Here is a 55,451-nt window from a genome sequence, read left to right as displayed (position 1 = left end):
CGGCGACGACGTCGGCCTCCTCGATCGAGACCAGGCCCAGGTCGCGCTGCTGCTCCGCGGCCAGGATCGCGGCGACGCCGGCAGCGTCGTCGACGGCGAGCGGGCGGGTGGTCAGCCCGGCGGGGAGCGTCATGGCGTCATTGAAGCCCGGCGGGGTGCGCCGCGTCATCGGGATAACGTTCGCGCATGGGGAGGTTTGAGACGACGGCGGGCCCGCACGAGCCGGAACGGGCACCGATGATCTCCCTCGCCCCTGCCACCGTGACCCTGTCCGACCGGCGGACGGAGCGGCGCTGGAGCGTCGACGTCGACGCCTTCGAGATTGCGGCCGTCCCCGTCACGAGGTCCTGGTACGACGTGGTGTCGGGAGAACGGCCGGGCGCGGCCACCGGCGGCCGGCTGCCCGCCGTCGACGTGTCGTGGTGGGACGCGGTGCACTTCTGCAACGCGCTGTCCCGGCGGGACGGACTGACGGCGGCGTACCACTTCGACGACGACGCCGGGAAGAGCCGGGAGGACGGCGCCGTGCGGTGGGACGCGACCGCCGACGGGTATCGGCTGCCCACCGAGGCGGAGTGGGAGCACGCGTGCCGCGCCGGCTCCGTCGGCCCGCGCTACGGACCGCTCGACGAGATCGCGTGGCACCGGGGCAACTCGGGCGGTCGCGTGCGGGAGGTCGGGAGCAGGGCACCGAACGGATGGGGGCTGCACGACATGCTCGGCAACGTCTGGGAATGGTGCTGGGACGTCTACGACGCCCAGGTCTACGGGAGCTACCGGGTACTGCGCGGCGGCGGTTGGTTCGACGAGCACTGGAGCTGCCGGGCATCGGTACGGCGGCGCAGCCACCCGACGCTCCGGATCGATGACGTGGGATTCCGTCTCGCCTGCACCCCGCCGGTGACGTCGTGACCTTCGGCCCATATCCGGCGCATCGGACAATGGCAGTCTTACGGACGGTGGCGGACCCGAGCGTGGCCGAGCCGATGGAGGAGAGATGATGGTGCGACGGCTGACGGCGGCGGCCGCCGGAGCGGTGCTGGTCCTGGCCGGCTGCTCGGCGGAGCCGGAGACCGAGCCCGCCGGGACCGGAGCGGCTGCGTCGAGCGAGGCTGCGGCGGCGGGCGTCGAGGCGCGGCTCGCGGCGTACGACCTCGACGGTGCGCCGGCGGACGAGATCGTGGACGGGCTCGACCGGCTAGCCGTCGCGGAGCGTCCCGCCGACCTCATGGCGTCCGTCCGGGTCGACCAGCTCGTCGTCTCCGACGGGCAGGAGGAGGTCGCGATGGACCTTCCGGAGGACCGGTTCTACCTGTCGGTGGCTCCGTTCGTGGACCAGACGCACGAGTGCTTCTACCACTCCCTCACCACCTGCACCGGGGAGCTCGGCGGCGAGGACGTGGAGGTGAGGATCGTCGACGACGCCGGCAAGGTGCTCGTCGACGAGAAGACCACCACCTACGACAACGGCTTCGTCGGGTACTGGCTGCCGCGCGACATCGACGGCACCCTCACGGTCTCCTACGACGGCAGGATCGGCGAGGTCGACTTCTCCACCCGGGAGGACAGCCCGACCTGCGTCACCACGCTGCAGGTGGTCTGACCGTCCGCGGCGGCGCACCGACCGCCGCGACGCTCACAGCAGGATGCCCGCGACGAGCGTGAGCGCCGCCAGGACGGCGATGACCTTCGCCGGGCGCACCCACCAGGTGCCCGGGAAGATCAGCGACCAGGACGCCACGAACCCGGCGGCGACAGTCAGCGCCGCGGCCAGGTACCACACGGGCCCCGGGACGTCCGCTGCCGAGCCGGGCTGGTCCGCCCTGACGCCCGCCAGGACGAAGACGAACGAGAGCACGCTGGTCACGACGGCGATGGCCGCGAACGTGCGGCCCCGGTCGCCCGGGCGTGCAGGGGTGCGCTGCTGACGGGGCGTCGGCGCTGCCATGACCCATGATGTGCGCCGGGCCGGCGCAGCGGTCCGGTGCCACGCCGACGGTGCGGCACCGGACCTGACGGCACCGACGAGGACCGCACCGTGGTTCGGGTCGCGCGGCCGGGGACGCCCACCTACCGTTCGGGGCGTGACGAACAACGAGACCGCTCTGTCCGATACCCGGGCCGCCGGAGGCGGGGCCGCGCAGGTCGACGTCGACCGGCTGGTCGCCGGCGCGTTCTTCTTCCGCGAGCTCAGCGCCGCGCAGTGGGACGAGTACGTCAGCGCCAGGGTGGCGCTGCGCCGGACGCCGGACGCGCTGGTCGACGAGCTCGACTTCGTGGCCGACCTGGTGGAGCGGGACCGCGCGTCGGCCTGAACCTCAACGGCTCAGCTCGCCGGACGCGCCGGGCTGGACAGCGTTTCGTAAGTCTGTTCGAATAGGTCCATGCGTTGGGAGACCCGCGAGCTCGGCGGCACCGACCCGGCGGCCCTGCTGCCGCTCGCCGGTCTGGTGCGCAGCGTCAGGACCCCGGAGTTCGCCGGGGTGACGTTCCACGAGGTGCTGTGCCGCAGCGCGCTCAACCGGGTGCCGGCGGCCTCGTCCATGCCCTTCGTCTGGACCATCAACCCGACCCGCGGCTGCCTGCACCGGTGCACCTACTGCTTCGCCCGGCGCACCCACGAGTACCTCGACCTCGACTCCGGCAAGGACTTCGACACCCAGATCGTCGTCAAGACGAACGTCGTGGACGTGCTCCGCAAGGAGCTGGCGCGGCCGTCCTGGAGGCGCGAGCACGTCGCCCTCGGCACCAACTCGGACCCCTACATGCGCGCCGAGGGCCGTTACCGGCTGATGCCCGGCATCATCACGGCCCTGGCCGAGTCCGGAACCCCGTTCTCCATACTCACCAAGGGGCCGCTGCTCCGTCGGGACCTCCCGTTGCTGGTCGAGGCCTCCCGCACGGTGGACGTGTCGGTCGCGGTCTCGCTCGCTCTGGTCGATCCCGATCTCCAGCAGCGGCTGGAGCCCGGGACCCCGACGCCGAGGGCGCGCCTGGACCTCGTCCGCGCGATCACCGACGCCGGGCTCGAGTGCTCCGTCCTCGCGATGCCGATCCTGCCCTGGCTGACCGACTCCGAGGAGCAGCTCGACGCCCTCTACGCGGCCCTCGCCGACGCCGGGGCGTCCGACGTCACCACCGGTGCGCTGCACCTGCGGCCGGGCGCGCGCGAGTGGTTCCTCGCCTGGCTGGGGCGGGAGTACCCCGCGCTGGTGCCGCGGTACCGCCGCCTCTACGGCACGAGCTCCTACGCCCCTGCCGACTACCGGAAGTGGCTGGGTGAGCGGTCGGGGCAGGCTCGCCGACGGCACGGGTTCGACCGCCGGCCCCCGCGCCGCTGGGCGCGGTCGCCCGAGCCCGCGCCGCAGGCGGTGCCGCCAGTGGCGCTCGAGGTCGCGCAGCCGGCGCTGTTCTGACGTCCTGCGAGGCCCTTCGCGGCCTGCCGGTCAGCTTCCGCCGTCCGGGCCGCCGCGGTGGGGTGGCGGAGCGGATGAGGATGGCGTTGTTGTACCAGTCGGCGGACCCGTTGGCGCCGCCCAGCCTGGGGTCGTCGATGCGGATCGTCGCCGACCCGCAGCCGTACTGGGCCGCGACCGCTGCCACCCGGTCGCGGAGCGACCCCGCGACCGCGGCGGGCGAGATGTCGGTGGAGGCACCGGCCTGCGCCCCGCCCGGACGCCCTGCGTCGGCCGGCTGGGGCGCGGCGCCACCTTGCTCGTGGTCGCGCACCGCCCCCGCCTCCCGCGCCTCCTCGGCGAGCCTGGCCCGCTCCGCGAGCCTGGCCTCCTCGGCACGGCGGCCCTCCTCGGCCCGCCTGGCGGCCTCCGCAGCCCTGCGCGCCTCCTCGGCGAGCCTGGCCTGCTCCGCCTCCCAGGCCGCAGTCGCCGCGCGCACGTGAGCGACAGCCTCACCGACGGCGACCGGCGCAAGCCTGAGGTCGGCGACTCCCCGCGTGGCGGCGGCGCTGCTCAGCACCTCGGAGAGCCAGGCGCGCTGCGCCTCGTCGAGCACCCTGCCACCAGACGCAGCGAGCGCATCCCGGCCGAGTGCCACGGCGTCGTCCCTCTCTGCGCGGGCGGCGGCCAGAAGCGCACGGTCGTACTCCCGACCGCGTTCCGCGGTCAGCTCGGCACGGTCGGCGGCGAGCGCGACGCTCGCGATGGCACGGTCCTGCTGAGTGGCACGGAAGCGGTCGGCGTAGGGGTCCGGTCCCGAGCCGCCGCCGAGGGCGACGAGGGCGACGAGGGCGAGCCCGATCGCAGCCGCGACCCCCGTGACCCTGTGCCGCCCGGCCTGAAGAATCGGCCGCCCGAAAGGGTAAATACCCGCCGGCCCGAAGCCCATGAAACACTGTGACGCATTCTTCGCTCAAAGGTGAAGGCCCTGGCAACAGGAATTCCGCTTCCACGAGAGTGGTGAATGCTGACAGGCATATCCCGATTTGCTCAGCGCTATTCTTCTTGTGCACGCCGCGCCCTTTAGGCCGAGGCGCTTGGGTAGGGATGGCTCGCCATCCCGACCGCGCCGGGACCGGGGGTTGGACGGGCGGACGGGCGGACGGACGAGTGGGCCGGGTGGACGGTCGGACGGTCGGACGGTCGGACGGTCGCCCCCTCAGGCACCCTGGCCGACCGGCCTGAGATGAGCGACGAGCTCGCCGCGGCTGCGGACGCCGACCTTGGCGAACACCGACTTGAGGTGGTCCTGCACGGTGAGGGCCGAGATGAAGAGACGGGCGGCGATGTCGGCCGTCGAGTACCCGGCCATCACCTCACGGCAGATGTCGCGCTCCCGCTCGGTCAGGCCGTAGGCGACCAGCAGGAGCCCGATGAGCGTCTCGCCCGTCACGGGTTCGACGGAGACGGCGACCTCGTCGTCGCCGGAGCCCGTCAGCAGGCTCGCGTGGAGAACGGCCCACGCCCCCGTGGCGTCCCGCGCCCGAACGCGGAAGCGTCCTCCGGCGTAGCCCGGGCACCGGCCGCCATCAGCTCCATCATCAGCGCGAACCTGCCGGGAACGAGCTCGTCCATCCGGTCGCGCCAGTCGCGGGCGGCCGCCGTCAGGGCGCGCGGCTCGCCGCGCGGGCCGACGACGACGATCGCGGGAGGCATGCCGGTGAGCGGGACGCCGGCCTCTGCCCGCACCACCAGGCGCGTCAGGCTGGCGATGGCGGGTGCGACCGCGACGAGGAGGGCGACCTCCCGGTCGGAGAAGTCGCCGCCCGATCGGGCCATCCCGGCAGCCCCCCAGCACACGCCGTCGACGAGGAAGGGCACACGGATCTCCTGGCTGAGCCCGAGCGGCCGCCAGACGCTGTTGAGGCGGGTGCTGCGTCGTCGTTCCTCCGCGGTGAGGTCGGAAAGCCGGGCGGCCGGCTCACGACGGCGGGCCAGGGTGGCGAACCGGTGCGGCTCGTCCGGGGTGTACTCCGCCGCGGCGAGGATCGGCTCGTACTGCGGGGGGATGCGGGCGTCACCGCTGGCGATGCTGCTCAGGCCCAGCGTCTGCGGATCCATGGTGACCCAGCAGGCGAGGTCGCTGGCGACCTCCCGGTGGACCAGCGCGATGGCGCGGGCGTGGACGTCGCTCAGTCCCGCACCGGTCACGGCCAGCGCGGCGATCTCCCGGCGGAGCCGGTCAGCGCGCTCCTGCCACACGTACCAGTATGCGCGGGAGGACAAGGCGTGACGGTCCCAGATTTCTGGGATCGACCCCGCCTTGCCGGCCACCTACCTTCGACGCCATGAGCCGCACCGAGACGGGCAGCGACGCCCCTCAGGCCCACACCGTGCAGCGCACCGGCGCCCGTGAGGGCGCCCGCATCTCCGCCCCGGACGCGACGCTGACCGTGAAGGTCGACGCTGCGCACACGGCCGGCGAGTACGAGATCTTCGAGGTCACCGCCCCGAGCGGTCCCACCACACCGCCGCACCGCACCGGCTGGGCCAAGGCGCACTACGTGCTGCGCGGGAAGCTCGAGGTCCAGGTGGACGGCGTGAACTACCCGCTCGGCCCGGGAGACACGGTCGCGATCCCGCCGGGCGCGCCGCACACGTTCACCGTGCTGACCGAGTCGTGCACCTTCCTCGTCGTCAGCATGACCGACGCGATGGGCCGGTTCCACGCCGATCTCGACGCCGCGGCGCGGGGCCGACCGCTCGAGGAGGCGATGGACGACGTCGCCGCGGTGCTCGCGCAGCACGACGTCACGCTGGGCACGGCGGGGGCGGGCCGCGAGCGGGCCGGTGCACCGTGACCGCCCTGGTCTGGGTCTTCGCGCTGCTCACCGCGGCCGTGCACGTGCTCGTGTTCGTCTGGGAGGCCCTGCTCTTCCCGCGCCCGTCGGTGCACCAGGGTGTCTTCTCGGTGCCGACGGCGGACGTCCCGGCCGTGCGGCTGTGGGCGTTCGGGGTCGGGTTCTACAACCTCTTCCTGGCGTGCTGCCTCGTCGTCGGCGTCGCTTCCTGGATGGCCGGGTACGAGGTCGTGGGCCGAACGCTGGTCGTCGCGATGTGCGTGTTCATCGTGCTCTCGAGCGTCGTGCTGCTGGTGGCGGACCGGATGGCGATGGGACGCCCGCGCGGCGCCGGCGTCGGCGGCGTCCTCGCCGAGGGCCTGCCGCCGCTCGCCGCGCTCCTCGCGGCAGCCCTGTGAGGTCAGCCCTCCCGGGCGCCGACGTAGGCGTGCCGGGAGGTTGCGTGGTCGCGGTGGTACATGCCACGCGCGACGGCAAGCTCCAGCGCGGCTGGCCCCATCCGGGTGACCTCCTGGACGAGGTGCGCGGGCACCCCGCCCTCCAGTGCCTGGACGACGGCGACGTTGCGCGCCATGAGGAGCGGCTCGGTGACCACCGGTGCGGTGACCAGTTCGTGGTGGGTGGTGCGCAGGCGGGCGAGGAGCTCCTCGGGCGCGGTGCCGGAGCTACGGCTCTCGACGGGTCCGCCGACGATCATCACGAGTCGGTCCTTCCAGTTCGGGGTGGACGTCGGGTGATGTCACGCGTCCGGGCGCGCGGGCACCGGGCGCAGGCTGACGTTAGAGCCCCGGCGGGGGGCTCGGCGAACGACGCTTCATGAGCAACTCGTGGCAACCGTCCCGCGGCTCCGGCGCGACGCGAACGGGCCGTATTCGCGCCGCCGAAACGCGTCAGCGTCACGCGTCGCCGACCTGTGCCGTGCAACGGTTCTTCCCGTTCCCGCTGCCCTCCGCCGACGACCGGACCGTCGAGCTCGACGAGCCGCGGTACGCGGCGTTCCGCTGGATGGCGGATCCGGCGGACCCCGAGGCGGCGGCGACGCTGGTCGAGTTCTGGATCGAGGAGAGGTCGGAGAGCTCCGTCGTGCTCAAGGTCGCCGCGAGCGGCTTCGCGTCCCTGCCGGGCGACGCACAGGAGCGACGGCGCCAGTTCGACGCGAACACCGAGGGCTGGCGGATCGAGCTCTCGCTGGCCAGGTCGCACCTCGAGGACGCCCGTGCCGCCCGCTGAACCGGCGCCGTCGGTCCCCGAGGTCTGTGCCGCCCTGGCGGACGAGAACCCGCTGGCAGATCCTCGTGCGCCTCGGCTCCGCACCCGCACCGGCGTCGGCGTCCGCCCTGGCGGCCGAGCTGCTTGTGTCCCGACAGGCCGTCGCGAAGCACCTCGGGGTGCTGCGCGAGTCCGGCCTTGTCCACCGGGAGCGCGTCGGCCGCGAGGTCCGCTGCGCGGCGGTCGGCTCGCGCCTGAGCGCGGTCGCGCGGATGCTCGACGGCGTCGCGGCGGGCTGGGAGCGTCGGCTCGAGGTCGTGCGGGCACGGGCCGAGCAGGGACTCGAAAGTCCGTAGGTGCCGGTCGCGGCGGGGTCCGCCGCGCCCGCCGATCATTTCCGCCCGGATCGCCCTGCGTGCGGTTCACCCGCACGCACCGACCACCTGCGCCCGGTCCGCCGGCGTGGGCCCGTCGGCCCCGGGTCGGACGACTCCTCGGTGAGTCAGCTCGCGGCGCGCCTGGCGGCCGCCACCTCGTCGATCCGCCCCTGCTCCAGCCGGTGCAGCGTGGTGGCCCGCGCCGCCACGGACTCGTCGCGCGTCGTGACGACCACGGTGACCCGCAGCGTCCGGGAGAGGCGCACGACGATGAGCATCACCGCCGGCGTGGGCTCCTCGACCAGGAGCACCACCGCGCCGGCAGCCACCGCCTGCGCGATGGCGATCCTCTGCCGGTCCTCAGCGCTCAGCCGGGGAGGGTAGGAGCGCCTCCTCGCCCCGAGGCCGACGGCGGCCAGCGCGGTGTCGGTGCGCTCGCGCCTGTCGTCCGGTGCCACGCCCTGCCGGGCGAGCCCGAGCTCGACGTTCTCCTCGGCGGTCAGCCGGTCGACCAGCCGTGGCGGGTTCCGGATCAGCCCGAGCTCACGGGCCCGGACCTGTGCGAGCCGCTTGGTCGTCATGACGGCGAGGCTCTCGTCGTTGAACCGGACCGACCCGGAGGACGGCTGCACCAGCCCGCTCAGCACCTGGACGAGCGCGGACCTGCCCGCGACGTCAGGGCCGTAGATGGCGACCACGTGCCCGGCGGGCACGTGGAGGTCGAGATCTCGGAGCACGTCGACGGGGCCGTCCGGACCCGTGCGGGTCATGCTCACATCGTTCAGGTCGTACATGGCAGTCCCTTGATCGCGGGACGCCCGGACGCACCGGCGTCCGGGGGACGGCAGCTGCTTGACCGACGAGGGGGAGGGACCGTCCTTCGATGGACGCTCCGGCATGGATCCGGTGAGCCGGTCGCGCCGCCTCCCTGGACAGATCCAGCGTGCACCCGTTGGTGGCGGGAGGCAACCGCTGCGCGTACGCACGTGCGGCGGCGATCGCACGCCGGCACGGCCGTGCGCGCCTATGATCACGGCACACCCGAGCGCCGTCGCCCGAGGAGGCACCATGACCGAGCCGAACCTCGGCGGATCCACCGCCCTCGGACCCACTGCCTTCACCGCCGACGACTACGCCCACCGCATGGCCAGGGCGACGGCGGCGGCCACGTCGGCCGGCCTGGACGGCGTCGTCGTCACGCCGGGACCCGACCTGGTCTGGCTGACCGGGTACACCCCGACGGCGGTCACCGAGCGCCTGACGATGCTCGTCCTCGCGCCCGGCACCGAGCCGGCGCTGCTGGTCCCGGCGCTCGAGCGGGGGGACGCCGCGACCGCCGTCGCGCCTCCGCCCTCGACCTGCGGACCTGGCGCGACGGGACGGACCCGTACGAGGTGGCCACCGGCCTGCTCGGGGGGCGGCCGCCGGTTCGGCGTCTCCGACTCCACGTGGGCGATGCACGTGCTCGGCCTGCAGGAGGCCGTGCCGGACCTGCGCCTGGCCGCCCTGACGCGGTGCCTGCCGATGCTCCGGGCCGTCAAGGACGACGCCGAGCTGGACCGGCTCGCCCGCGCCGGCGCCGCCGCGGACGCGGCGTACGAGGAGATCGTCGGTGCCCCGTTCGCGGGGCGGAAGGAGTCGGAGGTCGCGGCGGACCTGGACGCACTGCTGCGCCGGTTCGGGCACGAGCAGGTCGACTTCACGCTCGTGGCGTCCGGACCGGACGGGGCCGATCCGCACCACGAGGCCGGCGAGCGGGTGATCGAGCACGGCGACGTCGTCGTCCTCGACTTCGGCGGGCTGCTGTCCGGGTACGGCTCGGACACGACCCGCACGGTCGTCGTCGGGGAGCCGACGGAGGAGGTGCGGGAGGTCCACGAGGTCGTCCGGCGGGCCCAGCAGGCGGGCGTCGAGGCCGTCCGGCCGGGTGCCACGTGCCAGGACGTCGACCGGGCGGCGCGCACGGTCATCGCCGACGCCGGGTACGGCGAGAAGTTCATCCACCGGACGGGGCACGGCATCGGGGTCACCACCCACGAGCCGCCCTACATGGTGGAGGGCGAGGAGCAGCCGCTCGTGCCGGGGATGTGCTTCTCTGTCGAGCCCGGGATCTACCTCCAGGGCCGGTTCGGCGTGCGGATCGAGGACATCGTCGCCGTGGGCCCGGACGGGCTCGGCCGCCGGCTGAACAACACCGACCGTGCGTTGCGGGTAGTCGGGTAAGGACCCCTACAGAAAGTCTCGCGGGATCGTGGTGCTCCACGTCTTCGCAGCCACGCGCAGCTCACCCTCGTAGGCGTCGAGCTCGGCGAGGACGTGGAAATCGGTCGGCGTGGACGTCAGCACCGTCCGCGTCCGGGTGCGCACCCGCCAGTCCCCGCGTGCGAAGCCCATGGTCCAGTCCGTCTCGCCGCGCACCGAGCAGAAGTCGTCCCCGGCGAACGTGTAGCGCTCGTGGGCGCGGCGCGTGACGGTGAGGTCGATGGTGTCGAACCGCACGACGCCGAGGTCCTTGAGGACGTTCAGCGCGCCGGAGAGGTCCACCATGTTGCGGGTCACGGTCCAGTCGTGCTCGACGGGCAGCAGCTGGGTGACGGAGATCGGCGGCGCCCCCTCGGGAGGGCCGAACGCGGGGGCGGGCTCGCCGTCGTCGACGCCCACCGGACGCACCGGCAGCACCAGGGCGCTCTCGCCCGGGAAGACGGTGAGCCGCACCGGCGCCGGGGACGGCCAGACCACGGGCCAGTACGTCGTCGAGAGGGACAGGCGCAGCCGGTGCCCGGCCGGGAACGACTGCGCCATGCCGTTGAGCTGGACGCGCACCGTGAGCCGACGTCCCGGCTCGAGGAGCTCCGGGTGCTCCGAGCTGGTGTGGTGGGTCAGGTTGCGGACGCCGTAGCTCACCCGCGTGGCCTCGCCGTCGGGGGGCGACGTCGGACAGCCGGGCCACCACCATCGCGACCGGTCGGTCGACGGCGCAGGTGAGCTCGACCGTCGGCGCGCCGAGGACCTCGAGCCGCTCGGTCAGCACGTCGCTGTCGAACACCATGGAACCGCCGTCCTCCTCCCGCTGGTCGTAGGGCAGGTCCGGCGGCGCGTTGTACGAGCACCACTTCCCCGCGAAGTGTCCGACCCACAGCGGCGACTGGACGGTGAGCGCCCGGCCCGGCCCGGGGAGGTCTGGGGGTGCGGGCCGGTCGGCGAGGCCGGGCGGATCGGGAGCCGAGGGCCGGTCGGCGGACCCGGGCGGCTCGGGCTCGCGCCGTTCCGGAGCGCCGATCCGGTGGTGCCCGAGGGGATGACGGACCTCGCTGATCCGCGGGCTCGGCCAGCTGGGCTCCCCCACCCAGCGGCCGGGTCGCTCGGCGTAGGTGGTCGAGGGACGCACCGTGTCCTGCATCCAGATGGTCAGCGCCGGAGCGCCGGCTCCGCCGTCGTCCTTGCCCTTGAGCCAGCGGTCCCACCACGCCACGACCTCCTGGAGGAAGCCGATCGCCGGACCGGGCTGCCCGAGATGCGGGTACTTGTGGCTCCACGGACCGATGAGCCCGCGGGTGGGTACGTCGAGTCCGCGCAGGAGCCGGAACACGGCGTTGGAGTACCCGTCGGCCCAGCCGCTGGCGGCGAACACGGGGCAGCGGATCGCGGAGAAGTCCTCGGCCACCGAGCCGTGCCTCCAGTAGTCGTCGCGCCGCTGGTGGCGCAGCCACTCCTCGAGCCACAGGCCGCTGTGCTCCAGGCGGTCGATCCACATCTCGCGCCACCGCTCGCCGACGACGGCGGGGTCGGGCGGGCAGGAGTTGTAGGCGAACATCGTCGACGCCCAGGAGAGGTTGTCGCTGAGCAGGCACCCGCCCATGTAGTGCACGTCGTCGGTGTAGCGGTCGTCGGTCGAGCAGACCGTGACGACGGCACCTAGGCCCGGCGGCCGGCGCGCGGCCACCTGCAGCGCGTTGAACCCGCCCCAGGAGATGCCCATCATCCCGGTGGTGCCGTCGCACCAGGGCTGGGCCGCCATCCACGCGAGCACGTCCTCGGCGTCGCGCAGCTCCTGCTCGAGGTACTCGTCGGTGAGGACGCCCTCGGAGTCGCCGCTCCCGCGCAGGTCCACCCGCAGGCAGGCGTAGCCGTGGCCGGCGATGTACGGGTGGTGGATCGAGTCGCGCTGGGCCGTCAGGTCGCGCTTGCGGTACGGGATGAGCTCCAGCACGCCGGGCACCGGCTCGGCGACGGCGGAGACCGGAAGCCAGAGGCGCGCGGCGAGCCGGGTGCCGTCCGGCATCGCGATCCAGAGGTGCTCGACCTCCTGCACCTGGTACGGCAGGGACGTCACCGTGCGCATCAGGGCCCCTCCCCGACGTCGTCGACCTGGAAGCACAGCGCCTCGACGCACGCGGCGTACTTGGCCGCGAGCTCGTCCTCGTCGTCCCCGCCGGTGTAGATCTCGGCGAGGACGAAGCTGTAGCTGTCCTCGCCGTCCGCCCGGGAGAGCCGGTCCCCCACCGCGACGGCGGGACGGACGGTCGTGCCGGGCACCGCCCGCTCAAGAGCGGCGATCTCGTCCGGCGTCGGCACGCGGCGGACGACGCCGTCGGTGAAGCGGCGCAGGAACCACTTCGCGGCGGTGCGGTGCGGCCCCGCGCCGCGGGGCAGGCGCGGCTCCCGGCCGAGGGCCAGGGCGACCATGCAGGCGTGGTTGGGTACGCCGTCGACCAGGGTGAAGAGCATGGCGTGCGACTGCGAGTGCCGCGTGTTGATCTCCAGCAGGCTGAGCCGGTCCGCCTCCGCGTCCCAGAAATACTCGATGTTGAACGTCGAGCTCTCCAGGCCGACGGCGGTGATCACCTTCTCGGTGACCTTCGCGGTCTCCTCCTGCACCCGTTCGGGGACGACGGACGGGTACTGGTAGCGCAGGAAGCTCGAGGAGCCCGGGTACCGGAACGAGTCGACGACGCCGTAGGTACGCACCCGGCCCGCCCGGCCGTACCCCTCGACCGTGAACTGGTGGCCGGTGACGGCCTCCTCCACCAGGCACGTGCGGGCGCCGGCGGCGGCGATCTCGGGCGGCAGCTCCACCATGGCGAGGAGCTCCTCCCACGCGGGCCCGATCCGGTCCAGGGTGGCTCGGGCCCGGGCCACCGCCGCCTGCAGCTGCGCCTCGTCCGCGGCGTAGCTGGCGCCCTCCGAGCTGGACGACTTCACCGGCTTCACCCACACGGGGTAGCTCAGGCGGCGCGGGAGCGTGGCGGGGGGTGGCCGCCGGGTCGAGCAGGGCGAAGGCGGGAAGGTTGTCCACGACCTTCTGCTGCTCCAGGCGGCTCCAGTACTTGTGCTCGCACTTCATGACCGCGGTCAGGTCCGCCGAGCGCAGGCCGTAGCGGCGGCACAGCACCGGCACCATGAGGCTGACCGGGAAGTCCCAGTACCCGACGACGGCGTCGATGGTGCCGTCGAACGCGTCGAGCTGGCGGAAGGCCTTGGCGAGCAGGTCCGCGACCGAGACGGTGCCGGTCTGGAGCTCGGGCTGGGTGAGCAGCTGGTGAAAGGAGTAGTCCTCGACGTCGGGCAGCGCCTGGAGGGTCGAGAGGTTGAGGTCGTCGAGACCGACCACGAAGACGTTCCGCCTCATGAGCGCCCCTTCCGGAGGGGACGATGGTCGCACCTCACGGGTGCCCGTGGGACCGCTTCGCGCCGGCCGCATGCCGTGCACGGTGGTGACGCAGAAGGGGTGCCGACCCGTGAGAGTCGGCACCCCTTCATGGTCGGTCAGCTGCTGCTGCTCGACCTTCGGCGCGAGATCAGGACCATCGCCGCACCGGTCCCGAGAAGTACCGCGGCGGCGACCAGGACGAGCGTCGGGACCGTGGCCCCGGTCGCGGCGAGCGGACCGCCCGCCGACGGCCGGCCCGCGTCCTCCGCGCCCGCGCCGGGACCGGCGCCGTCGTTCCCGCCACCCTGTCGCGGGAGCGACGCCCTGGAGCGTGAGCTGACGCATGCGCTCGAGCCGGGCGACGTCGTCCGGCGAGTAGCGCCCGGGTGCGCCCCGGCCTCGTGGGCCGACGGGCCCAGCCCGTAGCGGCGGTCCCACGTGCGCAGGGTCGAGGCGGCGACGCCGAGCCGCCCGGCCACGGCCGCCACGGTCAGGGGCGCCCCGCCCGGCGAGTGCCCGCGGGAGGGACCCCGCTTCGACGGACGGCCGGCGCCGCCGTCGGGCCGGCCACCGCGCGCCCGGCCGCTCCCGCCCACCGACCTCCGTGGCGTCCTCGGGCGCGGCCGGGCCGGCACTGCGCTCGATCCTCATGAATCGATCTTGACGCGGTCGGCACGCTGCTGCCACTTCGGCGCGCGGTGCACCGCGGACGACAAAGTCGTGAACTACTTCCGGCAGGGTCTTGAACAAGTTGTGCATCGCTTGCTAGGTTGCTCACAGCGTTGTTCAGGACAACGGTCTACGAACTGAATTCGACGACGGAAGGACAGGCGACATGGCTGAGCTCTCGAGGCTTCCCGGACCTGTGATGGACCTGTGGGAGTGGCAGTACGAGGGGGCGTGCCGCGAGGCCGACCCGAACCTCTTCTTCCACCCGGAGGGTGAGCGTGGCGGCACCCGCCGGCGCCGCGACGAGGCGGCGAAGGCCATCTGCGCGACCTGCCCGGTGATCGAGCAGTGCCGGGAGCACTCCCTCGCGGTGCGCGAGCCGTACGGCGTGTGGGGCGGCCTCAGCGAGGACGAGCGCCAGGCCATTCTCGCCCGCCCGGTCCGCAAGGCCTCCTGAGCCCGCGTCGACGTCCACCGTCGACGACGAAGCCCCGGTCTCCGCGTTCGGAGGACCGGGGCTTCGTGCGTCAGCTAGCGGCTGATCACTTCTCGACGACCGCGAGGACGTCGCGCGCGGAGAGGATGAGGTACTCCTCGCCGGCGTACTTCACCTCGGTACCGCCGTACTTGCTGTAGATGACGACGTCGCCGACCGCGACGTCCAGCGGGACGCGGTTGCCGTTGTCGTCGACCCGGCCCGGGCCGATCGCCAGGACGGTGCCCTCCTGGGGCTTCTCCTTGGCGGTGTCCGGGATGACGAGACCAGAAGCCGTGGTCTGCTCGGCCTCGAGGGTCTGAACGACGATGCGGTCCTCGAGCGGCTTGATGGAGACCGACACTGCGGACCTCCCCTTCGCGTGAGAGTTGGACGGATAAAGGGTGCGTCACCTTCGCCGCCGCGCCCGCCGTCGCGGGGGTCGGACGCGCCGTCTCCGGTGGTCGTCGCGGCCCCGAGGGGTCGCGCCTCGCACAAATCTAGGCGGCAGTTAGCACTCGGTCAAGGTGAGTGCCAATCGCCGGCGGGCCGCGGGGACTGGCAGGATCGAGCGGTGGACGAACGATCCCTCACCAAGCTCCTCGCACCGGAGGGCTGGGCGCTGCTCTCCCAGCTTCCGCCCTACTCGGAGGAGGCCGCGCTGCGGATCTCCACCGGCCTGCGCGAGCAGGGCACGGACCCGGACCTCGTGGCGGCGGCCCTGACGCAGTCCCGCCTGCGCGCCAGGGCGGTCGGGAAGTTCGGCGACTTCGCCGCCGGCATGCTCTTCACCCCCGCCGGTCTCGAGCAGGCGACCCGGCTGAGCGTGGCGGCCCACCACGCCCGCCGCTACGCCGACGCCGGAGCCTCGCTGGTCGCCGACCTCGGCTGCGGCCTGGGCGGGGACGCCATGGCGCTCTCGGCGCTCGGCGTCCCGGTTCTGGCGGTGGAGGCCGACGAGGCGACGGCGGCACTCGCCACGGTCAACCTGCGCTTCTTCCCCTCCGCCTCGGTCCGCCACGGCGACGCCATGACCCTCGACCTGGGCGCCGAGGGCGTTGACGCGGTCTTCGCCGACCCGGCCCGCCGGACCCGGGGCGGCAGGCGGGTGTTCGACCCCGCCGCCTACGCCCCACCGCTCGACGCGGTGCTCGCGCTGCGCGCCGACGTGCCGGCCCTCGGGATGAAGGTCGCACCGGGCATCCCCTACTCCTTCCTGCCCGGCGACGCGCACGCGCAGTGGGTGAGCGTGGACGGCGACGTCGTGGAGGCCGGTCTGTGGTTCGGCCCCCTGGCGCCCGAGGGACCGGGCCGGTCGGCCCTGCTGCTCGCCGGGGAGGACGCCCACGTGCTCACCGAGGCCGGGGACGTACGGGGCACGCCCGCCGGCGCCCGACGCGCCGGCCCGCTCCGCCGTCGTCCGGGAGGTCGGCGACTACCTCTACGAGCCCGACGGCGCGGTCATCCGGGCCGGCCTGGTCGCGCGCCTGGCGGAGGACCTCGGCGCCGGCGTGGTCAGCGAGGACATCGCGTACCTGACCGCCGACACCCTCGCCGCCACGCCGTTCGCCACCGCCTACCGCGTGCTCGACCACTTCGTCTTCAGCCTGAAGCGGCTGCGCGCGTACCTGCGCGAGCGCGACGTCGGGACGCTCGAGATCAAGAAGCGCGGCACCGCCGTGGAGCCGGAGCAGCTGCGCCGCCAGCTGGGCCTGAAGGGCTCCGCGGCCGCGACGCTCGTGCTCACCCGGCTGGCCGGACGCCAGAGCGTCCTCGTCGTCGAGCGGGTGTAGCACCCTCGCGCCGCGGCGAGGTTGCCGACGTGGTCGGGGGGAACGACGGGATCGACAACCTCGCCCGGTGCGGGCGCCGGCCGCTCAGCCGGAGATCACGACCTTCAGCGCCTTGGTCTCGGCGGCCCTCGAGAACGTGTCGTAGGCGTCCATGACCTCGTCGAACGTGAAGCGGTGCGTCGCGAAGTTCTCCGCCGGCAGCTTCTGCTGGGCGACCAGCTTGAGCAGCATCGGCGTCGTCGACGTGCTCACGAGGCCCATCGTGATCGCGATGTCCTTGATCCACATCTCGTCCAGCGGCAGCTCGACCGGCTTGCCGTGGACGCCGACGTTGGCGATGGACCCGCCCGGGCGCACGATCCTCGTGCACGCCTCGAAGGTGGCGGGGATGCCCACCGCCTCGATGGCGACGTCGACGCCGAGGCCGTCGGTCATGGCCATGACCTTCTCGACCCAGTCGGCGTCTCCGCTGTTCACGCTGTCCGTGGCACCGAAGCTCTTCGCCTGCTCGAGGCGGTTCTCGTCCAGGTCGACGGCGATGATGCGAGCGGCCCCGTACAGGCCGGCCGTCATCATGGCGGCGAGACCGACCGGGCCGGCGCCGATGACGGCGACGACGTCGCCCGGCTCGACCCGACCGTAGCGCACGCCGATCTCGAACCCGGTCGGGAGGATGTCGGAGAGCATGACGGCGGCCTCGTCGCTGACGCCCTCGGGAACCTTGTAGACGGAGTTGTCGGCGAAGGGGACGCGGACGTACTCGGCCTGGGTGCCGTCGATGAGGTGGCCGAAGATCCAGCCGATCCCGGACGCACCCTCGTCCGCGAGGCAGTGGGCGTACAGGCCCTGGTGGCAGTAGGAGCAGGCGCCGCAGGCGCTGATGCACGAGATGATCACGCGGTCGCCGACCTTGATGGTGGACACCGCGTCGCCCACCTCCGTCACGGTGCCGACGCCCTCGTGCCCGAGGATGCGCCCCTCCGTCACCGCCGGCACGTCACCCTTGAGGATGTGCAGATCCGTGCCGCAGATGGTCGTGGTGTCGACCTTGACGATGATGTCGGTCGGGTCGGTGATCCTCGGGTCGGGGACCTCGTCCCAGGACTTCTTCCCCGGGCCGTGGTAGACGAGCGCCCTCATGACAACCTCCTTGTCGTCGGTGCCGGCCCGCGCCGGGCCGACGGCGCAGCACGCGCCGACTCCACCGTGCCAGCGGTGCGCCCGTCGCGTCAGGGACATGGGTCCCGAACGAGGTCGACCGTGCGTCGTGCCCGCTCGACCCGAGTCGTCGGCCAGCCCGGTCTTGCCGCGCGCCGGCGGCACTCCGTGCCGCGGTCGCCCCCCGAGCTCCCGGGCGCACCGCTCGGCGTGGGACGGCAGACTTGTCCCGTGAACCTTCCCTTCGCCGCGTCCGGCCGGTCCTCCGTCGGCATCGAGTGGGAGCTGCAGCTGCTCGACGCCGACTCCGGGGACCTGCGCCAGGCCGCCGAGACGGTCCTGGCGGGCGTCGCCGGGCCCGACGGCCGGCCGCACCCCCACGTCCACCCCGAGCTTCTGGTCAACACCGTCGAGGTCGTCTCCGGGGTGTGCCGCACGGTCGCGGACGCGGCCGCAGACCTGCAGCGCGCCGTCGACGACCTGCGCGTGGTGACCGACCCGCTGCGCATCGAGCTCGCCAGCGCCGGCTCGCACCCGTTCGCGCGCCCGGCGTACCAGCGGGTGACCAACCGCGAGCGCTACGCCACCCTCATCGACCGCACCCGCTGGTGGGGCCGCCAGATGCTGCTCTACGGCGTGCACGTGCACGTCGGCATCGAGGACCGCGCGAAGGTGCTGCCCATCATGCAGGCGCTGCTCACCCGGTTCGCGCACCTGCAGTCCCTGGCCGCCTCCTCCCCGTTCTGGGGCGGCGAGGCGACGGGATACGCCTCCAACCGCGCCATGATGTTCCAGCAGCTGCCCACCGCCGGCGTGCCGTACCAGTTCGACCGCTGGGAGGACCTCGAGAGCTACGTCGACGACATGACCCGGACGGGCGTCATCGACACCTTCTCGGAGCTGCGGTGGGACATCCGCCCCTCCCCCGCCCTCGGCACCATCGAGGTCCGCGTGTGCGACGCCGCCACGAACCTCCAGGAGCTGCGCGCCACCTCGGCCCTGACCCACTGCCTGGTCGAGCACTACTCGGAGATGCTCGACCGCGGCGAGGGGCTGCCCACCGCGCCCCGCTGGTTCGTGATGGAGAACAAGTGGCGCTCCGCCCGGTACGGCATGGACGCGATCCTCATCCGGGACGCCGGCGGTGACGAGGAGCTGGTCACCGACACCGTCGCCTCGATGCTGGTCGAGCTCGAGCCTGTTGCGGAGCGGCTCGGCTGCGTCGAGGACCTGGGCCTGGTGCAGCAGATCCTCGACGACGGCGCCTCCTACCAGCGGCAGCTGCGCATCTCCGAGAACGCCGACCTCGACGCCGTCGTCTCCTCGCTGGTCGCCGAGATGCGGGCGGGCCGCCCGCTCTGACCTCCCCGGACCAGGTCAGGCCGCGGCGCGGCGCCCCACGATGGTCAGCCCCGCGGTGCGCGCGGACCGGCGGAACGAGTCGTCGACCAGCACCGTGCGCCGGCCGTTGGCCGCCAGGACCGACGCGGCCACGCTCGCCCGGTAGCCGCTGGCGCAGTGCACCCACACCTCGCCCGCCCCGCCCACAGCCGGGCGGCCACCAGGGTCGCCGTGCTGACCTCCGCAGGCTCCGCCGGGGCGTCGACCTCCGCGTCACCGCCGCGCAGGGCCGGCAGGACCGCCTCGGCGACGAGGTCCGCGACCTCGGCGACGAAGCCGCGCACCTGCCCTGCCGTGGCCTCCGGCCGGGTGACGAAGGCGTAGACGTGCGGGGAGCCGTCGACCATCTCGAGGTAGACACCGACCATCGCGGAGATGCGCTCCCGCGGCCCGCCGGCCCGGCCGGCGGCCTCCTCGAGCGCCTCGCGCATGCGACCCAGCACCGCCTGCCCGACCGCCACCTGCAGGCCGGTCTTGTCGGTGAAGTACCGGTAGAGGATGGACTTGGAGGTGCCGATCTCCGTGGCGATGTCGTCCATCGACAGATCGGGGCCGCGGTGGTGCACCGCCCGCCGGGCGGCACGGACGAGCTCGGCCCGGCGGGCGGCCCGGTGGTCGGCCCACCGGGTGGCGCGCCCGTCCGGGGCGGCGGCGAGGTCCGGGAGTTCGTCGGACGGCGTGACTGACATCACGATACCGACGGTATCAGGTACTGTGAGTACCGCAATGACCGTTCCGCCCACGGACCTTGGTCCCGGGCCGCGCCATTTCGGCCGACGCCGAGCAGGAAGAGGACGACGACGTGACCTCCACCCCCTCCACCCCGGCCCCCCGGGCCGCGATCATCGGGTCCAACCGGATCCCGTTCGCGAAGGCCGGCAGCGCCTACGCCGGCGCCACCAACAAGGACATGCTCATCGCCGCGCTCGAGGGCCTGGTCGCCCGGTTCGGGCTGGCCGGCGAGCGGCTGGACGAGGTCGCGGCCGGCGCGGTGCTCAAGCACTCGAGAGACTTCAACCTCACCCGGGAGACCGTCCTCGGCTCCTCGCTCGACCCGCGCACCCCTGCCTACGACGTCCAGCGCGCCTGCGGCACCGGCCTCGAGGCGGTCATCGGCGTCGCGAACAAGATCGCGCTCGGCCAGGCGCACGTCGGCGTCGGCGGCGGCGTCGACTCCACCTCCGACGCCCCGGTCGTCGTGTCCGACCGGCTCCGCAGGGCCCTGCTGACGGCCAGCCGTGCGAAGACCCTGCCGGACCGCCTCAAGGCCTTCGCCCACGTCCGTCCGCGCGACCTCGCGCCCGTGGCCCCCGACGTCGCCGAGCCGCGCACCGGCCTCAGCATGGGAGAGCACCAGGCCCTGACGACGGCGCGGTGGGGCATCACCCGGGAGGACCAGGACGCCCTCGCGCTGGCCTCGCACCAGAACCTCGCCGCCGCGTACGAGCGCGGCTTCTTCGAGGACCTTCTGACGCCGTACCGGCGCCTGACCCGCGACGAGTCGCTGCGCGCCGACACCTCGATGGAGAAGCTCGCCAGGCTCAAGCCGGTCTTCGGGAGGAACGGGGCCCCGGGCGGCCCGGCGCCGTCGATGACGGCAGGCAACTCCACACCCCTGTCCGACGGCGCCTCCACCGTGCTTCTCGCGTCCGACGAGTGGGCGGCCCGGCGCGGCCTGCCGGCGCTCGCGCACGTCGTCGACGCCCAGGTGGCGGCCACCGACTTCGTCGGCGGGCAGGAGGGCCTGCTCATGGCGGGCGCCTACGCCGTCCCGGTGCTGCTCGAGCGCAACGGCATGACGCTCGAGGACTTCGACCTCGTCGAGATCCACGAGGCGTTCGCGTCCACCGTGCTCGCGACGCTCGCCGCGCTCGAGGACGAGGACTTCTGCCGCACCCGGCTGGGGCTCGACGGCGCCCTCGGCAAGGTGGACCGGTCGCGCCTGAACGTCACCGGCTCCTCCCTCGCGGCGGGCCACCCGTTCGCCGCGACCGGCGGCCGGATCGTGGGCACCCTCGCCAAGCTGCTGTGCGAGCGCGGCGAGTCCGACGTCCGGCCCGGGCAGCGGGCCCGCGGCCTCATCTCCGTCTGCGCAGCGGGCGGCCAGGCGGTCACGATGATCCTGGAGGCGGCGTGAGCGACACCTACCTCGAGCTCGTCAACTCCGGGATCACCGCCTCGCTCGCGAAGAAGCTCGGGCTCCCCCGCCCGGCGCGGCTGCGGCGCACGGACCCGGCCTCGGTGGACAGCCCGCTGACCCCTGGGCCCGTCCTGGTCCTCTCGGACGCGAACGCCAGCGCCGAGGCCGACACCCTGGCCCAGGGCATGCTCGACTGGGACCTGGACGTGCGGCGCGACACCCGGCTGAGCGACCACGAGCGCTGGGGCGCCGTCGTCCTTGTCCTCACCGGGCTGCGTCACCCGGCCGGCCTCGCCGCACCCGCCCTCGAGCTGGGTTCGGTGCTGCGCGGCCTCTCCCCGGGCGGGAGGGTGGTGACGCTGTCCCGTACCTCGCCGACCGCCGCCCCCTCGTGCAGGGGCCCGGCTGGGTGGGCCCCATGCTCGCGGGCACGCTCGCCGTCACGGCGACCGGCATCGCCGCCCGGGCGATGCGGGTGCCGCCGCCGCTCGTCGTCCTCGTCCAGGCGGCCGTCGGGTTCACCGTGCTGAGCTGGATCTTCTTGCCCGGCAACCACTGGTTCGGCATCCCTCTCCCGTCCGCGTGGAGCGGGTCCGGCGCCCTCGTGGTGCAGGGGCTCGAGGCGATCAGGCTGGAGACCGTCCCCGCCCCGGGCAGCACCGGCCTGCTCCTCGTCGTGGCCGGGTCCTTGGTGGGCGTCGGCCTGGCGGTCGACACCCTCGCGGTGACGCTGCGCTCCCCCCGTCCTGGCGGGGGTGCCTCTGCTCGTGGTGCTCACGGTGACGGCGTCGGGCACCGGGCAGCCTCTCTCGCCGCGGTACTTCCTGGCGACGGCGGCGGTGTGGCTCGCGCTCGTCGCCCGCCAGAGCCTCGCGACGGTGCGCACCTGGCCCAACCAGCACAGCTGGTCGCGCACCGCGCCGGTGCCCCGGGACGACGAGGACGACGCCGTACGCACCGGGAACCGTCACCGGAGGTGGGCGGGGTCGCTCGGCGCCGTCGCGGTCGCCCTGGCGGTGCTGCTGCCCGGGTCGGTGCCCCACCTGGCGCCGACCGCGATCCTGCAGGGGCTGGGAACGGCTCCCGGTCCGTCGTCGGGCGGGGTGACGTTCACCGACACCCTCGACCTCGCCGCCGACCTCAACGACCGCAGCGACCAGCCCGTGCTGCGCTACCGGGCGGACGGCGCCGCCAGGCCCGTGCCCCTGCGGGTGCTGGTCACGAGCCGGTACTCGGGCGGCCGCTGGTGGCCGGTGTCGGGCCAGGGCGGCGAGGCCCGGCCGCCGCTGCTCCCCCCTGAACCCGTCGAGGTCGCGCGCGAGGACCTCGAGATCACGGTCGTGGACAACCGGCTCGAGGCGCCGCAGGTGGCTCTTCCCTATCCGCTCGTGGCCGTCGACTTCGGCCAGATCACCTCGCGCACCGACCCGCGCACCGGCACGGTCTCCGTGGGTGCGCGGCCGACGTCCTACGACGCCGTCTCGACCCAGGTCAGCGGCACCCTGCCGGCCGAGGTCGGTGCCGGTCCGGTGCGCGACGCCGTGGACCCCGAGCTGCTGCAGGTGGACGAGGCCGCCCGCCCGCTCGTCAGAGAGGTGCTGGAGGACGTCGTCGACGACGGGTCTAACCAGCTCCGCGTGGCGCGTGCGATCCAGGCGTACCTGCGCGGCCCGGAGTTCACGTACTCCCTCACCCTCGCCGATCCCGTCCCCGGCCCCGACGGCCGGCCGCTGGACCCCGTGAGCCACTTCCTGACCACCAGGCTCGGCTACTGCACGCAGTTCGCCTCGGCGATGGTGATGCTCGCGCGCGAGGCGGGGATCCCCGCCCGGCTGGCGATCGGGTTCCTTCCGGGCGAGCGGGAGGTCGACGGCTCGTACACGGTGGTCGCGGCCGACGCGCACGCCTGGCCGGAGCTGTACATCAGCGGCCTGGGGTGGACCCGGTTCGAGCCCACCCCCGCCGGACGGTCCGGCGCCGCGCCGGTCTACCTGACCCAGCAGGACGTCGGTGCGCCCGTGCCGACCGCCGAGGCCACCGCTCCGCCGGTGGGCGAGCGCCCGGTGGTCGACCCGGGCGGCGCCGTCGACCCAGCGACCGCCCCGGCGTCGAACTGGATGGTCGGCACCCTCCGCGCGATCGGATCCGTCGCGGTTCCCCCTCGCCACGGCCGTCGCGGCGGCCCTCGTGCTGCCGCTCGCCGGACGGTGGCGCCGCCGGGCCGGGCGGCGCAGGGCCGTTGACGACGCGTCCCGGGTCGAGGGCGAGTGGCGCGTCCTGACCACCCGCCTCGCGGACCTCGGCATCCCCGCCCCGGTCGGCGCAACCCCACGGCAGGCCGCCGAGCACTACGGTCGAGAGGCCGCCCTGACCGGAACCACCGCGGAGGCGCTCTCGCGCACCGTCGCCACGCTCGAGCGCGCCCGCTACGCGCCCGGCGGTGCGAACCCCGGGACGATGGGGGCGGACGTGCGGGCGGTCGTCGCGCAGGTCCGTTCGACACGCTCGTGGCGCAGGAGGCTGCGGGCCCTGATCGTTCCCGTCAGCGGTATCGAGCAGCTGCGGGCGTGGGGGGACCGAGCCGGCGCGATGGGACGCGCCCGCTCTCTCCGCCCCGAGGCGTGACTCCCGCCCGAGGCGTGTCCCAACCGTGTGGCCCCGGCGACCGGCCGTGGACCGCGTGAGCCGCTTCGTGACCACCCCTAGACTCGGGCCCGTGACGACCGGCATCGCTGAGGCGACCAGCAACCGTCCGCTCGCCTGCAGCCGCCTGAGCCTGGAGTCCGGCGAGGACCTGGCGGGCACGGCCTCCACCGTGACGGGTTACCTCGTGATCGAGCACGGCGGGCCGTGGGGCACCAAGGTCCTGCGTGACGCGCCGTTCTCGGACCCGGACGGGACGGGTGTCCCGCTGGGGGCTCACCTGACCACCACGCTCGCGCCGCTCGGCGTCACCACGCTGCTGGCCCGGCGGCCCGGTGCCCGGCACGGCATCCCCAGCCGGGTCGCGGTCATGCTGGTCGCGTTCGACGGCACGACCGCGCACGGCGCCCGGACCACAGTGGGAGCCGTTTCCAGGCTGTTCGGGTGGAGGCTGCCGGCGCTTCTGCAGCAGCTCCGCTCGGGCGTGCTTCCCGACGGCTGGGAGCCGCTCGACATGCAGGTGCTCGTGTGCGGGCACGCGCGCCGGGACGCCTGCTGCGGCGAGCTCGGCCGTCCGCTCGTGGCCGCACTGGCTGCCGTGGATCCGGACCGGACCTGGGAGGTCAGCCACGTCGGCGGACACCGGTTCGCCCCCAACACCCTCGTGCTGCCCGAGGGTCTCGTCTACGGGCGGCTCGGGGCCACCCGCGCTCGCGAGCTCCTCGAGGCCCACACGGACGGCAGGATGCTCACAGACGCCTTGCGTGGGCGGGCCGGCCTGCCCGCCCCCGTCCAGGCCGCCGAGCTGGCGGTCCGGAGTACGGTGCACGCCGACCGCGACCAGGACGTGAGCCTTCTCGACGCGAGCACCGAGGGGGCCCGCACGTCCACGCGCTGGTCGGCGCTGGGCCGATGCTGGCGCGTCGAGGTGGAGACCCGCCCCGGCGGGGGCGAGGACCGTCCCAGCAGCTGCGGGAAGGAGTCGGTGCCGCCGTCACCACGGCAGGTCGTGCTCGAGGTCCGCCCCGAGGACTGAACCTCCGCGGCCGCTCCGCCGAGGTGCCTCCCGGCTCATCCTCGCCGACGGACACCGCTCGTCGCGGGCGCCGTGCGAGGATCCTCCGGCCAGGAGTGCTTGGGATACCGCCCCCGCAGATCCGCCCGGACCTGCGCGTACCCGCCGGCCCAGAACGACTCCAGGTCCGCGGTGACCGCCGCCGGACGCCGCGCCGGCGAGAGGAGCTCGAGCACGAGCGGGACCCGTCCGCCCGCAAGACGCGGAGTGCTCCGCCAGCCGAAGACCTCCTGCAGCCGCACGGCGAGCACGGCACGGTCCCCGTCGTAGTCGACGCGGATCTCCGAGCCGCTCGGCACGCGCACCCGCTCGGGGGCGTACTCGTCCAGGTGTGCGGCGTCCGGCCAGGGCAGGCGGCGACGCAACGCCGTCAGGACGTCCACCCGCCGGAGGTCCCCTGCGGAGCGCACCCGCGCAAGGTCGGTCCCGAGCCACGCATCGACGTCCGCGAGGAGCGCCTCGTCCGAGACGTCCGGCCACGGCTCACCCAGCACCGCGTGGAGGAACCGGAGCCGACGACGTAGCCCGGTCGCGGCGGCCGTCCACGGAAGCACGTCCAGCCCGTCACGCTCGAGGCCCTCCCGCACCGCGGCGACCACAGCGGCGGGCGGCGGGTCGGGGACGGTGGCGGACGACAGCTCTATGGCGCCGAGCGAGGTGCGTCGGCGCGCCACCACCTGGCCGTCCTCCCACGTCACCGTCTCCTGCCGGCCGAGCAGGGACGGCGCCGCCTCGCGTGCGAGGCCCTCCGTCCAGCGGCGCCGCGGACCGGATGGTGGCGTCGCGTCGCCCTCGTCCTGGTGGAGCCGACGAGCGCCGTCGACGCCCACACCGAGGCGCGCATCGCCGCCCGGCTCGCGGAGCACCGGGCCGGCCGCACCACCGTGGTCGTGACCGCATCACCGCTCGTGCTGGAGCACGCCGACGAGGTCGTCTTCCTCGACGGCGGCCGTGAACGGGCGCGCGGCAGCCACCGCGAGCTGCTCGCCCGGGCCGTCGCGGGAGACCCCGACGCGGCCGCGTACCGCGGTGTCGTCACCCGGCAGGCGGCAGCGGACGTGCCGGCCGCCGAGAAGGAGGAGGTGCGCTGATGCTGCTCCCCGTGGCCGACGCCCGGACCGTCCGCCGGCAGGCCGGCGCCCTGCTGCGCCGCTACCGCGGCCGGCTCGCGCGCGTGGTGGTGGTCCAGGCCCTCGCCGCCGTCGCCGCCCTGACCCTGCCCTGGCTGCTGGGAGACCTGGTCGACGCGGTCGCGGCCGGGACCACGGCCTCGTACGTGAACCGCACCGGTCTCGTGCTCGTGGCGGTCGTGCTCGCCCAGACCCTGCTGATCCGCCACGCCCACCGCGACGCGATGATCCTGGGCGAGGAGATCTTCGCGCGGCTGCGCGAGGACTTCCTGTCCACCGTCACCCACCTCCCGCTCTCGACCGTCGAGCGTGCGGGCACCGGCGACCTGCTCGGCCGCACCACCAACGACGTCGACCGCGTGCAGTGGATGCTCCGCTTCGGCGTCCCCCGCGTGCTCGTGACCAGCGCGACGATCCTGCTCACGGTCGTCGCGGCGTTCCTCGCCTCCCCCGTGGTGGCGCTCTCCCTGCTGGTGGGGGTGCCGATCATCGTCGTGTCGGTCCGCCGCTACCTGCGCCTCGCGACCCCCGCCTACCTGCGCAGCTCCGAGGCGTACGCCCGCCTCAACGGCGTGCTCACGGAGTCCGTCGAGCACGCCACGACCATCGACGCCCTGAACCTGGGCCGGCGCCGCAGGGCCCGGACCGACCGCGCGGTGGCGGAGGCGTGGGACACCGAGGTCTTCACCCTCCGCATGCGGGTGCGGCTGTTCTTCTGGCTGGGCATCTCCTTCACCCTGCCGGTGGCCACGGCGCTGCTGTGGGGCGCGTGGCTCGTCCAGCAGGGCGCCGCCTCGCTCGGTGCGGTCACCACGATCGCGCTGTACGCGATGCAGGTGCGTCCGTTCGTCTCCGAGCTGCTGTTCTGGGTCGACGAGCTGCAGGTGGCCCTGGCCAGCCTGTCCCGCATCTTCGGCGTCAGCCTCGTCGAGGCCGACCGTGCCGTCTCCGGCGAGCGGCCGACGGACGAGCACGTCGAGGCGCGGAAGGTCCGCTACGCGTACCGCGCCGGCAACGACGTCCTGCACGACGTCGACCTGGACCTGGTCCCCGGCGAGCGGCTCGCCGTCGTCGGGCCCTCCGGCGCCGGGAAGTCCACCCTCGGGCGCATGCTCGCGGGCATCCACCCGCCCACCGGGGGGACGGTGACGGTCGGCGACGTGCCGCTCGTCGACCTGCCCGAGGAGGAGCTGCGCTCGCACGTGGCGCTGGTGACGCAGGAGCACCACGTCTTCGTCGGGACGCTGGCGGACAACCTGCGCCTGGCGCGGGCCGACGCCTCGGCCGAGGAGATGCGCGACGCGCTCGCCGCCGTCGACGCCCTCGACTGGGTCGGGCGGCTCGAGCGCGGGCTGGAGACCGAGGTCGGTTCGGGCGGTCTGGAGCTCACGCCCGCGCAGGCGCAGCAGGTCGCGCTCGCCCGCCTGGTCCTGCTGGACCCGCACACCCTCGTGCTCGACGAGGCGACGTCCCTGCTGGACCCGCGGGCGGCCCGGCACCTGGAGCGCTCGCTCTCGGCGGTGCTCTCCGGGCGCACGGTGGTGGCCATCGCGCACCGCCTGCACACCGCCCACGACGCCGACCGGGTCGCCGTCGTCGAGGGTGGCCGCATCGTCGAGCTGGGCCCCCACGAGGAGCTGGTGGCCTCCGGCGGCGAGTACGCCTCGCTGTGGCGCTCCTGGCAGCAGGACTGAGGGGCCCGGCGGGAGCAGGAGCCGGCGCGCCGCACGGGTCAGCTGCCGCGCCCCGCTCGCCCCGACCGGGCCAGGGCCTCGACACGGGAGCGGTCCAGGCGCGTGCGGCACAGCTACGCGGCGGTCGACCTCGGCGCGTCGAGCGGACGCGTCATCGTCGGCCGGCTCGAGGGCGGGCGGTTCGCCACCGACGAGGTGGCCCGCTTCCCGAACGGTCCGGTGCCCGTGCCCGCGGGGCGGCGCACCACGTTGCACTGGGACGTGCTGGGCCTGTACGCGTCCACGCTCGAGGGTCTGCGCCGGGCCGGCCGCGGGCACGGTCCGCTCGCCGGGATCGGCGTGGACTCGTGGGCGGTGGACTACGGCCTGCTCGACGCCGACGGTGCCCTGCTCGGCAACCCCGTCCACTACCGCGACCAGCGCACCACCGGGATTCCCGAGCGCGTGTTCGAGCACATCGACGCGGCGCGGCACTACGCCCACACCGGTGTGCAGGTCCAGCCGTTCAACACCGTCTTCCAGCTCGCCGCCGCCGCCCGCACCGTCCAGCTCGGCGCCGCCCGGCGGCTGCTGCTCCTGCCCGACCTGCTCGGCCACTGGCTCACCGGCGCGGAGGTCGCCGAGGTCACGAACGCCTCCACCACCGGCCTGCTCGACGTCGCCCGCCGGTGCTGGTCCGCGACCGTCCTGCACGCCCTGGACGGCGGGTTCGCCCTGCCGGTCGCCGGGCTGCTGCCGCCCCTCGTCGAGCCCGGCACGGCGATCGGACCGCTGAGGGACGACGTCGCCGGCGACCTGGGCCTCGGGGGCACCCAGGTGGTGGCGGTCGGGTCCCACGACACCGCCTCCGCCGTCGTCGCCGTCCCGGCGACCACCGAGGACTTCGCATACGTCTCCTGCGGGACGTGGTCCCTCGTCGGGCTCGAGCTCGACGGGCCGGTGCTGACCGAGGCCAGCCGGCTCGCCAACTTCACCAACGAGCTCGGTGTGGACGGCACGGTGCGGTACCTGCGCAACGTCATGGGGCTGTGGCTCCTGCAGGAGTGCGTGCGCACCTGGCAGCTGGCGGGGGAGGAGACCGATCTGACCGCGCTGCTCGCCGCGGCCGCCGACGTGCCGCCGCTGTCCTTCCTCGTCGACGTCGACTCTCCTGTCTTCCTGCCACCGGGTGACATGCCCGGCCGGATCGCCGCCGCGGCCTCCAGGACGGGCCGGGCCCCGGAGAGCCGCCCCCGAGATCGTGCGCTGCATCCTCGACTCCCTCGCCCTTGCCTACCGGCGTGCCGTACGCGAGGCGGCCGAGCTCGCCGGTCGGCGCGTGGAGGTGGTCCACGTCGTCGGGGGCGGCGCCCGGAACCCGCTGCTGTGCCAGCTCACCGCGGACGCCACCGGCCTGCCCGTGGTGGCCGGACCCGTGGAGGGAGCCGCCCTCGGCAACCTCGTGGTACAGGCGCGCGCCCTCGGGGATGTCGACGGCGATCTAGCCCGGCTCCGCGAGATCGTCGCCGCGTCGGACGAGACGGTCCGCTACACGCCCTCGCCCGGTACCCGCTGGGCGGCGGCCGAGAGGCGGGTGCTGCGAGGGTGAGGCGGCGAAAAACCGCAGCTCGCTGCGGCACGACCCGGAGCGGAGACTCGGCTCCTCCTCCTCCCCCCACCCCCTAACGGCACAAGCGTCCGGGGCCCCATCACCCTGTCCGAGGGCTGGGGGCGAGAAGGTCCGTTCACCCGCCGTTCACCGCAGCGACCGGTGTCTGACGGGCGGGCATTCCTGGTGCAGTGGTCCGCAGACTTGTCGGACCGCCGTCGGGAGCGTCGATGCTCAAGCGCGTATCACGAAGGCCGGGGGCTCTTGCTGCACCGCGTCCTGCCGGGAACGCGCCCATGGACCGGATCCTCAGGACCGCCGCCACGACGCTCCTGCCCGCGCCGGCCGTCCGCACGGGGCCGGGCGCGGCGCGTGCCACGCGGGCCCGGCGTCAGACCACGGTGGGCACCAGGTCGGTGTGGCTGTGGATGTGGCCCGCGCTGGCGCCCGAGCCCAGCGGGCCGTGGGACCGGCGCTACCGGGTCGCGCTAGCGGTCACCGACTTCGTCCTGGTCATGGTGGCGCTGCGCATCGCGGCGTACACGCGGTTCGGCAACGAGGCGCAGGACCTCGCGCTCGGGTCGCAGTACCTCGGCTACGGCGCGGTCGGCGCGCTGATCGGCGTCGTCTGGTTCGCCTCGCTGACCGCCTTCGACACGCGCAAGCGTCGCGTGCTCGGCGCCGGCCTCGAGGAGTACCGACGCGTCCTCGTGGCGACGCTCGCGGCCTTCGGCGCGATCGCGATCGTCTCCTACCTCGGCCCGGTGCCGCTCTCGCGCGGCTACTTCGTCGTCGCCCTCCCGGCGGGGCTCGGGCTCCTGCTCGCGGGGCGGCTGACCTGGCGCACGTGCCTGTCCCGGGTGCGCAAGCAGGGCCGGGCGCTCACCGGCACGGTCGTCGTGGGTGACGCGGACGAGGTCGCCTGCGCCGTCGCGGAGATGCGCAGGCACCCCGACGCCGGGTACCGGCCCGTGGCGGTCTCCCTCACGGGGCCCGAGAGCGGCGGTGCGACCGGCACGCCCCCCGTGCCGGAGCTGCCACGCATCTCCCTCGACGAGCTCCGGCTCGCCGCCCGCGACCCCCGGCTCGGCGCCGTGCTCATCGCGGGCAAGATGCCCTCGGCCGAGGTCAAGCAGGTCGCCTGGAACCTCGAGGAGGGGGCCGCTGAGCTGCTCCTCGTCTCCCAGCTCACGGACGTGGCCGGGCCGCGGATCCACCAGAGTCCGGTCGACGGGCTGCCCGTCGTCCACGTCGACCTCCCGCGGTACTCCGGCTTGGCGCACGTGGTCAAGCGCAGCATGGACATCGCCTTCGCGTCCCTCGCGCTGATCCTGCTCGCGCCCCTCTACGCCGCCGTGGCGCTGGCGATCAAGCTGGACGACGGCGGACCGGTCTTCTTCCGGCAGGAGCGGATCGGCCAGAACGGCAGCCCGTTCATGATGCACAAGTTCCGCTCGATGGCGGTCGACGCAGAGGCCCGCCTGGCGGAGCTGAGAGCGAGGAACGAGGCGGCCGGGGTGCTGTTCAAGCTCACCGACGACCCTCGCGTCACCCGGGTGGGCAGGTTTCTGCGCGAGCACTCTCTCGACGAGTTCCCGCAGTTCTGGGACGTGCTGCGCGGCCGGATGAGCGTGGTGGGCCCACGGCCGCCGCTGCCCACCGAGGTGGCGCAGTACGAGCGCCACGTGCACCGACGCCTCCTGATCAAGCCGGGCGTGACCGGGCTGTGGCAGGTCTCCGGCCGCTCCGACCTCTCGTGGGAGGAGAGCGTGCGGCTGGACCTCAGCTACGTCGAGAACTGGTCGGTCAGCGGGGACCTGATCCTCATCCTGAAGACCGTGCGAGAGGTGTTCGGGGCCCGCGGGGCGTACTGAGACCGTGCGGCCGTCGACGCTGACGGGGTCGTGGGCAGCCGGCGGAGCGGGGCTCAGAGCGCCGTCGTCAGGTCCCACGGCCGCCGGGTGAGTGTCGCGGCGGATTCCTCGGTGGCGAGCCGATGGCCGGTGCCGGCCCTGACGGACGTCGCCATCGCGACGAGCGGTGACCCGGCTCGGGGGAGCTCCTCGATCGCCGGGCGAGGCGGCAGCGGCGCGGGTTCAATTCGGTCGCATTTATCGTGCAACCGCCGACCGCTGGTGCGACGATCGACGGGCCAAGCTCGCCCACGGATCGAGGCTCGTCATGCTCCCTCGTCAAGTCGCACGCGCACTGGCCGGCTCCGCCGCCGCCGTCGTCCTCACGGTCGGCACCCAGGCCCCCGCCGGGGCCGCGACACCGCTCGACGACTACGACCGGCAGATGGTCCAGCTCATCAACGCCGAGCGCGCCAGGCACGGCCTGCCGGCGGTGCAGCTCCACGCGCCGCTGCGGGAAGGGTCGCTCGACCACTCGGGATGGATGTCCGACACGGGCGCCTTCGAGCACGACGAGCAGCTGGCGGACGAGGTGGCCGCCGCCGGCTGCGGGAGTGCCTGGGGCGAGAACATCTACTACTCCTACAACCGGGGTACCGACCCTGCGACGGCGATGGCCGGGTACATGAACTCGCCCGGCCACCGTGCCAACATCCTCAGCCCGAACTTCCGGTACGTCGCGACCGGCACGGTGTACGAGGGCGGCAGGCTCTACAACACCCAACGGTTCGCCGGGGCCTGCTCGGGCGGCGCCTTCGGCGACCCCGGTGACGCCGGCACCGCGACCGGCTCGACGTTCTACCTCTCCGACACGTTCGCCTCCCGGGCCGAGACGGTGTTCGGCTACGGCCGTCCCACCGACGGGGCGATGGTGGGCGACTGGAACGGTGACGGGACGGACACCGTGGCCGTGCGCCGCGGCCGGACCTTCTACGTCAACGACGGCCACGACGGCACAGCCGACCGGGTGTTCTCCTACGGCCGCCCCGGCGACGTGGTGCTCGTCGGCGACTGGGACGGCGACGGGGTCGACACCCTCGCGGTGCGCCGCGGCGCCGAGTACCACGTCAAGAACTCCGTCTCGTCCGGCCCGGCCGACAGGGTCGTCGTGTACGGGCGTGCCGGCGACCAGGTCGTCGTCGGGGACTGGGACGGCGACGGCGCGGACTCGCTCACCGTGCGCCGGGGCCCCGTCTACTACGTGCGGAACTCGATCAGCACCGGGGTGGCCGAGAAGGTCGTCCAGTACGGGCGCGCCGGGGACACGACGCTCGCCGGCGACTGGAACGGTGACGACGTCGACACCCTGGCCGTCCGCCGCGGCAACGAGTACCACATCAAGAACACCATCAGCGCCGGCGCCGCGGACCGGGTGGTCCACTTCGGCCGGCCGACGGACGCGGTCCTGGTGGGCGACTGGAACGGGGACGGCGTCGACACCCTCGGCGTGCGGCGCACCTCCTGACACGCCCGGACCTGACGACGGCGCACGCGGGAACGGTGCACCACGTCGCCCCCGGGAGAATGGCGGCGTGCCCTCCTACCGCGTGCGCCTGACCGTCGGCCTCCTGCACCCGGGCGTCCCGCCCGAGCGGCTGCTTCCCGAGGCGGCCGGCGCGGCGGCAGAGACCACGACGGTCGAGGCGAAGGACGTGGGCATCGTCGCCGGGCGCCCGCAGATCACCGTGCGGTTCACCGCCGCGGACGACGGCGAGGCGCGCCAGGTGGCCGCACGCGTCCACGGGGCTGCGCTCGGCCTCGCCCAGGTGGGCGGGCCGGTGCTCAGCCAGCGGGCGGGCGGCCGCTGGCGCGAGATCTGAGCTCGCGGCTCGCCGGTCCCTCCCCCGACGAGGGGACCGGCGTCCACGACGGCGCGGAGCGACGCGACGACGGGGAACGGCACGACGGCGCGGAGCGACGCGACGACGGGGAACGGCGCGACGACGACCAGCCGCGTGATGACGTACCTGACCGTTCCGGCGTCGGGCGCGGGGCGTCCGACCGGAGCACCGAGCAGCCGCGCCGGCGCTCCGAGCGGCCGCCCACCGACGACCAACGACACCCCCGGCGGGGGAACCCCGACCAGCTCCGCACGCGCGCGGGGATCCACGAAGGAGATGGTTCACGTGCCGGCAACCGCTGACAGCCCCCACGTGCCACGCACGTACGGCAACTGGCGCCGGCCCACCTCGCCCGGCCTGATGGGCCTGGGCACCGCCGGCACCATGATCCTCATGGCCGGGCTGGTGCTGGTGGTGCTCGTGGTCATGCTCACCGAGCTGCTCACCGGCCTGGTCTTCGCCGCCGGCCTCGCGGTGGTGCTGCTGGCGATCGGGGTGCGCGACAAGCACGGCCTCAACGCGCTCGACAAGGGGGCCGCCCGGTGGGCCTGGTGGCGCCAGCGCTCGGCCGGCGAGCACCTGTACCGCTCGGGCCCGCTGGGCCAGGTGCCCTGGGGAACGTGCCAGCTGCCCGGGCTCGCGGCGTCGTCGAAGCTGACCGAGCACTCCGACTCCTACGGGCGCCGCTTCGCGCTCATCCGCGTCCCGGCCACCTCCACCTACACCCTGGTGATCGGCACCGAGCCCGACGGCGCCGCCCTGGTGGACGAGGAGCAGGTGGACTCCTGGGTCGCGGACTGGGGGCTGTGGCTGGCGAACCTCGGCGACGAGCCGGGGATCGTGGCGGCGTCGGTGACGATCGAGACCGCGCCCGACACCGGCACCCGTCTGCGCCGCGAGGTCGCGACGAACGTCGACCCCGACGCCCCCGAGTTCGCCCGTGCGCTGCTGGCCGAGACCGTGGCCGAGTACCCGCACGGCTCCTCCACGGTGCGCGCGTACGTGGCGCTGACGTTCAACGCGACCTACAACGGCAAGCGGCGCAGGCCCGCGGAGTTCGCCCGCGAGCTGGGCGCGCGCCTGCCGGGCCTGACCGGCGAGCTCCAGGCCACGGGCGCGGGCCCTGCCCACCCGGTCGACGCTCTCGAGCTGTGCGAGCTGGTCCGCGTGGCGTACGACCCCGCGGCGGCCACCGCGATCGACGAGGCGCACGCCGAGGGACGGACCACAGGGCTGACCTGGGCCGACGTCGGCCCGTCCGCGGCCGAGGCGTCGTGGGACGACTACCGGCACGACTCCGGGGCGTCCGTGACCTGGGCGATGACCGGTGCCCCGCGCGGCAACGTCCAAGCCTCGATCCTCTCCCGGCTGATCGCCCCGCACCGCGACATCGCCCGCAAGCGCGTCACGCTGCTCTACCGGCCGATCGACGCCGCGTCCGCCGCCGCGATCGTCGAGGCGGACCTGCGCGCCGCCCAGTTCCGGCAGTCCTCCTCGGACAAGCCCACCGCCCGCGACGTCCTCGCCACCCGCGCCGCGGCGCTGACCGCGCAGGAGGAGGCGGCGGGCGCGGGCCTGGTCAACTTCGGCATGCTCGTCACGGCCACCGTCCTGGACGAGGCCCGTGAGGCCGACGCGCGCGCCGCCGTCGAGAATCTCGCCGCGACCGCCCGGCTGCGGCTGCGGCCCGCGTTCGGGTCCCAGGACACGGCGTTCGCCGCCGCGCTGCCGCTCGGGCTGGTGCTCCCGCGCCACCTCGACCTGCCCTCCCAGGTGCGGAGCCGGCTGTGAGCCGCCGGAGGGGTGAGCGGCCGTGAGCCGGAAGAAGCGGGAGGGGACCACGGCGGCCGCGTCCCGTCCGGGTCCGCGCGGCTGGCCCGGGCGCGGGCGGGGCCGGGCGGGTTCGATCCAGCCGGTCCCGGAGTGGCGCGGCTCCACCCGGCAGGTGTGCGGGCTCTGGCCCTTCGCCGTCGGCTCCGGCACCCCGATGGTCGGGGTACCGCTGGGCCGCAACATGGTCACCGGCGCGACGGTGTGCTGCGACCCGGTGTCGTGGTTCCAGCGGGCGAACCTCATCTCGAACCCGTCGGCGTTCGTTCTCGGCCTGCCGGGCCTGGGGAAGTCGACGCTGGTGCGGCGCATGGCCGCCGGGCTCGCCGGCTACGGCGTCATGCCGCTCGTGCTGGGTGACCTGAAGCCGGACTACGTCGATCTCATCGAGGCGCTCGGTGGTCAGGTGATCGCGCTCGGCGGGGATCGCGGGCACATCAACGTGCTCGACCCCGGTGAGGCCACCTCGGCGGCGGAGCGGCTGACCGGCAGCGCCCGCGCCATGGTGCTCGCCGACGCGCACGAGCGCCGGCTGACGATCGTCTCGTCCCTGCTGACGATCCTGCGCGCCCAGCCGCCGACCGACCGCGAGGAGACGATCCTCGACCGGGCGCTGCGGGTGCTCGACGACCGCCACGACGGCGTGCCGGTGCTGCCGGACCTCCTCGAGGTCGTCCGGTCCGCGCCGGAGGACGTCCGCCAGGTGGCGCTGGACCGGGGGTCGCTGGAGCGCTACCAGGCGGTGACGGAGAACCTCGAGGCCTCCCTCATCGGTCTGGTCGACGGCGGGCGGCTGGGCCGGACGTTCTCCCGCCCCACCACCAACCCCATGCGCCGCGACCGGCCGGTGGTCTACGACGTCAGCCACATCGACGACGCCCAGACCGACCTGCAGGCCGCCGTCATGCTGGCGTGCTGGTCCGCCGGGTTCGGCACGGTGAACGTGGCCAATGCCCTGGCCGACGCCGGCGTGGAGCCGCGCCGGCACTACTTCGTGGTCCTCGACGAGCTGTGGCGGGTGCTGCGCGCCGGCCGCGGCATCGTCGACCGGGTGGACGCCCTCACGCGGCTCAACCGCACGCGCGGCGTGGGGACCGTGATGGTGTCCCACACGATGTCCGACCTCCTCGCGCTGCCCGCGGAGGAGGACCGCATGAAGGCGCGCGGGTTCGTCGAGCGCTCCGGCATGGTGGTGGCCGGTGGACTGCCCGGCGCGGAGATGCCGATGCTCACCCAGGCGGTGCCGCTCTCCCGCGCCGAGCAGGAGCTCCTCATCGGCTGGCAGGACCCGCCGGCGTGGGACCCGGTGCACCACCGCGAGACCGAGCCGCCCGGGCGCGGGAAGTTCCTCGTCAAGGTCGGCGGGCGGCCGGGCATCCCGGTGCAGGTGCAGCTGACCTCCGTCGAGCTCGGCGTCCACGACACCAACAAGCGCTGGCGCGAGCTGTCCCGCGTTGGCCGGGTGGAACGCGTGGAGGAGTAGAGGGCGGCCTTCCCACCCTGGGTGCGTGCGCGCCGCCCGCCTCGGCTGCAAGTGCGAGCTCCCGCCTCAGCTGGGTGCACGCTCCCGCCTCGGCTGCGAGCGCGCCGCCACGGGTGCGAGCGCGCGCCGCCCGCTCCGGGTGCGAGCGTGCCTCCACGGGTGCGAGCGCGCCGAGGGCGAGCCGGCCGGCTGAGGCCGCGTCAGGCGGTGCCCGGACGGTCCACGGCGCCGCCGTACCGGCGGTCGCGGCGGGCGTAGGTCTCCACCGCCCGCCACAGGGTGCGCCGGTCGACGTCGGGCCAGGCGTCGTCGATGAAGACCATCTCCGCGTACGCGGACTGCCAGAGCAGGAAGTTCGACGTGCGCTGCTCGCCGCCGGTGCGCAGGAACATGTCGACGTCGGGCAGCTCCGGCTCGTCGAGGTAACGGGCGAAGCTGCGCTCGTTGACGCGGGACGGGTCCAGCCGGCCCGCGGCGACCTCGCGGGCGATGGCGGCCGCGGCGTCGGCGATCTCGGCCCGGCCGCCGTAGTTGACGCACATGGTCAGCGTGCACACGGCGTTGGCGCGGGTCTGCTCCTCCGCACGCTCGAGCTCGGAGATGACCGAGCGCCACAGACGTGGGCGGCGTCCCGCCCACCGCACCCGGACGCCCCAGGAGTCCATCTGGTCACGGCGCCGGTGCAGCACGTCGCGGTTGAACCCCATGAGGAAGCGCACCTCCTCGGGCGAGCGCTTCCAGTTCTCGGTCGAGAACGCGTACGCCGAGACGTGGGTGATGCCGAGCTCGATCGCGCCGGCGACGACGTCGAGCAGCGCCGCCTCCCCCGCCTTGTGGCCCTCGACGCGCGGAAGGCCGCGCGCGTTGGCCCACCGGCCGTTGCCGTCCATGACGACGGCGACGTGCCGGGGCACGAACCGCGGGTCCATCCGCGGGGCGACCTCCCCGGAGTGCGGCGGTGGCGGGACCGGCCTCGTCGTCGTCATGCGCGCTCCACCAGACGCAGGGAGCGCAGCTGCCGCTCGAGGTGCCACTGCAGGTACGAGGCCACGAGGCCGGAGGCCTCCTTCCGGTGCCGGGGGTCGGACGCGTCGGCCTCGGACCACTCCCCGGAGAGCAGCGCCCCGAGCAGGGACATGGTCTCCCGGGCCGGTGACGCGGAGCCGGGCGGCCGGCACCGGTCGCACACCACCCCGCCGACGGCGGCGTTGAAGGCCCGGTGGGGCCCGTCCGCGCCGCAGCGCGCGCAGTCGTAGCAGCTCGGCGCCCAGCCCGCGACGGACAGTGAGCGCAGCAGGTAGGAGTCCAGCACGAGCGAGGGGGCGTGGCGACGGGTGGAGAGAGCGTGCAGGGCGCCCACCAGGAGCAGGTACTGCTGGGGAGCGGGCTCACGCTCGATCTCGGTCAGCCGGCCGGCCGTCTCCGCCATCGCGGTGGCGGTGGTGTACAGGGAGTAGTCGGCGGAGACCGCGCGCCCGTACGGGGCGATCGTCTCCACCTGGGTGATCGTGTCGAGGTTGCGGCCGAGGTGCAGCTGGACGTCGACCACCCCGAAGGCTCCAGCCGGGCCCCGAACTTGCTGGAGGTGCGCCGCACCCCCTTCGCGACGGCGCGGACCTTGCCGTGCCCGCGGGTGAGCAGGGTGATGATGCGGTCGGCCTCACCGAGCTTGTGGGTGCGCAGCACCACAGCCTCGTCCCGGTAGAGCTTCACCGGACCATCATCTCAGCCGTGGCGCGGTGGTGGCTGCACCGGCACCCGCCCCCGTGTCGGCCGTCCTGCCCCGCCGGACCGCGTCTGCCCGCCTCGCCGCCCGCCCGCGGGGAGCACCGTCCGACCGGCTCAGCGGGGCTGCCGGGCCTCCCAGCGGGCCCGAAGGCGCGGCGCCACGCCACGTCCGGCCTCGAGCACGACCAGTGCGACATGGGCGACGACGTCCACACAGGCCGCGAGGACGAGATGGAGGGGGGCGGCGCCGGACCCGACGGTGGGGCCGAGGACGAGCGCGCCGAGCAGGGCCGCGACGGCGAGGTACTGCACGAGGTCGCGCGGCTGGTCGTTGTCCGGCAGCGGGTGGGTCCAGCCCCGGCCGTCCGTCAGCAGGCCGTGGACGACGGTCCAGGCCCGCCACGCCAGCATGACCGGCAGGGCCGCGACGGTGACGACCACCGGGAGGAGCACGACCTCCTGCAGCCGCCCCCCGGTGAGCAGGAACGTCCCGACGGTCACGCCGAACGCCACCCACGAGACCCGGGTGGCCCGCCGGAACGACCGCGAGCCGAGGAGCCCGAGCACCACTCGCGTCAGCCGGGCCGCCACCTCCCCGGTGCGTCCGCCCAGGCGTGTCCCGACCCAGTCGGGCGGCGGGAAGGCCGCCCCGAGCAGCGGCCGGGCGCCGCTCCGCCGTCGGCGGTCCGGTTCCTTCCCCGCCCGTCCGGCCGCCTGGGCAGGCTCCTCGGTGACGATCTCCAGCTCGGCGACGAGGCGTTCGGCCAGCCGCCCGAGCTCGGTCGTCCCGGACTCGTCGTCCCACGTCAGGGTGAGGACGACGGCGTCCTTGGACCACTTCGGCACGACGACCGCGACCACGCGCACGTCCGGGCCGGTCCGGGCGTCCCAGGGCCGGGTGGAGAGCAGGGCTACCTGGCCGTGGGGGCTCGTGACGACCCGGTGGTCCGGCCGGGCGCCCTGGCCGGGGGCCGACGGCGGCGTGCCCCGGATCAGCTTGCGCACCTTGCCCGGGGACTGCCGCAGCGCGCGCCTCTCCAGCAGCAGGGTCGGCGCACGACGCTCCCCCGGGCGCGCCCGTGCGGCAGGACGGAAGCGGCCGCCTCGGGGGCGAGCACCGCGACGGAGACCTCGCCGCCCGGCGGTTCGAGGACGCCCCACGGGTCTCGAAGAGGGGCGCTCCGCCGTCGCCGAAGACGCTCGTGTCCCGCTGGGCGCGCCAGCCGGGCGGCAGCCTCCAGTCGCGGACGTACCGTGCCCTGGCCATCAGTCCGGCGACACCGACCGCTCCTGCCGAACGGGCTCCGGACCGTACGTCGCGCGCTCGGGGCGGTGCCGCGCCCGGCTGCCGTCCACGCCCGCGTCCCCCCCTCAGCGCCCGGCGCGGTTGACCGCCGAGACGATCGCCTTGAAGGACGCGGTCATCGTGGACGGGTCGATGCCGACGCCCCAGAGGATCTGGCCGTCCACCTGGCACTCGACGTAGGACGCGGCGGTCGCGTCCCCGCCCTCGGAGAGGGCGTGCTCGGCGTAGTCGAGGACGTCGACCTCGACGCCGACCTCGCCGAGCGCGTTGACGAACGCGTCGATCGGGCCGTTGCCGGTGGCCGCGACGACCTTCTTCTCGCCGCGGTCCACCAGGGTGACCGTCAGGACCGCGTCCTCGCCCTCGCCGGCCGTCGTGACCGTGGTGCCCTCGAGCGAGAACCGGCCCCAGGGCGCGAGCCCCATGGCGGCCGTGTGCGGCAGGTACTCGTCGGCGAAGATCGACCACAGCTTCTCGGCGTCGATCTCCCCGCCGTAGGCGTCGGTGTGCTTCTGGACGATGCCGGACAGCTCGATCTGCAGCCGGCGCGGCAGGTCCAGGTGACGGGTGGAGGAGAGCAGGTAGGCCACTCCGCCCTTGCCGGACTGGGAGTTGACGCGCACCACGGCCTCGTAGCTGCGGCCGACGTCCTTGGGGTCGATCGGCAGGTACGGCAGCTCCCAGACGACGGCGTTCTCGTCGCCCCCCGCGGCCGCGACCTTCGCCGCGCGGGCCTCGAACCCCTTCTTGATGGCGTCCTGGTGCGAGCCGGAGAACGAGGTGTAGACGAGGTCGCCGCCGTAGGGGTGCCGGGGGTGGACGTCCATCTGGGTGCAGGCCTCGACGGTGCGGCGCACGGTGTCGATGTCCGAGAAGTCGATCATCGGGTCGATGCCCTGGCTGAAAAGGTTCAGCCCCAGGGTGACGAGGTCGACGTTTCCGGTGCGCTCGCCCTGGCCGAACAGGCAGCCCTCGACGCGGTCGGCGCCGGCGAGCAGGCCGAGCTCGGCCGCGGCCACCCCCGTGCCGCGGTCGTTGTGCGGGTGCAGGGACAGCGCGACGTGCTCCCGCCGGCTCAGGTGCCGGCTCATCCACTCGATCTGGTCGGCGTAGACGTTCGGCGTGGCCCGCTCGACCGTGGCCGGGAGGTTCAGGATGATCTCGCGGCCGCCCTCGGGCTGCCAGACGTCCATGACGGACTCGCAGACCTCGAGCGCGTACTCCAGCTCGGTGTCGACGAAGATCTCCGGCGAGTACTGGTAGCCGAAGACCGTCTCGTCGCCGAGGACCTTCTCCGCGTACGCCATGACCTCGCGGGTGCCGGACGCGGCGAGCTCGCGGGTGGCCTCCCGGTCGTTGCGGAAGACGATGTCGCGGAAGACGGGCGCGGTGGCGTTGTACAGGTGCACGTTCGCCCGGGCGAAGCCGACGAGGGAGTCGATCGTCCGGTGGATGAGCTCCGGACGGGACTGGGTGAGCACGGAGACCGTGACGTCCTCGGGCACCGCGCCGGTCTCGACGAGGGAGCGGACGAAGTCGAAGTCCGTCTGCGAGGCGGCGGGGAAGCCGATCTCGATCTCCTTGTAGCCCATGCGCACCAGGAGGTCGAACATCTGGCGCTTGCGCTGGGCGTTCATCGGCTCGATGAGGGCCTGGTTGCCGTCGCGCAGGTCGGTGGAGAGCCACCGGGGTGCCTTGGTGGTGCGCCTGGTCGGCCAGGTCCGGTCCGGCAGGTCGACCGGGTTGGTCTCGACGAACGGGCGGTACTTGGACACCGGCATGGCGGACGGCGCCTGGGCGTCGATGTGGTGCTGCGTCTTCATCTGTCTTCCTCGTCGCTGTGCGTCATGGCCGGGCACGACGATCGCCGCGACGAGGGGCCGGCCTCTAGTTGGCCTCGTCGCGGCACGGAAGGAGCAGCAGCTGGGTCATGCGCACGCAGCGACCCTAGCGCGGTGGTGCGGCGGTCGTCACCTTCCGGTCCCGTACGTCTCAGGATCTGAGGTCCGCGGCAGCGGCCACCCCGCGGACGAACGTTCCCGGCAGCGGCACCGCGCGCTCCCGCGTTTCCTCATCTCTCGTCGACGGCGACGAGATCAGTCGTTGCTGCCCCTCAGGACCGTGCTCTCGACGTCCGTCTCCTCCGGTGCGGTGGTGGCGCGAGCGATGACGGTCGCACCGGCGCGCACGCGGGCTCCGGGCGGCACCTCGGTCTCCTGCCACGGCTGGGTCCGCTGCTCGCCGCGCTCGGTGACCACCGTGGTGCCGTTGGTGGACGCCCGGTCGGTGATCCACACCCCGGCCGGCGTCACCCGCACCGAGCGAGGTGGGTCTTCGACATCGTGGGGTCCTCGACGGGAAGGAGGTGGTCGACCCTCTCGCCCGGGCGTGCGGCGGGGGAACGGCCGACCAGCGTCGTGCCGGGTTCGAGGAGCCGCCCGCCAAGCCGGACCTGGGCGACCTCGGACCGGTGCGGCCGGGCGGGCGGCGGGCCGGCGGGACTGAGCGGTCCGGCGTCGGCGGGCGGCGGCGACGCCGACCCGCGTCGGGCGGCCGACGCCGTGCGCCCGGCGCTGCGGTGGATCGGCGAGCCGGACTGGGCGGCCCACCTCGCGCCGCTGGACATCGCGGGTGAGCTCGCGCGTCTCCGGGCCGAGAGCACGGGGCCCGAGCAGTTCGCCCGCGCGCTCCCGGACGCCTGGGTCGCGCGCCTCGCGCTCGCGGGCACGGCCGAGCAGGTCCGCGCCCGCATGGACGAGCTCGCGGACGCCGGGGTGACCGGGAACGTCCTCGTACCCGTCGGCGCGGAACCGCTGGCGGCCCTGGAGTCGCTGGCCGACGTCCTGTGACCGCCCGCCGCCGTGAAACGATGGGGGCGTGACGTTCCCGGCGACAGCCCGACCCCCCCGCCTCGTTCGTCCTCCTCCTCGGCGCCATGGCCGCGCTCCCCGCGGTCACCACCGACCTGTACCTTCCCTCGCTGCCCGTCGTCGCCGACGAGCTCGGCTCGGGCCCGGCGCTCGTCCAGGCCACCATCACGGGCGTGCTCATCGGCGGAGCGATCGGCCAGCTGCTCGTCGGCCCGCTCTCCGACCGCTACGGCCGGCGCGGCCCGGTGATGATCGGCGTCTCGCTGCACGTCGTCGCCTCGGTGCTGTGCGCGCTGACTCCCGGGATCTGGCCGCTGATCGTGCTCCGGGTGATCCAGGGCGTCGGCAACGCCTCCGCCACGGTCACCGCCATGGCGGTCATCCGTGACCGGTACAGCGGCGCCGGGGCGTCGGTCCTGATGTCCCGGCTCATGCTGGTGATCGGCGTCGCGCCGCTGCTCGCCCCCACCCTCGGAGGCCTCATCGCCGGCTGGTGGGGGTGGCGCGCCACGTTCGTCGTCCTCGCGCTGGTCGGGCTCGTCCTCATCCCCGTCATCGCGAAGGCCCTGCCCGAGACGCTGCCGCCCGCCGGCCGCCGGAGGGAACCGCTGCGCGCCACCTTCGCCGGCTACGGCTTCCTCCTGCGGGACCGGCACTTCATGGCCCTCTCCGTGCTCCCCGGCCTGGGGCTTGCGGCGCTGATGAGCTACGTGGCGGGCTCCCCGTTCGTCCTGCAGGAGGGCTACGGCCTGAGCGAGACGGAGTTCGCCCTGCTGTTCGCGCTCAACGGCGTGGGGCTCGTGCTCGGATCGCAGCTGAACGCCTCCCTCGTGCGGCGCTTCGAGCCGATCGCCGTGCTGCGCGTGGCGATCCCGCTGGCGGCCGTCCTCGGTGCGGTCCTGCTCGTGCTCGTGGCCACCGGCACCGGCGGCCTCGTCGGACTCGTCGCTCCGCTCTGGCTCCTGCTGAGCGTGAACTCGCTCGTCCTGCCGAACGCCACCGCCCTGGCCCTCACCCTCCACGGCGAGCGCGCCGGGACGGCCGCGGCACTGATCGGGGCCCTGCAGGCCGGCATCGCCGGCACGGTCTCGCCCGTCGTCGGCCTGCTCGGAGGCGACGACGTCGCGATGGCCACCGTGATCCTCGGCGCGGTGACCGCCAGCCTGATCATCTTCCTCACCGCGGGACGTGCCGGAGGCCCCCGGGCCGCGTGAGGCCCGTGCCGCATGAGCCCGTCGCGCGACGGAGGGCGCCTCGCGCGCCGTCGTGTGGTGCGGGGGCGCCCGTGCCGTCGAGAGATGAGGGTGCTCGTGCGCCGTCGGGCGACGGGGCGGGGCCCGCACGCCGTCGGGTCATCGCGTAACCTTGCCGTCCGTGGCCACCGATTTCAGCAGCGAGATCCAGCACCTGCGCGCGACGTACGAGTCCATCCGTGCGGTGACGGACCCGGACGCCTGCGCGCCGAGATCGCCGAGCTGTCCGAGAAGGCCGCCGCCCCCGACCTCTGGGACGACCCCGACGCCGCGCAGGCGGTCACCTCCAAGCTCTCCCACGCCCAGGCCGAGCTGAACCGCGTGGCACGCATGGGCGAGCGGATCGACGACCTCGAGGCGCTCGTCGAGCTGGGCCAGGAGGAGGAGGGCGCCGACGCCGACGCGTTCCTGACCGACGCGGAGGGCGAGCTCGCGGCGATCCGCAAGGACCTCGGGGACCTGGAGGTCCGCACGCTGCTGTCCGGCGAGTACGACCAGCGCGAGGCCGTCGTGACGATCCGCGCCGGGGCGGGCGGCGTGGACGCCGCCGACTTCGCCGAGATGCTCATGCGCATGTACCTGCGCTGGGCCGAGCGTCACGGCTACCCGACCACCGTCCTCGACACCTCCTACGCGGAGGAGGCCGGCCTGAAGTCGGTGACGTTCGAGGTCAAGGTCCCCTACGCCTACGGCACGCTCTCCGTGGAGGCCGGGACGCACCGCCTCGTGCGCATCTCCCCGTTCGACAACCAGGGCCGCCGGCAGACCTCCTTCGCCGCCGTCGAGGTGATCCCGCTCACCGAGCAGACGGACCACATCGACATCCCCGAGAACGAGATCAAGGTCGACGTGTTCCGCTCGTCCGGGCCCGGTGGACAGTCGGTCAACACCACGGACTCGGCCGTCCGCATGACGCACATCCCCACCGGGATCGTCGTCTCGATGCAGAACGAGAAGTCCCAGATCCAGAACCGGGCCGCCGCGCTGCGCGTCCTTCAGTCCCGCCTCCTGCTGCTGCGCCAGGAGGAGGAGAACGCCGCCAAGAAGGCGCTCGCCGGTGACGTCAAGGGCGCCTGGGGCGACCAGATGCGTTCCTACGTGCTCCAGCCGTACCAGATGGTCAAGGATCTGCGCACCGAGCACGAGTCCGGGAACCCGTCGGCGGTGTTCGACGGCGAGATCGACGACTTCATCGACGCCGGCATCCGCTGGCGCAAGAGCGTCCCCGCAGCCTGACGCGGGGGGCGGGCCCGCGTCCCCTGCCGTCCGCCGGCTGACGGGGGGCGGGCCCGCGTCCCCTGCCGTCCGCCGTCGGACGGTGGGACGAGGCTCGCACCCGCAGGGGCCGGTCCCGCGGCGTGTCTGCCACGATCCCCGCCCGGCGCGTGCCTACTCTGCCCGGAGGCCAGTGGTAATCCCTCCCACTGTCGAGACTGGCCGCCCTGCACCTGTGATCAGATTCGAGAACGTCTCCAAGGTCTACGCGCGCGGCGCCCGCCCCGCGCTGGACCAGGTCAGCCTGGAGATCGAGCGCGGCGAGTTCGTCTTCCTCGTCGGCGCCTCGGGCTCCGGCAAGTCCACCTTCCTCAACCTCGTCCTGCGCCAGGAGCGCCCGACGTCGGGCCAGATCTACGCCCTGGGCAAGGACCTCACCCAGGTATCCCGGTGGAAGGTCCCTCACCTGCGCCGGCAGATCGGCACCGTCTTCCAGGACTTCCGCCTGCTGACCAACAAGACGGTCTTCGAGAACGTCGCGATCGCCCCGCAGGTCATCGGCAAGCCGCGCCACCACATCCTCAGCGCCGTGCCCGAGGTGCTCGAGCTGGTCGGGCTCGACGGCAAGGAGAAGCGCCTGCCGCACGAGCTCTCCGGCGGCGAGCAGCAGCGCGTGGCCATCGCCCGCGCCATGGTCAACCGGCCCGCCGTGCTCCTCGCCGACGAGCCCACGGGCAACCTCGACCCCACGACCTCGATCGGAATCATGCGCCTGCTCGACCGCATCAACCGCACCGGAACCACGATCGTCATGGCCACCCACGACGACGAGATCGTCGACCAGATGCGCAAGCGCGTCATCGAGCTGTCGGGCGGCGTGATGGTGCGCGACCAGTCGCGCGGCGTGTACGGCGCGAGCCGGTAGGGGCGGAACGTTGCGACTCCGGTTCGTCCTCTCCCAGACCTTCCAGGGCCTCTCGCGGAACCTGGCCATGACCGTCTCGGTCATCCTCGTCACCTTCGTCTCCCTCACGTTCGTCGGCGCGGCCGCCCTCCTGCAGATCCAGGTCGGCAACCTCAAGAACGACTGGTACGACAAGGTCGAGGTCTCCGCGTTCATGTGCCCGGCCGGCTCGGCGACCCCCGCCTGCGCCGGCGGCGAGGCCACGCAGGAGCAGATCGACGCCGTCGGTGACCTCCTCGCCGCCGAGAGCATGGCGCCCTACGTGGACGAGGTCTACCTAGAGTCCAAGGAGGACGCCTTCGAGGCGTTCCAGGAGCAGATGGCGGACACGGTCTGGGCCCAGGTCCCTGGCGACCGTGGAGCCAGATGCAGGTCCGCGGGCTCCGCGGCTGGCTGGCGGAGTCGGTGGGGGCCGGGCTGCCGCCGGAGTTCTTCCGCTACGCCGCGGCGGCGAGCCTGACCACCGGCGGCCTGGTCACCTTCGGCGTCATCTCCTTCCACCTCACCACGGACGGGCTGGTGCCCGTGGCCACGGTCCCGCTGGTCTACGCCGGGGCGATGGCGGTGGAGGCGCTCGCCGCGCTGGTCGTCGGGTCGGCCTACGACCGGGTCGGATCGAAGGTGCTCTACGTGGTGCCGGTGCTGGTGGCGCTCGTGCCCGCGCTGGCGCTCTCCTCCGCGCTCGCCGCGGTGCTCCTCGGCGTGGTGGTCTGGGGGGTCGCGTTCGGGGTGCAGGACTCGACGGTCAAGGCGCTCGTCGCCGAGCTGGTCGACGCCCCCCGCCGCGCCACCGCCTACGGGGTCTTCGCGGGCATCCAGGGGGCGCTGGCGGTGGTGGGGGGCGGCGTCGTCGGCTGGCTGTACGAGGTGTCGCTGCCCGCCCTGGTGGTGGTCGTGGCGCTCAGCCAGGCGCTCGCCCTGGTCCTGTTGGTCACCACGCTGCGCCGGGCGCCCGACCCGGCCCTCCACCGTCCGGCGTCGTGACGCCGGGCGCGCCGCCGCCCCTGCCACCGCACGCCGCGCACCACGTTGCGCTGCGCCACGCGCGTCGGGCCACGCCCGTGCACGTCGGGCCACGCCCCTGCACCCCAGGTCACTCGGGCGGCGCCTACCGGGTGCGCAGGTGGTCCTCGCCGGTCCGCCTGAGCCGGGCGTGGACGTCGTCGTACACCGACGCCCCGTGCAGGACGGTCTTGGGCAACTTCGCGACCATCGTGTAGTTGGTGTCCACCACGTTCCCGGCGGGCGCGAGCCCCGCCTGGCTCACCAGCTGGTAGGCGTCGAGGACGTCCATGCCGGTGAGGCTCTGCGTCCAGCGGACCAGCTCGGTCTGGCTGAGGCGGAAGGCGTCCTCCAGGGGCTTGACGGACCCGGTCGTCATGACGAACTCGTCGTCCTCGACGCGCGGGGTCGCGATCGGGTCGGCGCCCTTGATCACGTCGACGACGATCGTCGTCGTCATGGCCGCCTCGACCGCGGTGCCGCAGACCTCGCCCTCCCCCTGCCGGCAGTGGCCGTCCCCGAGGGAGAGGTGGGCGCCGTCGACGAAGACGGGGAAGTACACCGTGGTCCCGGCGCGCGTCTCGGGGGTGTCCATGTTCCCGCCGTGGAACGAGGGCGTCACGGTGACGATCCGCTCGAACGCGTCGGGCGCCACGCCGATGGTGCCGTGGAAGGGGTCGAGCGGCAGGTCGACGACGTAGTCGGAGTTGCGGGCCGCGAACCGGCACATGCCCGCCTCGACGTCGACCTCGTACATCCACACCCGTTCCTCGAGGGCGTCGTGGAGCATCGCCGTCGTGTGGGTGGTGGTGAGCGCGCCGAAGTGCGGGAACGTCGAGGACACCGCCCAGTCGCGCCGGGGCCGCACCTCGGCCAGGTGCACGGCGAGGATGTCACCGGGCTCGGCGCCCTCGACGGCGATGGGCCCGGTGACGGGGTTGAGGAACGGGAACCGGCACACCACCGAGGGGAGGTCGTCCACCGAGCGCACGGCCCCGCCGTAGCAGTCCTCGGTCGTCAGCTCGACGACGGACCCGGGCGGGACCGTCAGGAGCGGCTCCTTGCCGCCGAAGGTGAAGGAGTACTGGTCCGGCTCGGGGTGCAGCTGGAAGACCTCGGTCACGGCTGGTGCTCCATTCCCGCGAGCTGGGGCTCGCGCTTGGTCGCCTTGAGGACGACGAGGATGACGACGCCGATCCCGGCCCAGATCAGGCCGAGGGTCTGCGCGGCGATGGAGGCGTTGATGACGACGAACAGCAGGATCGCGAACCCGATGATCGGCATCACCAGGTGCCGCAGGTAGTCGGTGGACCGGTTCCGCACGACGAAGTGGTTCACCACGGCGGCGTGCAGCACGAGGAAGGCGGTCATCGCCCCGAAGTTCACGAGGGTCGAGAGGAGCGGGATCCCGTCGTCGCGCGTGGACATGTAGAGGCCGAGGATCAGTGACACGCCGGCCGCGACGAAGGTGGCGTTGACCGGGACCCGGTGCTTGCGGTGGACCTTTGCGAGGAACCGGGGCAGCTCCCCGTCGCGCGCCATCGCGTAGAGCAGCCGGGAGGTCGCGGCCTGGGCTGCCAGGGAGTTCGCGAACCCCCACGCGATCGCCGTGGCCAGGGCGGTCAGGAAGGCCAGCCAGCCGCCCCCGGCGACGGCGGCGGCGTCGTAGAACGCCGTCCCGCCGGGGTCACCCTCGGCCAGGAGGGTGTCCGAGTCCGGCACGAGCATCGACGCCACCCACGTCTGGGCGATGAACAGGGCGCCGGCGAGCAGCAGCGCGGCGACCATGGCGCGGCCGATCTGGCGGGACTCCTGCTTGTTCTCCTCCGCGAGCATGGAGATCCCGTCGAAGCCCAGGAACGACAGGACGGCGATGGAGACGGCCCCGAGGATCACGCCCCAGGTGAACGTCTCGGGGTTGTAGAACGCGTCGAGGCTGAAGCCGTTGCCCCGGCCCTGCGCGACGGCGACCAGGCCGATGACGATGAAGATCGCCAGCACGATGAGCTCCGCGATCAGCATGATCTTGTTGACGCGCGCGGTCATCTCGATGCCCATGTAGTTCACGGCCGTGTTGAGGACGATGAACAGGATGATCCAGATCCAGACCGGGACGGCGGGCACGATGGAGTTCATCGCCACGGACGCGACGAGGTAGAGCAGGCCGGGGACGAGGACGTAGTCGAGCATGATGACCCAGCCGGCGAGGAAGCCGACCCACGGCCGTATCCCGCGCCCGGCGTAGGTGTAGACCGACCCGGCCATGGGGAAGGCGTCCACCATCTGGGCGTAGGAGTTGGCGGTGAACATCATCGCCACCATGCCGATGACGTACGCGAGCGCCACCATGCCGCCGGAGCCCTGGTAGACGCTGCCGAAGATGCCGAACGGCGCGATCGGCACCATGAAGATCAGGCCGTAGACGAGGAGGTCGGTGAAGGTCAGCGAGCGCTGCAGCTCCTGCTTGTAGCCGAACTGCTCCACGCCCTCGTGCGACCCGGCCCGCCGGACCTCTGCAGGTTCGCTCACGGCGCGCTCCTTCCGCTGGAACGTATCCCCCGGAGGTGCTCAACGGCGGTAGCCAAGCACGCCCAGCCGCAACGCGCATGTGCTGCGGAGCCTCCCCTCGTCCAGCCCCGGGGTATGCGGGCCGGGGCGCGCATTCGTGGGTACGGACGCCGCAGAGATGGGCACGTCTCACCGATGTGACCGACCCGTGACGCGGCCTAGGTTCCCGGCATCGGAGCAGAGCGAAGGAGGACCGATGTCCACGACGGTCAGCAACGGCATCGACGTCGACCGGCTCCTGGCGACGATCGACGCGATCAAGGCCGAGCCAGAGCTCGCAGCCTTCACCTTCCGGGCCACGACGTCGTGGGTGGACGGCACCCACAACGTGGGCCGGATCGGCCACTTCCGTCACGCCGGCGCCGAGGACGAGAGCCGGGCGGCGCCGTTCGTGCTCGACGGCGACGAGCCGCCCGTTCTCCTGGGCGGCAACCGCGGCCCGAACGCGGTCGAGCTGATGCTGCAGGCCCTCGGGTTCTGCTACGCGGTGGGCTTCGCGGCCAACGCCGCCGCGCGGGGCGTGGAGCTGACCTCGATGCGCTACGACGTCGAGGGTGACCTCGACGCCCGCGCGTTCCTCGGTCTGCCGGGCCCGCGCCCCGGCTTCACCGCGATCCGTGCCCGCCTGACCGTGGAGAGCCCGAACGCCGACGCGGACCAGATCGCCGACCTGTGCCGGTACGTCCAGGCGTCTTCGCCGGTGCGGGACATCCTCGCCAACCCCGTGCCGGTGACCACCACGATCGAGACCCGGCCGGCCGCGACGGAGGTGCGGACATGACGCTGCCCGCGGGTCTCGATGTCGCCGACCTCGAGGCCCGGATCAAGGCGATGTACGCCGACGTCGCCGCACGCCCGGACGGCGCGTACCACTTCGAGGTGGGCCGCGCCCTGGCGGAACGGCTCGGCTACCCGGCCGCGGCCCTCGACGAGGTACCGACGGCGGCCGTCGACTCCTTCGCCGGCGTCGGCTACTTCTTCGACCTCGCGGCCCTCCGGCCCGGTGAGACGGTGCTGGACCTCGGCTCGGGGGCGGGGACCGACTCCTTCGTCGCCGCCCTCCTCGTCGGCCTGGCCGGTCGCGTGGTCGGCATCGACATGACCGCGGCACAGCGGGAGAAGGCCGCCACGCTCGCCGCCCGCACCGGGTTCGCGGTCGAGTTCGTCGAGGGACGGATCGAGGAGCTGCCGTTCCCGGACGCCTCCTTCGACGCCGTCGTGTCCAACGGTGTCGTCAACCTCGCACCCGACAAGGCCCGGGTGTTCGGCGAGGTGGCGCGGGTGCTGCGGCCGGGGGGCCGGCTGGCGCTGGCGGACATCGTCGCGGACAGACCGCTCAGCGACGCGATCACGGCCGACGCGAGCCTGTGGGCCGCCTGTATCGGAGGAGCGGCGCAGGTGGACGAGTACCTCGGCGCGATCGAGTCGGCCGGCCTGCGTGTGGAGCGACGCCACGAGAACCCGTACCGGTTCGTCTCGGCCCGGGCGCAACGGGCGAGCAGCAGGTACGGCGTGCGCAGCGTCACCGTGGTGGCCCGCCGGCCGCTCAGGCGCCCCTGAGGAGCTTGCCGGCGCGGCGGGCGGCCTCACGGCGGTCGTGCGCGCCGAGCTTGGCGAGAATCGCGCCAACGTGGTGCTCGACCGTCCGGCGCGAGAGAAACAGCCGCGCGGCGATCTCCGCGTTGTCCAGCCCCTCGACGAGGAGCTCGGCGATCTCCCGCTGGCGTCCGGTGAGCCCGGCCGGGTCGGCTCGCGTGGTCCGGCCGAGGCCCCGCGGGACCGGCAGTCCCAGCTCGCGCATCCGGGCCCCCGCACGCCGCACGAGCGGCGAGGCTCCGAGGGAACGGCCGATCTCGAGCGACCGGACCAGCGCCTCCTCCTCCCCGAGCAGGGACAGCATCAGCGCCGAGTCGTAGGTCCAGCCGACGGCGGCGAACGCCTCCGCGGCGCCGGCCCAGTCCCGTCGCGCCATGGCCCCGAAAGGCCCCGGGAGCGCCGCGTCGAAGCGGAGGGGCGCGCCGGCGACGGCGGTCCAGGCGGCCAGGCCCAGCCCGCGGGGGCTCCCGTGCCGGCGAGCAGCTCGGTCACCTCGTCCAGCCGCTGCAGGGGGGCCGGCCGGCCCCGGGTCAGCGCCCACTCGATCTCCAGCTCGAGCACCGGCAGCACGCGTTGGAGCTCGCCGGTGCGCTCTGCCCGGCGACCGAGATCGGTGAGCAGATCCTCCGCACCAGGATCACCACGGCGCACGGCGAGCTCGGTCAGCACGGTCCGGGCGAGGAGCTCGGCGACGTTGCTGCCGGTCGCGAGCTGCTCCCTCGCGAGCCGCTCGCCGACGTCCCACTGCCCGGCCCGCACCCGCAGCCACGCGAGCACCGCCCGCAGGTAGGAGGCCAGGGTGTCGACCTGGTGCTCGTCCGCGTAGGTGACCGCGCGCCGCGTGACCGAGAGCGCCTGCCCGGGGCGCGCCCAGCCCAGCAGCGAGAAGCCGAGGTTGAGCAGAGCCCGGACGGCCTCGTGCCGCTCCCCTGCGCCGTCGGCCGCCCGGAACGCCTCCTCGAGCAGATGCCCCTCGTCCGGGTCGGCCTCCAGCCGGGTGGAGCCGATGTTGACGAGCGCGTGCGCGCGGGTGGCCTCGTCACCGACGCGGGTGGCGAGGTCGAGGGCCCGCTGCCCCCAGACCAGCGCCTCCTCCGCACGGTCGGAGAGCATCGCGAGCTGGGAGAGGCCGCTGTAGGCGCGCGCCAGCTCGGCGGAGTCGCCGAGCGGCTCCAGGACGGTCACCGACTCGCGGGCAGACTGCTCGGCCGCGGTACCGTCGCCGGCGTACCAGTGGTACCTCGACAGCAAGCGCGTGCAGCGGCCCACGTCGGCCGGCCGGCCCAGCTCCCGGTAGAGCACCGCGGCCGTGCGGACGGCGGGGAAGGCGTCCTCGAGGTGCCCGGAGAGGTACGCGGCGGCCGCGAGCTCCTCGTAGAGCCGGGCCCGCTCGGCCGTGGGGAGCCGGGCCGCGAAGTCGGCGGCCCGGCGGTAGTGGGCGTACGCCTCACGGTTGGACTCCAGCTCCGACGCCCTGCGCGCCGCGGCCAGCGCGTGCGTGGCGACCGTCTCCAGGTCCCCCGCCGCCTCGGCGTGGTGCACCACCTCGGCGGGGTCGCCGTTCCGGCGCAGCAGCACCGTGAGGATCTCGGCGTGCAGCTGCCGGCGTCGCGCGACAGTCGTGGCGGACCGGACCGCGGCTCGCGCGAGCTCGTGGCGGAACCGCACCTCTACCGCGGAGACATGGAGCAGCCCGGTGCGCTCGGCCTCCTCGGCGGCGTCGGACCAGCCGGGCCGAAGCTCGTCCAGCACGGTCGCCGCCAGGCGCGCGGGGACCACCGAGACGAGTTCGACCAGGTCCCGGGTCGCCGGCGTCAGCCGGGACGCGCGGCCCAGGACCGCGTTGGCCACCGACGGCGGGAGCTCCCCCTCGGAGGTGACAAGCTCGGTGACGAAGAACGGGTTGCCCCCGGTGAGGGCGTAGACCCGTGCGGCGTCGGCGCCGGCGAGCGTGGCGACGGCGCCGGGCGAGAGCGGCCGGGGCCGCAGGTGGAGGGCGCCGCCGGCCGGGAGCGTCCCGACCAGGGCGTGGACACGGTGGCCGGGCGGCACCTCCTCGGCGCGGAGCGTGACCACGAGGAGAGCGGGCAGCGTGGAGATTCGTCGCGCGACCACGGTCAGGACGTCGAGCGTCGCCTCGTCCGCCCAGTGCAGGTCCTCGACCACGAGCACCACCGGTCCCGGACGACGGGCGAGCTCGTCGAGCAGAAGCGCGTGGACCCGTTGGGAGGCTCCGCCGGCGAGCGCCTCCCGCAGGGACGCCCCGACGTCGTCGGCCATGTCCTGCAACGGGCCGAGAGGGCGCGGGACGCTCAGGTCGTCGCAGGCGCCCCAGAGCGCTCGCACGCCGCTGCCGGCGTCCTGGACGAAGCGCGTGACCAGCGCCGTCTTGCCGATCCCCGCCTCACCCGAGACGACCGCGACCAGGCCGCGCCCGTCGGCGGCGGCGTCGCGCGCCCGGCCGAGTGCGGCGAGCTCCTCCTGCCGTTCGAGGAGGTCCATACGTCAACGATAGGTGCGCGACCGGTGGCCGGAACCAGTCCTGCCGAGGTCCGGCGAGACGTCACGGTCGGCGTAGGGTGCGTCACCTGACCAGCCGTGACCAGACCGCCTGACGGGGACGATGAACAGCGCCAGAGACTCGAGCACGTCCCCCGTGGTGCGCGACGTCGGCCTCCGCTCCGAGCGGGGCCCCGTCCTGATCGCGCTCATGCTCACCACGGCGCTGATCGCCATCGACGCGACGATCGTCGCGACCGCGGTGCCATCGATCGTGGAGGACATCGGGGGATTCACGTCCTTCCCCTGGCTGTTCTCCAGCTACCTGCTCGCGCAGGCCGTCACGGTGCCGGTCTACGCCAAGGTCTCCGACCTGGTCGGGCGCAAGCCGGTCGTGCTCGTCGGGATCGGGCTGTTCCTCGTCGGGTCGGTCCTGTGCGGGTTCGCGTGGAGCATGCCGGTGCTCATCGTCGCCCGCCTCGTGCAGGGGCTGGGCGCCGGGGCGGTGCAGCCGATGGCGGTCACGATCGCCGGGGACATCTACACGGTGGCCGAGCGGGCGAAGGTCCAGGGCTACCTCGCCAGCGTCTGGGCGGTCTCCTCCGTCCTCGGGCCCACCCTCGGCGGGGTGTTCGCGTCGCTGGGACTCTGGCGTGCCATCTTCTTCGTCAACGTCCCGGTGTGCCTCCTCGCGGCCTGGATGCTGGGCAGGTCCTTCCACGAGTCGGTGCACCGGCAGCGGCACAAGGTCGACGTCCTCGGCTCGGTTCTCCTCACCGTGGCCCTGAGCCTGCTCATGCTCGCGCTGCTCGAGGGCGGGCACTCGTGGGCGTGGGACTCCCCGGTGGGCATCGCCACGGTCGGCGCCGGCGCGTCCTGCTCGTCCTCTTCGTCCTCGTCGAACGGCGGGCCGCGGAGCCGGTCCTGCCCGGCTTCGTCCTCACCCGGCGCCTCCTGCTGACGACGACGCTCATCGCCTTCGGCGTCGGCGCCATCCTGCTCGGGCTCGCCTCCTACGTCCCGACGTACCTCGAGGCCGTCCTGGGTGCCGAGCCGGTCGTCGCCGGCCTCGCCCTGGCCGCCCTCACCCTCGGCTGGCCCATCTCCGCCTCGCAGGCCGGGCGCATCTACCTGCGGCTGGGCTTCCGGGCGACCAACCTCATCGGTGTCGCGCTCGTCGTGGCCGGCACGGCCCTCCTCGCCCTCGCCGTCATCCGGTTCCCCTCGGTCGTCGCCGTCGCGGCGGCGTGCTTCGTCGTCGGCCTCGGGCTCGGCCTGACCGCGACGCCGAGCATCATCGCCGCGCAGTCGAGCGTCGAGTGGGCCGAGCGCGGGGTGGTCACCGGGACGAACATGTTCGCCCGCTCGGTCGGCAGCGCGTTCGGCGTCGCCGTGTTCGGCGCCCTGTCCAACGCCGTCTACGCCCGGCTCGGCAACCACGGGCCGGCGCCGTCGCCGACGCGACGAGCGCGGTCTTCCTCGCCGCCGTCGTCGCCTCGGTCCTCACCGCCGTGGCGGTGCTCGCGATGCCGAGGGTCTGGGCCGCGCCGGCCCGCTGACGCTCGCCCGCGGGCCGTGAGCACGCGACGTCAACGGCGCACGTCGGCCGGGCCCTGGCTCATCGGCAGGCCGGCGGCCCGCCACGCCTCGACGCCGCCGATCATGTCGGTGGCCCGGTGCAGGCCGACCGCACGCAAAGACGCGGCCGCCAGGCTCGAGCTGTACCCCTGGCGGCAGACCACCACGACCTGCAGGTCGTAGCTGGACGCCTCGGGGATGCGCCCGGGGCAGGCCGGGTCCAGACGCCACTCCAGCACCGTCCGGTCGATCACCAGCGCCCCGGGGAGCTCGCCCTGCTCACGCCGCTGGGACTCGGTGCGGGTGTCGACCAGCAGCGCTCCGGCGGCGACCGCCGCCACCACCTCCGGCGGCTCCAGCCGCCTGGCGCCCGCCCGTGCCGCGGCGAGCACGTCCTCGATGCCCACCCACAGATCATCCCGCCCCGGCGGAGGAGTTCGCACGGCACGGCCCTCCGGTGCGGAACGGCCTACGTCGGGGGCGCTGCGGGGGGAGACTCGGAGGCACCGGCAATGCACGGAGGTGGGGCAATGACCAGCGAGGGTGA

59 protein-coding genes and 5 pseudogenes (2 of these 64 running past the window's edge) are annotated in these 55,451 nt (G+C 73.8%); 39 read left to right on the top strand and 25 right to left on the bottom strand.

The window, feature by feature from the left end:
* Positions 1-169, bottom strand: partial view of a GNAT family N-acetyltransferase gene (locus DA06_RS11710; protein WP_418607792.1) — the 5' portion only. The gene continues 791 nt to the left of window position 1, outside the view; 169 of the gene's 960 nt are visible here — the first part of the coding sequence; the start codon lies at positions 167-169; the stop codon falls past the left edge of the window.
* A gap of 17 nt (positions 170-186) precedes the next feature.
* Between DA06_RS11710 and DA06_RS11705 the strand changes: the two genes are divergently transcribed.
* Positions 187-912 (top strand): formylglycine-generating enzyme family protein, encoded by a 726-nt coding sequence (locus DA06_RS11705; RefSeq protein WP_418607791.1) that lies wholly within the window; start codon positions 187-189, stop codon positions 910-912.
* Positions 913-997: 85 nt separating this feature from the next.
* A complete protein-coding gene (locus DA06_RS11700) occupies positions 998-1,603 on the top strand; it encodes a CueP family metal-binding protein (RefSeq protein WP_418607790.1) in 606 nt (201 codons plus the stop codon).
* 33 nt (positions 1,604-1,636) lie between these two features.
* Here DA06_RS11700 and DA06_RS11695 read toward each other — a convergent pair whose 3' ends face one another.
* On the bottom strand, positions 1,637-1,948 hold the full coding sequence (locus DA06_RS11695; RefSeq protein ID WP_043500252.1) for a hypothetical protein: 312 nt from the start codon (positions 1,946-1,948) through the stop codon (positions 1,637-1,639).
* A gap of 136 nt (positions 1,949-2,084) precedes the next feature.
* On the opposite strand from DA06_RS11695, the gene DA06_RS11690 reads away from it, so the two are divergent.
* From DA06_RS11690 to DA06_RS11675, 4 genes are all read left to right on the top strand, one after another.
* Entirely contained in the window at positions 2,085-2,315 is a 231-nt protein-coding gene (locus DA06_RS11690; RefSeq protein WP_043500250.1) for a hypothetical protein, read from the top strand.
* Between the two features lie 69 nt (positions 2,316-2,384).
* Positions 2,385-3,416 carry an Rv2578c family radical SAM protein gene (locus DA06_RS11685; protein ID WP_043500246.1) on the top strand — a complete coding sequence of 344 codons (1,032 nt, stop codon included), beginning with the start codon at positions 2,385-2,387 and terminating at the stop codon, positions 3,414-3,416.
* Positions 3,417-3,496: 80 nt separating this feature from the next.
* Entirely contained in the window at positions 3,497-3,898 is a 402-nt protein-coding gene (locus DA06_RS11680) for a hypothetical protein (RefSeq protein ID WP_418607789.1), read from the top strand.
* On the top strand, positions 3,895-4,356 hold the full coding sequence (locus DA06_RS11675) for a hypothetical protein (RefSeq protein ID WP_043500231.1): 462 nt from the start codon (positions 3,895-3,897) through the stop codon (positions 4,354-4,356). Before DA06_RS11680 ends, DA06_RS11675 begins: the two co-directional genes overlap by 4 nt.
* A 258-nt stretch (positions 4,357-4,614) precedes the next feature.
* Here DA06_RS11675 and DA06_RS11670 read toward each other — a convergent pair whose 3' ends face one another.
* Both DA06_RS11670 and DA06_RS11665 read right to left on the bottom strand, forming a co-directional pair.
* On the bottom strand, positions 4,615-4,848 hold the full coding sequence (locus DA06_RS11670) for a helix-turn-helix domain-containing protein (protein ID WP_418607787.1): 234 nt from the start codon (positions 4,846-4,848) through the stop codon (positions 4,615-4,617).
* A gap of 41 nt (positions 4,849-4,889) precedes the next feature.
* The gene (locus DA06_RS11665; protein WP_418607785.1) at positions 4,890-5,681 is read right to left on the bottom strand and encodes a LuxR family transcriptional regulator; all 792 of its coding nucleotides are present in this window, start codon (positions 5,679-5,681) and stop codon (positions 4,890-4,892) included.
* A 62-nt stretch (positions 5,682-5,743) separates the two neighbouring features.
* Here DA06_RS11665 and DA06_RS11660 point away from each other — a divergent pair, with 62 nt between their 5' ends.
* Positions 5,744-6,256 (top strand): cupin domain-containing protein, encoded by a 513-nt coding sequence (locus DA06_RS11660; RefSeq protein WP_418607783.1) that lies wholly within the window; start codon positions 5,744-5,746, stop codon positions 6,254-6,256.
* Positions 6,253-6,654: a DUF1304 family protein gene (locus DA06_RS11655; RefSeq protein WP_043500229.1), complete on the top strand. Its 402-nt coding sequence runs from the start codon at positions 6,253-6,255 to the stop codon at positions 6,652-6,654. Before DA06_RS11660 ends, DA06_RS11655 begins: the two co-directional genes overlap by 4 nt.
* Before the next feature lie 2 nt (positions 6,655-6,656).
* Here the strand turns inward: DA06_RS11655 and DA06_RS11650 are convergent, their stop codons facing one another.
* Complete coding sequence (locus DA06_RS11650) at positions 6,657-6,956, bottom strand: hypothetical protein (RefSeq protein ID WP_043500227.1); 300 nt, start codon at positions 6,954-6,956, stop codon at positions 6,657-6,659.
* A 218-nt stretch (positions 6,957-7,174) separates the two neighbouring features.
* Here DA06_RS11650 and DA06_RS11645 point away from each other — a divergent pair, with 218 nt between their 5' ends.
* A complete protein-coding gene (locus DA06_RS11645) occupies positions 7,175-7,486 on the top strand; it encodes a hypothetical protein (protein WP_418607781.1) in 312 nt (103 codons plus the stop codon).
* Between the two features lie 26 nt (positions 7,487-7,512).
* Complete coding sequence (locus DA06_RS11640; protein WP_418607779.1) at positions 7,513-7,821, top strand: ArsR/SmtB family transcription factor; 309 nt, start codon at positions 7,513-7,515, stop codon at positions 7,819-7,821.
* 146 nt (positions 7,822-7,967) lie between these two features.
* Here the strand turns inward: DA06_RS11640 and DA06_RS11635 are convergent, their stop codons facing one another.
* Positions 7,968-8,612, bottom strand: coding sequence for an ATP-binding cassette domain-containing protein (locus DA06_RS11635; RefSeq protein WP_418607777.1), 645 nt, complete (start codon positions 8,610-8,612; stop codon positions 7,968-7,970).
* Positions 8,613-8,910: 298 nt separating this feature from the next.
* Here DA06_RS11635 and DA06_RS11630 point away from each other — a divergent pair, with 298 nt between their 5' ends.
* Entirely contained in the window at positions 8,911-10,065 is a 1,155-nt protein-coding gene (locus tag DA06_RS11630; protein WP_418607775.1) for a M24 family metallopeptidase, read from the top strand.
* A 6-nt stretch (positions 10,066-10,071) separates the two neighbouring features.
* Here the strand turns inward: DA06_RS11630 and DA06_RS11625 are convergent, their stop codons facing one another.
* The 3 genes and pseudogenes from DA06_RS11625 to DA06_RS11615 form a co-directional block, all read right to left on the bottom strand.
* Positions 10,072-10,746: a CocE/NonD family hydrolase C-terminal non-catalytic domain-containing protein gene (locus tag DA06_RS11625; RefSeq protein WP_418607988.1), complete on the bottom strand. Its 675-nt coding sequence runs from the start codon at positions 10,744-10,746 to the stop codon at positions 10,072-10,074.
* 70 nt (positions 10,747-10,816) lie between these two features.
* A pseudogene (locus tag DA06_RS11620) lies at positions 10,817-12,124 on the bottom strand (CocE/NonD family hydrolase); the annotation flags it as partial.
* 59 nt (positions 12,125-12,183) lie between these two features.
* Positions 12,184-13,071, bottom strand: coding sequence for an ATP-grasp domain-containing protein (locus tag DA06_RS11615; RefSeq protein WP_418607986.1), 888 nt, complete (start codon positions 13,069-13,071; stop codon positions 12,184-12,186).
* Positions 13,072-13,241: 170 nt separating this feature from the next.
* Between DA06_RS11615 and DA06_RS11610 the strand changes: the two genes are divergently transcribed.
* Positions 13,242-13,385 (top strand): hypothetical protein, encoded by a 144-nt coding sequence (locus DA06_RS11610; RefSeq protein ID WP_418607774.1) that lies wholly within the window; start codon positions 13,242-13,244, stop codon positions 13,383-13,385.
* 223 nt (positions 13,386-13,608) lie between these two features.
* Here DA06_RS11610 and DA06_RS11605 read toward each other — a convergent pair whose 3' ends face one another.
* A complete protein-coding gene (locus DA06_RS11605) occupies positions 13,609-14,088 on the bottom strand; it encodes a MerR family transcriptional regulator (protein ID WP_418607771.1) in 480 nt (159 codons plus the stop codon).
* Positions 14,089-14,327: 239 nt separating this feature from the next.
* Here DA06_RS11605 and DA06_RS11600 point away from each other — a divergent pair, with 239 nt between their 5' ends.
* A complete protein-coding gene (locus tag DA06_RS11600) occupies positions 14,328-14,618 on the top strand; it encodes a WhiB family transcriptional regulator (RefSeq protein ID WP_043500215.1) in 291 nt (96 codons plus the stop codon).
* Positions 14,619-14,703: 85 nt separating this feature from the next.
* On the opposite strand, the gene groES is transcribed toward DA06_RS11600, so the two are convergent.
* Positions 14,704-15,000 carry a co-chaperone GroES gene (gene groES / locus DA06_RS11595; protein ID WP_043500212.1) on the bottom strand — a complete coding sequence of 99 codons (297 nt, stop codon included), beginning with the start codon at positions 14,998-15,000 and terminating at the stop codon, positions 14,704-14,706.
* A 147-nt stretch (positions 15,001-15,147) separates the two neighbouring features.
* Positions 15,148-15,984: a hypothetical protein gene (locus DA06_RS11590; protein ID WP_418607769.1), complete on the bottom strand. Its 837-nt coding sequence runs from the start codon at positions 15,982-15,984 to the stop codon at positions 15,148-15,150.
* A gap of 163 nt (positions 15,985-16,147) precedes the next feature.
* On the opposite strand from DA06_RS11590, the gene DA06_RS11585 reads away from it, so the two are divergent.
* The gene (locus tag DA06_RS11585; RefSeq protein WP_418607767.1) at positions 16,148-16,429 is read left to right on the top strand and encodes a THUMP-like domain-containing protein; all 282 of its coding nucleotides are present in this window, start codon (positions 16,148-16,150) and stop codon (positions 16,427-16,429) included.
* An 84-nt stretch (positions 16,430-16,513) separates the two neighbouring features.
* Here DA06_RS11585 and DA06_RS11580 read toward each other — a convergent pair whose 3' ends face one another.
* Entirely contained in the window at positions 16,514-17,569 is a 1,056-nt protein-coding gene (locus DA06_RS11580; RefSeq protein WP_043500219.1) for a zinc-dependent alcohol dehydrogenase family protein, read from the bottom strand.
* 249 nt (positions 17,570-17,818) lie between these two features.
* On the opposite strand from DA06_RS11580, the gene DA06_RS11575 reads away from it, so the two are divergent.
* Positions 17,819-18,949, top strand: coding sequence for a glutamate--cysteine ligase (locus DA06_RS11575; protein WP_418607765.1), 1,131 nt, complete (start codon positions 17,819-17,821; stop codon positions 18,947-18,949).
* Positions 18,950-18,993: 44 nt separating this feature from the next.
* Here the strand turns inward: DA06_RS11575 and DA06_RS11570 are convergent, their stop codons facing one another.
* The gene (locus DA06_RS11570) at positions 18,994-19,677 is read right to left on the bottom strand and encodes a TetR/AcrR family transcriptional regulator (RefSeq protein ID WP_418607764.1); all 684 of its coding nucleotides are present in this window, start codon (positions 19,675-19,677) and stop codon (positions 18,994-18,996) included.
* Between the two features lie 113 nt (positions 19,678-19,790).
* On the opposite strand from DA06_RS11570, the gene DA06_RS11565 reads away from it, so the two are divergent.
* The 5 genes from DA06_RS11565 to DA06_RS11545 all read left to right on the top strand — a co-directional run bounded on the left by DA06_RS11565 (position 19,791) and on the right by DA06_RS11545 (position 24,807).
* Entirely contained in the window at positions 19,791-21,125 is a 1,335-nt protein-coding gene (locus tag DA06_RS11565; protein WP_418607762.1) for an acetyl-CoA C-acetyltransferase, read from the top strand.
* Positions 21,122-21,658, top strand: coding sequence for a hypothetical protein (locus tag DA06_RS11560; RefSeq protein WP_418607760.1), 537 nt, complete (start codon positions 21,122-21,124; stop codon positions 21,656-21,658). The genes DA06_RS11565 and DA06_RS11560 overlap by 4 nt, the downstream gene beginning before the upstream one ends.
* Before the next feature lie 216 nt (positions 21,659-21,874).
* Positions 21,875-23,371: a transglutaminaseTgpA domain-containing protein gene (locus tag DA06_RS11555; RefSeq protein ID WP_418607984.1), complete on the top strand. Its 1,497-nt coding sequence runs from the start codon at positions 21,875-21,877 to the stop codon at positions 23,369-23,371.
* Positions 23,316-23,753 carry a DUF4129 domain-containing protein gene (locus tag DA06_RS11550; protein ID WP_043500186.1) on the top strand — a complete coding sequence of 146 codons (438 nt, stop codon included), beginning with the start codon at positions 23,316-23,318 and terminating at the stop codon, positions 23,751-23,753. The genes DA06_RS11555 and DA06_RS11550 overlap by 56 nt, the downstream gene beginning before the upstream one ends.
* A 91-nt stretch (positions 23,754-23,844) precedes the next feature.
* Positions 23,845-24,807: a sucrase ferredoxin gene (locus tag DA06_RS11545; protein ID WP_418607759.1), complete on the top strand. Its 963-nt coding sequence runs from the start codon at positions 23,845-23,847 to the stop codon at positions 24,805-24,807.
* A gap of 35 nt (positions 24,808-24,842) precedes the next feature.
* On the opposite strand, the gene DA06_RS11540 is transcribed toward DA06_RS11545, so the two are convergent.
* Positions 24,843-25,544, bottom strand: coding sequence for an ATP-dependent helicase C-terminal domain-containing protein (locus DA06_RS11540; protein WP_418607757.1), 702 nt, complete (start codon positions 25,542-25,544; stop codon positions 24,843-24,845).
* 102 nt (positions 25,545-25,646) lie between these two features.
* On the opposite strand from DA06_RS11540, the gene DA06_RS11535 reads away from it, so the two are divergent.
* From DA06_RS11535 to DA06_RS11495, 9 genes and pseudogenes are all read left to right on the top strand, one after another.
* Positions 25,647-25,937, top strand: a complete 291-nt coding sequence (locus tag DA06_RS11535; RefSeq protein ID WP_043500177.1) for a hypothetical protein — start codon at positions 25,647-25,649, stop codon at positions 25,935-25,937.
* Positions 25,937-27,670: an ABC transporter ATP-binding protein gene (locus tag DA06_RS11530; protein ID WP_043500174.1), complete on the top strand. Its 1,734-nt coding sequence runs from the start codon at positions 25,937-25,939 to the stop codon at positions 27,668-27,670. The genes DA06_RS11535 and DA06_RS11530 overlap by 1 nt, the downstream gene beginning before the upstream one ends.
* 102 nt (positions 27,671-27,772) lie before the next feature.
* Positions 27,773-28,807: pseudogene (locus tag DA06_RS11525) on the top strand (rhamnulokinase); the annotation flags it as partial.
* A gap of 31 nt (positions 28,808-28,838) precedes the next feature.
* Positions 28,839-29,258: an FGGY-family carbohydrate kinase gene (locus DA06_RS11520; protein ID WP_418607982.1), complete on the top strand. Its 420-nt coding sequence runs from the start codon at positions 28,839-28,841 to the stop codon at positions 29,256-29,258.
* 296 nt (positions 29,259-29,554) lie between these two features.
* Positions 29,555-31,132: a sugar transferase gene (locus DA06_RS11515; protein ID WP_052436664.1), complete on the top strand. Its 1,578-nt coding sequence runs from the start codon at positions 29,555-29,557 to the stop codon at positions 31,130-31,132.
* 307 nt (positions 31,133-31,439) lie between these two features.
* Positions 31,440-32,636: a CAP domain-containing protein gene (locus tag DA06_RS11510; RefSeq protein ID WP_043500162.1), complete on the top strand. Its 1,197-nt coding sequence runs from the start codon at positions 31,440-31,442 to the stop codon at positions 32,634-32,636.
* Between the two features lie 67 nt (positions 32,637-32,703).
* The gene (locus tag DA06_RS11505) at positions 32,704-32,991 is read left to right on the top strand and encodes a hypothetical protein (protein ID WP_043500160.1); all 288 of its coding nucleotides are present in this window, start codon (positions 32,704-32,706) and stop codon (positions 32,989-32,991) included.
* Positions 32,992-33,288: 297 nt separating this feature from the next.
* A complete protein-coding gene (locus DA06_RS11500; RefSeq protein WP_418607754.1) occupies positions 33,289-34,803 on the top strand; it encodes an SCO6880 family protein in 1,515 nt (504 codons plus the stop codon).
* 22 nt (positions 34,804-34,825) lie between these two features.
* On the top strand, positions 34,826-36,325 hold the full coding sequence (locus DA06_RS11495) for an ATP/GTP-binding protein (protein ID WP_052436663.1): 1,500 nt from the start codon (positions 34,826-34,828) through the stop codon (positions 36,323-36,325).
* Positions 36,326-36,525: 200 nt separating this feature from the next.
* On the opposite strand, the gene DA06_RS11490 is transcribed toward DA06_RS11495, so the two are convergent.
* From DA06_RS11490 to DA06_RS11470, 5 genes and pseudogenes are all read right to left on the bottom strand, one after another.
* Entirely contained in the window at positions 36,526-37,311 is a 786-nt protein-coding gene (locus DA06_RS11490; protein WP_043500143.1) for an isoprenyl transferase, read from the bottom strand.
* Positions 37,308-38,038: pseudogene (recO, locus tag DA06_RS11485) on the bottom strand (DNA repair protein RecO). Before recO ends, DA06_RS11490 begins: the two are co-directional and overlap by 4 nt.
* Positions 38,039-38,167: 129 nt before the next feature.
* Positions 38,168-39,214 carry a hypothetical protein gene (locus tag DA06_RS11480; protein WP_418607752.1) on the bottom strand — a complete coding sequence of 349 codons (1,047 nt, stop codon included), beginning with the start codon at positions 39,212-39,214 and terminating at the stop codon, positions 38,168-38,170.
* 210 nt (positions 39,215-39,424) lie between these two features.
* Complete coding sequence (gene leuA / locus DA06_RS11475) at positions 39,425-41,182, bottom strand: 2-isopropylmalate synthase (RefSeq protein ID WP_043500139.1); 1,758 nt, start codon at positions 41,180-41,182, stop codon at positions 39,425-39,427.
* Positions 41,183-41,455: 273 nt separating this feature from the next.
* Positions 41,456-41,677: a hypothetical protein gene (locus tag DA06_RS11470; protein ID WP_043500138.1), complete on the bottom strand. Its 222-nt coding sequence runs from the start codon at positions 41,675-41,677 to the stop codon at positions 41,456-41,458.
* Positions 41,678-41,701: 24 nt separating this feature from the next.
* Between DA06_RS11470 and DA06_RS11465 the strand changes: the two genes are divergently transcribed.
* From DA06_RS11465 to DA06_RS11440, 6 genes and pseudogenes are all read left to right on the top strand, one after another.
* Positions 41,702-42,208: a hypothetical protein gene (locus DA06_RS11465; RefSeq protein ID WP_418607751.1), complete on the top strand. Its 507-nt coding sequence runs from the start codon at positions 41,702-41,704 to the stop codon at positions 42,206-42,208.
* A 74-nt stretch (positions 42,209-42,282) separates the two neighbouring features.
* A pseudogene (locus DA06_RS11460) lies at positions 42,283-43,443 on the top strand (multidrug effflux MFS transporter); the annotation flags it as partial.
* A 160-nt stretch (positions 43,444-43,603) separates the two neighbouring features.
* Positions 43,604-44,718, top strand: a protein-coding gene (prfB, locus tag DA06_RS11455; protein ID WP_418607750.1) for a peptide chain release factor 2 whose coding sequence is annotated in 2 segments (ribosomal slippage) — positions 43,604-43,682 and positions 43,682-44,718 — 1,116 coding nt in all. Because the reading frame shifts where the segments join, the coding sequence is not laid out codon by codon here.
* A 214-nt stretch (positions 44,719-44,932) separates the two neighbouring features.
* Positions 44,933-45,622, top strand: a complete 690-nt coding sequence (gene ftsE, locus DA06_RS11450) for a cell division ATP-binding protein FtsE (RefSeq protein ID WP_043500119.1) — start codon at positions 44,933-44,935, stop codon at positions 45,620-45,622.
* 10 nt (positions 45,623-45,632) lie between these two features.
* Complete coding sequence (locus DA06_RS11445) at positions 45,633-46,121, top strand: permease-like cell division protein FtsX (protein ID WP_418607749.1); 489 nt, start codon at positions 45,633-45,635, stop codon at positions 46,119-46,121.
* Positions 46,028-46,645, top strand: a complete 618-nt coding sequence (locus DA06_RS11440) for an MFS transporter (RefSeq protein WP_418607748.1) — start codon at positions 46,028-46,030, stop codon at positions 46,643-46,645. Before DA06_RS11445 ends, DA06_RS11440 begins: the two co-directional genes overlap by 94 nt.
* Before the next feature lie 124 nt (positions 46,646-46,769).
* Here DA06_RS11440 and DA06_RS11435 read toward each other — a convergent pair whose 3' ends face one another.
* Both DA06_RS11435 and DA06_RS11430 read right to left on the bottom strand, forming a co-directional pair.
* Positions 46,770-47,786 (bottom strand): acetamidase/formamidase family protein, encoded by a 1,017-nt coding sequence (locus tag DA06_RS11435; protein WP_043500107.1) that lies wholly within the window; start codon positions 47,784-47,786, stop codon positions 46,770-46,772.
* Positions 47,783-49,192 (bottom strand): APC family permease, encoded by a 1,410-nt coding sequence (locus DA06_RS11430; protein WP_052436661.1) that lies wholly within the window; start codon positions 49,190-49,192, stop codon positions 47,783-47,785. Before DA06_RS11430 ends, DA06_RS11435 begins: the two co-directional genes overlap by 4 nt.
* 235 nt (positions 49,193-49,427) lie before the next feature.
* Between DA06_RS11430 and DA06_RS11425 the strand changes: the two genes are divergently transcribed.
* The gene (locus DA06_RS11425) at positions 49,428-50,012 is read left to right on the top strand and encodes an OsmC family protein (RefSeq protein WP_043500106.1); all 585 of its coding nucleotides are present in this window, start codon (positions 49,428-49,430) and stop codon (positions 50,010-50,012) included.
* The gene (locus DA06_RS11420; protein WP_043500104.1) at positions 50,009-50,791 is read left to right on the top strand and encodes a methyltransferase domain-containing protein; all 783 of its coding nucleotides are present in this window, start codon (positions 50,009-50,011) and stop codon (positions 50,789-50,791) included. Before DA06_RS11425 ends, DA06_RS11420 begins: the two co-directional genes overlap by 4 nt.
* Here DA06_RS11420 and DA06_RS11415 read toward each other — a convergent pair.
* Both DA06_RS11415 and DA06_RS11410 read right to left on the bottom strand, forming a co-directional pair.
* The gene (locus DA06_RS11415; protein ID WP_418607747.1) at positions 50,778-51,203 is read right to left on the bottom strand and encodes a helix-turn-helix transcriptional regulator; all 426 of its coding nucleotides are present in this window, start codon (positions 51,201-51,203) and stop codon (positions 50,778-50,780) included. The two genes, DA06_RS11420 and DA06_RS11415, sit on opposite strands and share 14 nt — an antisense overlap.
* Positions 51,131-53,329, bottom strand: a complete 2,199-nt coding sequence (locus DA06_RS11410) for an ATP-binding protein (RefSeq protein WP_418607746.1) — start codon at positions 53,327-53,329, stop codon at positions 51,131-51,133. Before DA06_RS11410 ends, DA06_RS11415 begins: the two co-directional genes overlap by 73 nt.
* Before the next feature lie 121 nt (positions 53,330-53,450).
* Here DA06_RS11410 and DA06_RS11405 point away from each other — a divergent pair.
* Positions 53,451-54,885: pseudogene (locus DA06_RS11405) on the top strand (MFS transporter).
* 30 nt (positions 54,886-54,915) lie between these two features.
* Here DA06_RS11405 and DA06_RS11400 read toward each other — a convergent pair.
* The gene (locus DA06_RS11400) at positions 54,916-55,311 is read right to left on the bottom strand and encodes a rhodanese-like domain-containing protein (RefSeq protein ID WP_043500099.1); all 396 of its coding nucleotides are present in this window, start codon (positions 55,309-55,311) and stop codon (positions 54,916-54,918) included.
* A 123-nt stretch (positions 55,312-55,434) separates the two neighbouring features.
* Between DA06_RS11400 and DA06_RS11395 the strand changes: the two genes are divergently transcribed.
* Positions 55,435-55,451, top strand: partial view of a universal stress protein gene (locus DA06_RS11395; protein ID WP_043500097.1) — the 5' portion only. It continues 421 nt past the right edge of the window; 17 of the gene's 438 nt are visible here — the first part of the coding sequence; its start codon is at positions 55,435-55,437; its stop codon lies off the right edge, out of view.

Source organism: Georgenia sp. SUBG003 (assembly GCF_000715355.2).
Classification (GTDB): Bacteria; Actinomycetota; Actinomycetes; order Actinomycetales; family Actinomycetaceae; genus Georgenia.
This window is presented reverse-complemented; position numbering and strand designations above follow the sequence as displayed.

Coding starts and splice junctions, on each gene's coding strand:
- DA06_RS11705 (WP_418607791.1), top strand. CDS start 187: ATGGGGAGGTTTGAGACGACGGCGGGCCCGCACGAGCCGGAACGGGCA.
- DA06_RS11700 (WP_418607790.1), top strand. CDS start 998: ATGATGGTGCGACGGCTGACGGCGGCGGCCGCCGGAGCGGTGCTGGTC.
- DA06_RS11695 (WP_043500252.1), bottom strand. CDS start 1,948: ATGGCAGCGCCGACGCCCCGTCAGCAGCGCACCCCTGCACGCCCGGGC.
- DA06_RS11685 (WP_043500246.1), top strand. CDS start 2,385: ATGCGTTGGGAGACCCGCGAGCTCGGCGGCACCGACCCGGCGGCCCTG.
- DA06_RS11680 (WP_418607789.1), top strand. CDS start 3,497: ATGGCGTTGTTGTACCAGTCGGCGGACCCGTTGGCGCCGCCCAGCCTG.
- DA06_RS11660 (WP_418607783.1), top strand. CDS start 5,744: ATGAGCCGCACCGAGACGGGCAGCGACGCCCCTCAGGCCCACACCGTG.
- DA06_RS11635 (WP_418607777.1), bottom strand. CDS start 8,612: ATGACCCGCACGGGTCCGGACGGCCCCGTCGACGTGCTCCGAGATCTC.
- DA06_RS11630 (WP_418607775.1), top strand. CDS start 8,911: ATGACCGAGCCGAACCTCGGCGGATCCACCGCCCTCGGACCCACTGCC.
- DA06_RS11610 (WP_418607774.1), top strand. CDS start 13,242: ATGAGGCTGACCGGGAAGTCCCAGTACCCGACGACGGCGTCGATGGTG.
- DA06_RS11600 (WP_043500215.1), top strand. CDS start 14,328: ATGGCTGAGCTCTCGAGGCTTCCCGGACCTGTGATGGACCTGTGGGAG.
- DA06_RS11580 (WP_043500219.1), bottom strand. CDS start 17,569: ATGAGGGCGCTCGTCTACCACGGCCCGGGGAAGAAGTCCTGGGACGAG.
- DA06_RS11570 (WP_418607764.1), bottom strand. CDS start 19,677: ATGTCAGTCACGCCGTCCGACGAACTCCCGGACCTCGCCGCCGCCCCG.
- DA06_RS11530 (WP_043500174.1), top strand. CDS start 25,937: ATGCTGCTCCCCGTGGCCGACGCCCGGACCGTCCGCCGGCAGGCCGGC.
- DA06_RS11515 (WP_052436664.1), top strand. CDS start 29,555: ATGGACCGGATCCTCAGGACCGCCGCCACGACGCTCCTGCCCGCGCCG.
- DA06_RS11510 (WP_043500162.1), top strand. CDS start 31,440: ATGCTCCCTCGTCAAGTCGCACGCGCACTGGCCGGCTCCGCCGCCGCC.
- DA06_RS11500 (WP_418607754.1), top strand. CDS start 33,289: ATGGTTCACGTGCCGGCAACCGCTGACAGCCCCCACGTGCCACGCACG.
- DA06_RS11490 (WP_043500143.1), bottom strand. CDS start 37,311: ATGACGACGACGAGGCCGGTCCCGCCACCGCCGCACTCCGGGGAGGTC.
- leuA (WP_043500139.1), bottom strand. CDS start 41,182: ATGAAGACGCAGCACCACATCGACGCCCAGGCGCCGTCCGCCATGCCG.
- DA06_RS11440 (WP_418607748.1), top strand. CDS start 46,028: ATGCAGGTCCGCGGGCTCCGCGGCTGGCTGGCGGAGTCGGTGGGGGCC.
- DA06_RS11425 (WP_043500106.1), top strand. CDS start 49,428: ATGTCCACGACGGTCAGCAACGGCATCGACGTCGACCGGCTCCTGGCG.
- DA06_RS11420 (WP_043500104.1), top strand. CDS start 50,009: ATGACGCTGCCCGCGGGTCTCGATGTCGCCGACCTCGAGGCCCGGATC.
- DA06_RS11415 (WP_418607747.1), bottom strand. CDS start 51,203: ATGGCGCGACGGGACTGGGCCGGCGCCGCGGAGGCGTTCGCCGCCGTC.
- DA06_RS11410 (WP_418607746.1), bottom strand. CDS start 53,329: ATGGACCTCCTCGAACGGCAGGAGGAGCTCGCCGCACTCGGCCGGGCG.